General features: G+C 66.9%; 44 protein-coding genes (1 of these 44 only partly in view). 34 read left to right on the top strand and 10 right to left on the bottom strand.

Features of this window, described 5'->3' with window-relative positions:
• The 11 genes from E3T55_RS17995 to E3T55_RS17945 all read left to right on the top strand — a co-directional run.
• On the top strand, positions 1 to 785 hold a 785-nt coding region (locus E3T55_RS17995; RefSeq protein ID WP_134520914.1), incomplete at its 5' end, for an ABC transporter permease.
• A 49-nt stretch (positions 786 to 834) separates the two neighbouring features.
• Complete coding sequence (locus E3T55_RS17990) at positions 835 to 2451, top strand: polyamine ABC transporter ATP-binding protein (protein ID WP_166791830.1); 1617 nt, start codon at positions 835 to 837, stop codon at positions 2449 to 2451.
• 427 nt (positions 2452 to 2878) lie between these two features.
• The gene (locus E3T55_RS17985) at positions 2879 to 3703 is read left to right on the top strand and encodes an IclR family transcriptional regulator (RefSeq protein WP_241993136.1); all 825 of its coding nucleotides are present in this window, start codon (positions 2879 to 2881) and stop codon (positions 3701 to 3703) included.
• Positions 3704 to 3850: 147 nt separating this feature from the next.
• The gene (locus tag E3T55_RS17980; protein ID WP_241993135.1) at positions 3851 to 5140 is read left to right on the top strand and encodes a cytochrome P450; all 1290 of its coding nucleotides are present in this window, start codon (positions 3851 to 3853) and stop codon (positions 5138 to 5140) included.
• On the top strand, positions 5137 to 6225 hold the full coding sequence (locus tag E3T55_RS17975; RefSeq protein ID WP_134520912.1) for a PEP/pyruvate-binding domain-containing protein: 1089 nt from the start codon (positions 5137 to 5139) through the stop codon (positions 6223 to 6225). Before E3T55_RS17980 ends, E3T55_RS17975 begins: the two co-directional genes overlap by 4 nt.
• 106 nt (positions 6226 to 6331) lie before the next feature.
• Complete coding sequence (locus E3T55_RS17970; protein ID WP_134520911.1) at positions 6332 to 8287, top strand: PEP-utilizing enzyme; 1956 nt, start codon at positions 6332 to 6334, stop codon at positions 8285 to 8287.
• A complete protein-coding gene (locus E3T55_RS17965) occupies positions 8280 to 9068 on the top strand; it encodes an SDR family NAD(P)-dependent oxidoreductase (RefSeq protein ID WP_134520910.1) in 789 nt (262 codons plus the stop codon). Before E3T55_RS17970 ends, E3T55_RS17965 begins: the two co-directional genes overlap by 8 nt.
• 37 nt (positions 9069 to 9105) lie before the next feature.
• Positions 9106 to 9417: a 2Fe-2S iron-sulfur cluster-binding protein gene (locus E3T55_RS17960; RefSeq protein WP_134520909.1), complete on the top strand. Its 312-nt coding sequence runs from the start codon at positions 9106 to 9108 to the stop codon at positions 9415 to 9417.
• A gap of 2 nt (positions 9418 to 9419) precedes the next feature.
• Entirely contained in the window at positions 9420 to 10712 is a 1293-nt protein-coding gene (locus E3T55_RS17955; RefSeq protein ID WP_134520908.1) for an NAD(P)/FAD-dependent oxidoreductase, read from the top strand.
• 3 nt (positions 10713 to 10715) lie between these two features.
• The gene (locus E3T55_RS17950) at positions 10716 to 11360 is read left to right on the top strand and encodes an HD domain-containing protein (RefSeq protein ID WP_134520907.1); all 645 of its coding nucleotides are present in this window, start codon (positions 10716 to 10718) and stop codon (positions 11358 to 11360) included.
• Positions 11360 to 12844 (top strand): aldehyde dehydrogenase family protein, encoded by a 1485-nt coding sequence (locus E3T55_RS17945; protein ID WP_134520906.1) that lies wholly within the window; start codon positions 11360 to 11362, stop codon positions 12842 to 12844. Before E3T55_RS17950 ends, E3T55_RS17945 begins: the two co-directional genes overlap by 1 nt.
• A gap of 27 nt (positions 12845 to 12871) precedes the next feature.
• Here E3T55_RS17945 and E3T55_RS17940 read toward each other — a convergent pair whose 3' ends face one another.
• Positions 12872 to 14191 (bottom strand): MATE family efflux transporter, encoded by a 1320-nt coding sequence (locus tag E3T55_RS17940; protein WP_134520905.1) that lies wholly within the window; start codon positions 14189 to 14191, stop codon positions 12872 to 12874.
• Between the two features lie 348 nt (positions 14192 to 14539).
• Here E3T55_RS17940 and E3T55_RS20515 point away from each other — a divergent pair, with 348 nt between their 5' ends.
• From E3T55_RS20515 to E3T55_RS17910, 6 genes are all read left to right on the top strand, one after another.
• Positions 14540 to 17389 (top strand): PT domain-containing protein, encoded by a 2850-nt coding sequence (locus tag E3T55_RS20515; protein WP_194092220.1) that lies wholly within the window; start codon positions 14540 to 14542, stop codon positions 17387 to 17389.
• A gap of 116 nt (positions 17390 to 17505) precedes the next feature.
• Entirely contained in the window at positions 17506 to 18456 is a 951-nt protein-coding gene (locus tag E3T55_RS17930) for an ABC transporter ATP-binding protein (protein WP_134520904.1), read from the top strand.
• On the top strand, positions 18453 to 20078 hold the full coding sequence (locus tag E3T55_RS17925) for an ABC transporter permease (RefSeq protein ID WP_134520903.1): 1626 nt from the start codon (positions 18453 to 18455) through the stop codon (positions 20076 to 20078). Before E3T55_RS17930 ends, E3T55_RS17925 begins: the two co-directional genes overlap by 4 nt.
• A 249-nt stretch (positions 20079 to 20327) precedes the next feature.
• On the top strand, positions 20328 to 21254 hold the full coding sequence (locus E3T55_RS17920; protein WP_134520922.1) for a 5'-3' exonuclease: 927 nt from the start codon (positions 20328 to 20330) through the stop codon (positions 21252 to 21254).
• Between the two features lie 309 nt (positions 21255 to 21563).
• Positions 21564 to 22325, top strand: coding sequence for a 3-hydroxyacyl-CoA dehydrogenase (locus E3T55_RS17915; RefSeq protein ID WP_134520902.1), 762 nt, complete (start codon positions 21564 to 21566; stop codon positions 22323 to 22325).
• A complete protein-coding gene (locus tag E3T55_RS17910; RefSeq protein ID WP_134520901.1) occupies positions 22325 to 23107 on the top strand; it encodes an enoyl-CoA hydratase/isomerase family protein in 783 nt (260 codons plus the stop codon). Before E3T55_RS17915 ends, E3T55_RS17910 begins: the two co-directional genes overlap by 1 nt.
• Before the next feature lie 33 nt (positions 23108 to 23140).
• Here the strand turns inward: E3T55_RS17910 and E3T55_RS17905 are convergent, their stop codons facing one another.
• A complete protein-coding gene (locus E3T55_RS17905) occupies positions 23141 to 23800 on the bottom strand; it encodes a TetR/AcrR family transcriptional regulator (RefSeq protein WP_134520900.1) in 660 nt (219 codons plus the stop codon).
• 235 nt (positions 23801 to 24035) lie between these two features.
• Between E3T55_RS17905 and E3T55_RS17900 the strand changes: the two genes are divergently transcribed.
• The 3 genes from E3T55_RS17900 (at position 24036) to E3T55_RS17890 (ending at position 27475) form a co-directional block, all read left to right on the top strand.
• On the top strand, positions 24036 to 26021 hold the full coding sequence (locus tag E3T55_RS17900; RefSeq protein ID WP_134520899.1) for a flavin-containing monooxygenase: 1986 nt from the start codon (positions 24036 to 24038) through the stop codon (positions 26019 to 26021).
• 168 nt (positions 26022 to 26189) lie between these two features.
• Positions 26190 to 26699: a nuclear transport factor 2 family protein gene (locus E3T55_RS17895; protein ID WP_134520898.1), complete on the top strand. Its 510-nt coding sequence runs from the start codon at positions 26190 to 26192 to the stop codon at positions 26697 to 26699.
• The gene (locus E3T55_RS17890) at positions 26699 to 27475 is read left to right on the top strand and encodes an enoyl-CoA hydratase-related protein (protein WP_134520897.1); all 777 of its coding nucleotides are present in this window, start codon (positions 26699 to 26701) and stop codon (positions 27473 to 27475) included. The genes E3T55_RS17895 and E3T55_RS17890 overlap by 1 nt, the downstream gene beginning before the upstream one ends.
• Before the next feature lie 89 nt (positions 27476 to 27564).
• On the opposite strand, the gene E3T55_RS17885 is transcribed toward E3T55_RS17890, so the two are convergent.
• Positions 27565 to 28344, bottom strand: coding sequence for an SDR family NAD(P)-dependent oxidoreductase (locus E3T55_RS17885; RefSeq protein ID WP_134520896.1), 780 nt, complete (start codon positions 28342 to 28344; stop codon positions 27565 to 27567).
• Positions 28345 to 28430: 86 nt separating this feature from the next.
• On the bottom strand, positions 28431 to 29600 hold the full coding sequence (locus E3T55_RS17880) for an LLM class flavin-dependent oxidoreductase (protein ID WP_134520895.1): 1170 nt from the start codon (positions 29598 to 29600) through the stop codon (positions 28431 to 28433).
• Between the two features lie 297 nt (positions 29601 to 29897).
• On the opposite strand from E3T55_RS17880, the gene E3T55_RS17875 reads away from it, so the two are divergent.
• A complete protein-coding gene (locus E3T55_RS17875) occupies positions 29898 to 30422 on the top strand; it encodes a nuclear transport factor 2 family protein (RefSeq protein ID WP_134520894.1) in 525 nt (174 codons plus the stop codon).
• A 96-nt stretch (positions 30423 to 30518) separates the two neighbouring features.
• Here E3T55_RS17875 and E3T55_RS17870 read toward each other — a convergent pair whose 3' ends face one another.
• From E3T55_RS17870 to E3T55_RS17860, 3 genes are read right to left on the bottom strand one after another with little or no spacing between them, the layout of a single operon-like run.
• A complete protein-coding gene (locus tag E3T55_RS17870) occupies positions 30519 to 33740 on the bottom strand; it encodes an acetyl-CoA carboxylase family protein (protein ID WP_134520893.1) in 3222 nt (1073 codons plus the stop codon).
• Positions 33737 to 35296: a class I adenylate-forming enzyme family protein gene (locus E3T55_RS17865; RefSeq protein ID WP_134520892.1), complete on the bottom strand. Its 1560-nt coding sequence runs from the start codon at positions 35294 to 35296 to the stop codon at positions 33737 to 33739. The genes E3T55_RS17870 and E3T55_RS17865 overlap by 4 nt, the downstream gene beginning before the upstream one ends.
• A 7-nt stretch (positions 35297 to 35303) precedes the next feature.
• Positions 35304 to 36152 carry an enoyl-CoA hydratase/isomerase family protein gene (locus E3T55_RS17860; RefSeq protein WP_134520891.1) on the bottom strand — a complete coding sequence of 283 codons (849 nt, stop codon included), beginning with the start codon at positions 36150 to 36152 and terminating at the stop codon, positions 35304 to 35306.
• Positions 36153 to 36318: 166 nt separating this feature from the next.
• Here E3T55_RS17860 and E3T55_RS17855 point away from each other — a divergent pair, with 166 nt between their 5' ends.
• The 4 genes from E3T55_RS17855 to E3T55_RS17840 all read left to right on the top strand — a co-directional run bounded on the left by E3T55_RS17855 (position 36319) and on the right by E3T55_RS17840 (position 40635).
• Entirely contained in the window at positions 36319 to 36972 is a 654-nt protein-coding gene (locus tag E3T55_RS17855) for a carboxymuconolactone decarboxylase family protein (RefSeq protein WP_134520890.1), read from the top strand.
• A gap of 63 nt (positions 36973 to 37035) precedes the next feature.
• Positions 37036 to 38808 (top strand): class I adenylate-forming enzyme family protein, encoded by a 1773-nt coding sequence (locus E3T55_RS17850; RefSeq protein ID WP_198418605.1) that lies wholly within the window; start codon positions 37036 to 37038, stop codon positions 38806 to 38808.
• Between the two features lie 188 nt (positions 38809 to 38996).
• Positions 38997 to 39428 (top strand): nuclear transport factor 2 family protein, encoded by a 432-nt coding sequence (locus E3T55_RS17845; RefSeq protein ID WP_134520889.1) that lies wholly within the window; start codon positions 38997 to 38999, stop codon positions 39426 to 39428.
• Positions 39429 to 39513: 85 nt separating this feature from the next.
• A complete protein-coding gene (locus E3T55_RS17840) occupies positions 39514 to 40635 on the top strand; it encodes an LLM class flavin-dependent oxidoreductase (protein WP_198418604.1) in 1122 nt (373 codons plus the stop codon).
• A 62-nt stretch (positions 40636 to 40697) separates the two neighbouring features.
• Here the strand turns inward: E3T55_RS17840 and E3T55_RS17835 are convergent, their stop codons facing one another.
• Positions 40698 to 41888: an acetyl-CoA C-acyltransferase gene (locus E3T55_RS17835; RefSeq protein ID WP_134520887.1), complete on the bottom strand. Its 1191-nt coding sequence runs from the start codon at positions 41886 to 41888 to the stop codon at positions 40698 to 40700.
• Between the two features lie 143 nt (positions 41889 to 42031).
• Here E3T55_RS17835 and E3T55_RS17830 point away from each other — a divergent pair, with 143 nt between their 5' ends.
• The 8 genes from E3T55_RS17830 to E3T55_RS17795 all read left to right on the top strand — a co-directional run bounded on the left by E3T55_RS17830 (position 42032) and on the right by E3T55_RS17795 (position 50360).
• Positions 42032 to 42814 (top strand): electron transfer flavoprotein subunit beta/FixA family protein, encoded by a 783-nt coding sequence (locus tag E3T55_RS17830; RefSeq protein WP_134520886.1) that lies wholly within the window; start codon positions 42032 to 42034, stop codon positions 42812 to 42814.
• A 15-nt stretch (positions 42815 to 42829) separates the two neighbouring features.
• Positions 42830 to 43804, top strand: coding sequence for an electron transfer flavoprotein subunit alpha/FixB family protein (locus tag E3T55_RS17825; RefSeq protein WP_134520885.1), 975 nt, complete (start codon positions 42830 to 42832; stop codon positions 43802 to 43804).
• 9 nt (positions 43805 to 43813) lie between these two features.
• A complete protein-coding gene (locus E3T55_RS17820; protein ID WP_134520884.1) occupies positions 43814 to 44719 on the top strand; it encodes a cytochrome b/b6 domain-containing protein in 906 nt (301 codons plus the stop codon).
• A gap of 141 nt (positions 44720 to 44860) precedes the next feature.
• Positions 44861 to 46360: a CoA-acylating methylmalonate-semialdehyde dehydrogenase gene (locus E3T55_RS17815; protein ID WP_134520920.1), complete on the top strand. Its 1500-nt coding sequence runs from the start codon at positions 44861 to 44863 to the stop codon at positions 46358 to 46360.
• Position 46361: 1 nt separating this feature from the next.
• Positions 46362 to 47504 (top strand): acyl-CoA dehydrogenase family protein, encoded by a 1143-nt coding sequence (locus tag E3T55_RS17810; RefSeq protein WP_134520883.1) that lies wholly within the window; start codon positions 46362 to 46364, stop codon positions 47502 to 47504.
• Positions 47501 to 48607 (top strand): enoyl-CoA hydratase/isomerase family protein, encoded by a 1107-nt coding sequence (locus E3T55_RS17805; protein ID WP_134520882.1) that lies wholly within the window; start codon positions 47501 to 47503, stop codon positions 48605 to 48607. The genes E3T55_RS17810 and E3T55_RS17805 overlap by 4 nt, the downstream gene beginning before the upstream one ends.
• A 17-nt stretch (positions 48608 to 48624) precedes the next feature.
• On the top strand, positions 48625 to 49587 hold the full coding sequence (gene mmsB, locus E3T55_RS17800; RefSeq protein ID WP_198418603.1) for a 3-hydroxyisobutyrate dehydrogenase: 963 nt from the start codon (positions 48625 to 48627) through the stop codon (positions 49585 to 49587).
• Entirely contained in the window at positions 49584 to 50360 is a 777-nt protein-coding gene (locus tag E3T55_RS17795; protein WP_134520880.1) for an enoyl-CoA hydratase, read from the top strand. Before mmsB ends, E3T55_RS17795 begins: the two co-directional genes overlap by 4 nt.
• A 65-nt stretch (positions 50361 to 50425) precedes the next feature.
• On the opposite strand, the gene E3T55_RS17790 is transcribed toward E3T55_RS17795, so the two are convergent.
• Together E3T55_RS17790 and E3T55_RS17785 are read right to left on the bottom strand one after the other, a co-directional pair.
• A complete protein-coding gene (locus tag E3T55_RS17790; protein WP_241993134.1) occupies positions 50426 to 50962 on the bottom strand; it encodes a MarR family winged helix-turn-helix transcriptional regulator in 537 nt (178 codons plus the stop codon).
• A 73-nt stretch (positions 50963 to 51035) separates the two neighbouring features.
• Complete coding sequence (locus E3T55_RS17785) at positions 51036 to 51749, bottom strand: riboflavin kinase (RefSeq protein WP_134520879.1); 714 nt, start codon at positions 51747 to 51749, stop codon at positions 51036 to 51038.
• A gap of 281 nt (positions 51750 to 52030) precedes the next feature.
• On the opposite strand from E3T55_RS17785, the gene E3T55_RS17780 reads away from it, so the two are divergent.
• Positions 52031 to 52778 carry the 5' portion of an MFS transporter gene (locus E3T55_RS17780; RefSeq protein WP_134520878.1) on the top strand. It continues 584 nt past the right edge of the window, so only the first 748 of its 1332 coding nucleotides appear in the window; it begins with the start codon at positions 52031 to 52033; its stop codon lies off the right edge, out of view.

The following is a 52778-nucleotide window of genomic DNA, read 5'->3' as shown; positions in this document are numbered from 1 at the left end:
CCGGCGGCCGCAGCACCACCCCGGCGCGGCGTGCGGGGCGCTGGCTCGGGCCGGCGCTCGCCGTGCTGCTGCTGGCCCCGGCCACCGGAATCCTCGTTCCCGTGCTCGGGCTCGGCAACCGACTCGTCGAGGCGGCCACCCTGCGCGCGATCGACGTGCCGCGCCTGTTCGAGGCGATCGGTGCAACGCTCGCCCTCGCGCTCGGGGCTGCGCTGATCACCGCCCTCGTCGCGCTGCCGATTGCCGCCCTCGCCGCCCGCTACCGGGGCCGGCTGGTCGCCGCTATCGAGGCGGTCGGCTTTCTCGGCCACGCCCTGCCCGGCATCGTCGTGGGCCTCTCGCTCGTTTTCTTCGCCCTCGCCGCGGTTCCTGCGCTCTACCAAACCTCGGCCGTGCTCGTCTTCGCCTACGTCGTGTTGTTCATGCCGCGCGCGATCGGCAGCATGCGCAGCGGCATCGCCGCGGTGCCCGGCAGCCTCACCGACGTCTCGCGCATGCTCGGCTATTCGCCGCTCCAAACCTGGTGGAAGGTCACCGCCCGCCTCGCGCTGCCCGGAATCGCCATCGGCACCCTGCTCGTAGCCATCTCGGTCATGAAAGAATTGCCCGCGACACTGTTGCTGCGCCCGACCGGGGTGTCCACGCTGGCCACCGAGCTGTGGAGCCGCACCGCGGTCTTCGAGTTCGGCGCCGCGGCGCCCTATGCGGCGGCCCTCGTGCTGCTCGCGGCGGTACCCACGGTACTGCTGTCGGGCATCCGCGGCGTGGCGAAGGAACAGCAGTGACCGTTTCCCTCCAGAATCCCTCCAGAATCCTCGACAGAACAGGCGCCTTGTGAACACGCGAACCAGTGAGGGGCCGGCCGAGCGGCAGGCGGCATCCGTCGCCCGAAACGCCGCGGCCCGCGCCGCCGCCGCGCCGCCCGCCGCCGACTGGGTCACGATCGACGGTCTGCAGGTCTCGTACGGTGACACGAGCGTGCTCGAGGGCGTCAGCTTTGGAATTCCGCGCGGTAGCCTGGTGGCCGTTCTCGGCCCGAGCGGATGCGGCAAAACGACCCTGCTGCGCGCGGTCGCCGGCCTGCTTCCCGCGTCGAGTGGAACCATTCGGGTGGGGACCCGCGTCGTCAGCAGTCCGACCGTGCAGCTCGCCCCGGAGAAGCGTGGCATGGGCTGGGTGCCGCAAGACGCCTCACTCTTTCCCCACCTGACGGTGGGCGAGAACATCGGCTTCGGCCTGCCGCGCGGCAGCCGCACCGGAGGCAAGGCCGCCCGGGCCGCCCGCATCGTCGACCTCGCCGTGCTGGTGGGGCTGACCGGCCTCGTCGACCGTTCGCCGGCTCAGCTCTCCGGCGGCCAGGCGCAGCGGGTGTCGCTGGCCAGGGCGCTCGCCGCCCGCCCCGACCTGATGCTGCTCGACGAGCCGTTCGCGGCCCTCGACCCGCTGCTGCGCGCGGCGCTGCGCATCGAGGTCGCGGCCCTGCTGCGCGACCAGAACAGTACGAGCCTGCTCGTCACCCACGATCAGGAGGAGGCGCTGTCGCTCGCCGACTACGTCGCGGTGATGCGCGGTGGACGCCTGCTGCAGTGGGGCACCCCGGCCGAGGTCTACGAGCACCCGGTCAGTCGCTGGGTCGCGGGCTTCGTCGGCGACACCGTCGAGCTCGACGGTCGCTGGGTGGGCACCGGCACCGAGATTGCCGCCGCCGCGACGGGCCGGGTCGACTGCGCGCTCGGCGTGGTGCCGGCTCGGGCCTACGTCGGTTCGGCGGCCGACGACGCGGTGGCAGCGGTCGATGGCACGCTGCCGGGCGATCGTGTGCCGGCCGATGGCACCCCGGTGCGCCTCATGCTGCGCCCGGAATGGCTGCACCTGTCGCCCGCCATCACCCGCGTGATCGCGCCGGGCTCGGTGCCAGGGCGCCAGTCGTCAGCGACCGAGCAGTCCGCCGCGCAGGCTGCCGCGGCCGTCCTCGACCCGGACCTCGTTGTCCCGGATCTGGTTGTCCCGGACCTGGTTGTCCCGGACCTCCTCGATGCGGCCGTCCTCGATCCGGCCGCACCATCCGCCGCGCCAGTTTCCGCGGCGGAGCTCGCCTCGGGGCCGCTGTCAACCGCGCCATCGAGTGCATCCGCGCCATCGAGTGCAGCGGCGACCTCGAGTGCGGCCGCGACCTCGGTCTCGCTGATCCACTCACGCCCGCGCGCGCGGCAGCTGGCCGGCCTCGGTCAGGCCCCCGCCGGTGCCGAGCCCGTCGTCGCCACCGTGACCGCGATTGCCTACGCCGGCCACGACGCCCTCGTGAGTGTCGAGCTCGCCGACGGCACGACCATTCGGGCGCGGGTGGCGGCACCTGACCTGCCGCAGCGGGGTGACCGGGTGCGCGTGAGCATCCGTCGCCCGGCCCTGGCGTACCCGTACTCGGACGAGGTGGCGGAGTCGTTCGTCTGAGGTGACGCTGTTCCGTCCTGGTGACGAGATTGCCTGCCGCCCAGGCCCCGGTTCACCGCGCGTCGCTGCCCGCCCCGACGGCGACCTCATCTTCGCTCGAAACAGGAGCAGTGACGGGCAAGGGGCACTTTCTGGCTTCTCGTGAACGAGACGCCAGAGATGGCCCCGTGAACCGCATCCGTTCTGCACGAGAAGCCAAAAATGGCCCCTTGGGGTGGGCGCGAGGGAACCATTCGGGAGAGGGGGTGCTTCACTGGGCGTTCCGGGGCTCCTCGTGAGCGAGAGGCACACTGCGATCGCGCGGGAGGCGGCGGGCGGGCGAGTGGGGGCACTCTGCGGGACCTAAGACCCTCCCGCAGCACCTGTCCCGACTCTAGAGTGGGGGTCTCCCGAGGCTTCGGGAGACGATCCGTGAGTCGAGGCAGCCGTGGCAGGTCATACGTCGGCTCCGGGCCAGTCGGTGACGAGCCGGGTGCTCAGCATTCTGGCGGCTTTCGAAGACAGCCCGGCATCCCGGACCCTCGCACAGATCACGCAGGCCAGCGGACTGCCACAGAGCACCGCGCACCGGCTGCTGGGTGAACTCGAAACGTGGGGTGCCGTGCAACGGGATGCCCAGGGCCGCTACCAGATCGGCCTGCGCCTCTGGGAGCTCGGCCAACACGCCGGCCGCAAGCTGCGTGACGTCGTGCGCCCCTACCTGCAGGACCTCTTCGGGCTCACGCAGGAGACCGTGCACTTCGCCATTCGGGACGGCGCCGAGGTGCTCTACATCGATCGGGTCTACGGCAGCCGCCGGGTGCCTCAGGCCAGCCGGGTCGGCGGGCGGCTGCCGCTGCACGCGACCGCGGTCGGCCGGGCCATCCTCGCCTTCGAACAGGACTGGGTGCAGGGCGCCATTCTCGACGGACCTCTCGACCCGCGTACCCCGCAGACCATGACCGACCCCGCCGAACTGCGCCGCGAACTAGGCAAGGTTCGCGCTCGCGGCTTCGCACTCGCCTCGGAAGAGGTGCGCCTCGGCTCCTGCTCGCTCGCCGTGCCCGTCTTCCAGCCCGACGGTCGCATCTTCGGCGGGCTCGGCATCGTGCTGCAGATCGGGCGGATGCACCAGCTCGAGCGCTACCTGCCGACCCTGCTCGGCACCGCCCAGCGCCTGCAGGGCGGGATCGCACACCTGCCGGCCACAGCGAGCTCCGAACCCAAGCCACTTCCATCCAGTGGGACAGCCGCCACCACAGGGCAACGCTGAACCCTTAGATAGACCTCGCGAGACCTCAGCGACGAGGACGCAGAACAAGGAGCAATCGTGAACGCTCAACCCGTTATCGTTCGGCCCGCATCAGCGCGGCCCGCGCCGCCGGCCGCCGTGGCCGCCCCGGAACGAAGCGGATGCCCCGTGGCCCACGCCCCCGCATCCGCTGCCCCCGATGCCGTCCTTCCAGAAGCCGCCACACACCACGGCTACGCCCCGTTCGCCATGACGAACCCGTTCCCCTCGTACGCCGCCCTGCGCGAGAACGAACCGGTCATGTTCAACGCGGAGATCGGCTACTTCGTCGTCTCCCGTTACGACGACGTCAAGGCCGTTTTCGACAACTGGCAGGTCTTCAGCAGTGAGAATGCCCAGGCACCGGTGCGGGCCCGCGGCGCCGCCGCCACGAAGATCATGAACGACGGCGGCTTCACCGCCTACTCCGGCCTCAGCGCGCGCATCCCCCCTGAGCACACCCGCATGCGCGCCATCGTGCAAAAGGAATTCACGCCTCGCCGCTACAAGAAGCTCGAACCCACCATCCGCGAGAACACCGCGCGACTGCTCAGGCAGATGCTGGCGCATCCGGATGCCCGCGGTGATTTTCTGACCGACGTCGCCGTGGACATCCCCACGATCACGATCCTCGGACTGCTCGGCGTCGGCCCGGAGATGGTCTCGACCTACAAGAAGTGGTCGGACTCCCGTGCCGCGATGACATGGGGCGACCTCAGTGACGAGGAACAGATCCCGCACGCCCACAACCTCGTGGACTACTGGACCGAGTGCCTGCGCCTGGTGTCGAACGCGCACGAGCAGCTCGCCGCCGGTACCAACGGCGACAACCTCGTCTTCGATCTCGTGCAGGCGCAGTCCACGGGCTCGGAGATCTCCGACCACGAGATCGCCTCGGTCTGTTATAGCCTGCTCTTCGCCGGCCACGAGACCACCACGACGCTCATCTCCAACACCATCCGCGAGCTGCTCGCCCACCCCGCCCAGTGGCAGCAGCTGATCGACGACCCGAGCGGCATCCCGGCCGCGATCGACGAGACGCTGCGGTTCTCGCCGAGCATCGTCGGCTGGCGCCGCAAGGCTCTCGTCGACACCCAGATCGGCGGCGTCGCCATTGCGGCCGGCTCGAACATCCTGCTGCTGATGGGCTCCGCCAACCGTGACCCTGGCACCTTCGAGCAGCCCGAAACCTTCGACATCAACCGGGTCAACGCCCGCAACCACCTGTCGTTCGGCTTCGGCATCCACTACTGCCTCGGCAACATGCTCGCCAAAATGCAGGACAAGATCGTCGTCGAAGAGACCCTCAAGGCCGCCCCCGGGCTGCGCCTGATCGACGCCGCCGCCATCGTGTTCGCAGACAACCTGTCGTTCAGGGCGCCCACCTCGGTGCCCGTTACCTGGGGAGACCAGAAGTGACCACCACGCCCTATATCCAGTTCTTCGATGGCGCCGAGGCCCCGAATCACGAGCTTCTGGGCGGCAAGTGCGCCTCACTCGTCGCCCTCACCCAGGCCGGCATGCCGGTGCCGCCCGGCTTCGCCATCACCACGGCCTCCTACGATGCCTTCATCGCCGCCGCCGGCATCGAACACGACATTCACACCCTGCTCGCCGACCTCGACGCCGACGATGTCGTCGAGGTCGACCGGGTCTCGGCCCAGCTGCGCTTCGAGATCGAGAGCCGCCCGGTTCCCGCCGACGTGCGCGCCGACTTCGTTGCCGCCTATCACGCGCTGCAGGCTCGCTTCGGCGAGCCGGTGCCGGTGGCCGTGCGCTCCTCGGCGACCGCCGAAGACCTGCCGGACGCGAGCTTCGCCGGCCAGCAGGACACCTACCTCTGGCTGAACGGCATCGAGGACGTCACCGAGCACATCCGTCGCTGCTGGGCCTCACTGTTCACCTCCCGGGCGATCACCTACCGGCTGAAGAACAACATCCCCAACGAGGGGCTCTCGATGGCCGTCGCCGTGCAGAAGATGGTCAACGCCCGCGCCGCCGGGGTCGCCATCACCATGGATCCCACCACCGGCGACCGCTCAAAGATCGTCATCGAGGCCTCCTACGGCCTCGGTGAACTCGTCGTCTCCGGACTCGTCACCCCCGACAACGTCACCGTCGACAAGATCATGCTCATGGTTGTCAAGCGCGTGATCGGCAGCAAACACGCCGAACTCGTGCCCGACCCGGCCAACGCGGGCCTGGTCGAACTCGAGGTTTCGGCCGCGCGCCGCGCTGTGCTCTCGATCAGCGAGAGCGAGATCACCGCGATCGCGACCATCGCCAAGAAGGCCGAGAAGCACTTCAGGTGCCCGCAGGACATCGAGTGGGCCCTGGACCGCGACCTGCCGGACGGCGCCAACCTGCTGTTGCTGCAGTCCCGCCCCGAAACGGTGCACTCGTCCGGTTCGACAGCGGATGCCGCCCCGGCCGCCGCCGTCACGGGGCAGTTCGGCATCGAGAGCATCACCCGCTCCCTGCTGATTCAGGCCGGTAAGGCCTGACCCGCGCCTGCTTCAGCCCCACCGCTGCACCCCCTGCTGCACCCCCTGCTGCACCCCCGCTGCACCCCGACATGACCCCGCGCCCCACTTCGAGAATGGTTTACCAATGACAGAGAAGTCATTTCCCAGCCCCTACGACCAGGCCCCGGCCGCCGGTGCCGAAGGCTGGAAAGACCTGTACGCCTACAACCTGGTCTTTCAGCAGAACCGCCGCGAGGTCGAGGAGGGCAAGTTCTGGTTCTGCGACAGCCAGCACTGGCCGACCGTGACCAAGCCGTTCGAGACGATCGGCTTCGAGTTCGCCGTGAGCTGCCTCGGGCAGTACAACACCCGGCACCTGCTCATTCCGCCGGCCAACGGCATCGAGTTCCGCATCCACAACGGCTACGTCTTCATGTCGCCGGTCGGCGTGCCCGAGGCCGAGATCGCGGCCCGGGTGCCCGAATTCATGGCCCGAGCCGGCCACTACTTTCAGAATTGGGAGACCCTGCTCGAGCAGTGGCAGGGCAAGATCCACGGCACGATCGACGAGCTGAACGCGCTCAGCTTCGCCGCGCTGCCCGACAAGGTCGATATCAACGACGTGACGAGCGGTAAGGGTACCGGCCCGAACAACGACCTGCTCGCCCGCTACGACGAACTCATCGCGCTGACCTACCGCGCCTGGCAGTACCACTTCGAGTTTCTGAACCTCGGCTACGTCGCCTACCTCGACTTCTTCAGCTTCTGCACAGAGGTCTTCCCCGGCATTCCCGACCAGGCCGTGGCGAAAATGGTGCAGGGCGTCGACATGGAACTGTTCCGGCCCGACGACGAGCTCAAAAAGCTCGCCAAACTCGCCGTCGAGCTGGGCCTGACCGGCCTGTTCGGTGACACCGAGAACCCGGAAGCCACCCTCGCCGGCCTCGCCGCGGCATCCGGTGGCACCGAATGGATCGCCGCCTTCACCGAGGCGAAGGACCCGTGGTTCAACTTCACCGTCGGCAACGGCTTCTACGCTCACGACAAGTACTGGATCGACCACCTCGAGCTGCCGCTCGGCTATATTCGCGACTACATCGGCCGCCTGCAGAACGGTCAGATCATCGACCGCCCGGTCGCCGAACTGGTCGCCGAACGCGACCGCATCACCGAGGAGTACTGCGAACTGCTCAGCCCCGAACAACTCGCCGCCTTCGAGGGCAAGCTCGGCCTCGCCCGCCAGGTCTATCCCTACGTCGAAAACCACAACTTCTACATCGAGCACTGGACCATGGGCGTCTTTTGGCGCAAGGCCCGTGAACTCTCCGCGATGTTGCAGCAGCAGGGCTTCTGGGCGGATGCCGACGGCATGTTCTTTCTGCGCCGCGACGAGGTGCGCGAGGCCCTCTTCGACTACGTCACCGGCTGGGCGGTCGGCGCGCCCGCGATCGGTCCGTCGTACTGGCCCGAGGAGGTCGAACGCCGCCGCGGCATCGTCGACGCCCTGCAGCAGCAGCGCCCGCAGCCGGCCCTCAACACCCCGCCGGCCGTGATCACCGAACCCTTCACCCTCATGCTCTGGGGCATCACGAGCGACCAGATCAAGAACTGGCTCGGCGACTCCGACGCGCCAGAGGGTGAGTTTCGGGGCATGGCGGCCTCGAGCGGCGTGGCCGAAGGCCCGGCCCGCGTCATCAGCAGCTCAGACCAGCTCTCCGAGGTGCGCGAGGGCGACATCCTCGTCGCCCCCGTCACGGCCCCGTCGTGGGGTCCGATCTTCGGCAAGATTCGCGCCACGGTCACCGACATCGGCGGCATGATGAGTCACGCGGCCATCGTCTGCCGGGAATACGGCATGCCGGCCGTCACCGGCACCGGCACCGCCTCATCCCAGATCGTGACCGGCCAGTGGCTGCGCGTCGACGGCAACAACGGCACCGTCACCATCGTCGAGGAGCACGCCACTGAGGAGCGCGCCGCTGAGGACCACGTGCACGACCTCACCCTGGCCGGCGACGCGGCGATGCAGCTCGAGCAGACCCTCGAACCGGCCGGCTTCGAGGCCATCGACGGAACCGTTTTCGAAGGTAGCCATGCCTGATCCGCGCACGGACCAGCCCGCTCAGGGGCGTGAAACCGCCAGAACGGTGCTGATCACCGGCGCCGCCGGCGGGCTGGGCCGTGCCTTTGCCCTGGGCTTCGCGGCCCAGGGCGACCGGGTGGTCGTCGCCGACACCAACCTCGAGGGCGCGCGACAGACCGCCCTGCTCGTGGAGGCGGCCGGCGGAACCGCCCTCGCCCTCGAAGCCAACGTCACCTCGCTCGATTCGGTGACCCGGCTCGCAGCGGATGCCGCCGCCTTCTCGGGTGACGATGGCCGGATCGACGTCATCATCAACAACGCCGCGATCTACGCGACCATCACCCGTTCCCCGTTCGAAGACATCGACCTGGACGAGTGGGACCGCGTGATGGCCGTCAACCTCAAGGGACCCTGGCTCGTGACCCGCGCCTGCTCCGCGTACCTCGCTGACGGCGCCGCGGTCATCAACCTCTCGAGCGCGACGGTACTGAGCGGCTCCGCCCAGTGGGCGCACTACGTCGCTTCGAAGGGCGGCGTGATCGCCCTCACGCGGGTGCTCGCCAAAGAGCTCGGCGTGCGCAACGTGACTGTCAACGCGATCGCACCGGGCTTCACCCTCACCGAGGCCAGCTACGGCCTCATCGAGGGGGCGGCCGAGTACGGCGTGGATCGCGGCTCCATCAAACGGGCCAGTGAGCCCGATGACATCGTCGGGGCGGCCCTGTTTTTGGCCGGCTCCGGCTCCCGCTACATCACCGGCCAGACCCTCGTGGTCGACGGCGGCCGGCAGTTCCTGTGACCTCCACCATCAGCACAGACTCGAAGGAGACCCTCCTATGCCTTCCGTAACCTATATCTCCGCCAGCGGCAGCGAGACCGCCGTCGCGGGCTTCGCCGGAGACTCCGTCATGGAGACCGCCGTGCGCAACGGGGTGCCCGGCATCGTCGCCGAGTGCGGCGGCAGCCTCAGCTGCGCCACCTGCCACGTCTTCGTCTGCGCCGACAGCGATTTTGCCGCCATGCTCGAGCTCGAAGACGACATGCTCGACGGCACCGCCATCGACCGCGAGGCCAACTCCCGGCTGTCCTGCCAGCTCAAGCTGGGCGACGCCGACATTCGCGTCACGACCCCCGAAACGCAGGTGTAGTGATGACCGGCACCGCGGCATCCGCGCGCCCCACCGGGCTCGGAACCCTCATCATCGGCAACTGCCAGGCCGGCGTGCAGCTCGCGTCGAGCCTGCGGGAGCTCGGCGATACCGACCCGATCGTGCTCGTGGGCGAAGAGCCGCACGCGCCGTACCAGCGCCCGCCGCTCTCGAAGGCGTTTCTGAAGGGCGAGGTCACGGCCGATTCGTTGACCTTTCGCAGCCACGACTTCTACCGCCAGCACGACATCGAGCTCGTCACCCGTGAACGCATCGTGAGCGTCAGCCGCACCGCGGCGGGAGGTGTCGCCGTCGCCGAATCCCGCCGTCGCTTCGCCTTCGCCCGGCTCGCCCTCACGACCGGGGCCGTGCCCCGCCAGATTCCGTTCGACGGCAGCGAGCTCGAGGGCGTCAGCTACCTGCGCACGGCGACGGATGCCGCGCAGCTCGCTCAGGGCCTCGCCGGCGCCCGCAACCTGGTCGTCGTCGGGGGCGGTTTCATCGGGCTCGAGGTCGCCGCCGGAGCCCGCGCCGGCGGCACCACGGTCACCGTGCTCGAGGCAGCTCCGCGCCTCGTGGGTCGTGCGGTGAGCGAACAGACGAGCGAGTTCTACCTGCAGGCGCACCGGCGCCGCGGCATCCGTGTGGTGCTGAACGCTCAGGTCGTTCGCTTTCTCGGCGAACACGACCGGGTCACCGGGGTCGAACTCGGCGACGGCACCGTCGTGCCGGCCGACGTTGTGCTGATCGGGGTCGGCGTGATTCCCCGCACCGAACTGGCCGAACAGCTCGGCCTCACCCTCGACAACGGCATCGTCGTCGACGGCAGCGCCCGTTGCTCCGACGGCCTCACCGTCGCCGCGGGGGACTGTGCCAACCTGCCCAACCCCTCCATCACGCCGGGCGGAGTGGCCCGGCTGCGGCTGGAAAGCGTGCAGAACGCGGTCGAACAGGCCAAGATCGCCGCCGCGACGCTGCTCGGTGTGGCCGCCGAGTACTCCACCGTGCCGTGGTTCTGGAGCGACCAGGCCGACCTGAAGCTGCAGATCGCCGGCCTCAGCGGCGGGCACGACGAGATCGTGCTGCGCGGCGACCCCGACAGCGAGAAGTTCTCGGTGCTGTACTACCGGGCCGGGCAGCTGATCGCCGCCGACTGCATCAACAAGCCGCTCGACTTCATCGCCGTGCGCGGCGCCCTGCACCACGGCCAGAACGTGCCGGCCGACCTGGCCGGCGACGTCTCCCTCCCGCTCAAGAAGCTCGTGTCCGCGGTTGCCGCGCTGGCCGGAAAGTAACCCATGACGCTGCAGACAGTCCACGACGTCGACACCTCCCCGATCAGGCAGGCCGACGCGCTGCTCACCGATCTCGACCCGCTCTGGCGGGCCGTGACCACCGAGATGCGCACCCGCGGCAACGACATCCACGTTCCGATCTCCTTCGCCTTCGCCGAGCGGCTCTGCCTCGTCTACCCGGAGGCCGACGCGCTCGTCGTGCGGGTGGCGATTCTGCTGCACGACACCGGCTGGGCCCGCGTCGACGAGACCAAGATCGTCTCGGAGGGCTTCGGCGCCAACTGGCGGCAGGCCGACATCCGCTTCGAACACGAACAGCGGGGCTGCGAGATCGCCCGCGAGGTGCTGCCGGGCCTCGGTTACAGCGCCGAGTTCGTGACCCGGGTGACCGACATCATCGATGGGCACGACACCCGGCCGGTGTCGCACTCCATCGAGGATTCCCTGGTGCGCGACGCCGACCGGCTCTGGCGCTTCACGACCGCCGGCATCGCGCTCGCCTCCGGCTGGTTTGGGCGTTCGCCCTCGTCGTACTGCGCCCGTCTGCGCACCGAGATTCTGCCCGAACTGATCACCGCCGCCGGCCTCGAGATGGCCGTGAGTGAACTCGAACGCTCCGAATCCCTGCTGCGCATCGGGGTGCTCTGATGAGCCTGCTGCAGGCGACCCTGCCGTACACCCACACCGACGACCTCTTCATTGACGGCGCCTGGCAGCGTTCGACCGGGGCGGGGCGCACCGAGGTGACCAACCCGGCGACCGGGGAGGTCTGGGGATCGGTGCCGCAGGCATCCGTCGCCGACCTCGACGCGGCCGTCGCGGCGGCGCGGCGCGCGTTCACGGGCAGCGCCGTCGTCGGCAGCGGATGGCGCGACCTGGCCCCCGCGGTGCGGGCCCGGTTTCTGCGCCGGCTGGCCTCGGAGATCGAGGAGCGGGCTGAAGCCATCTCGCACACCAACACGTGGGAGAACGGCTCGCCGGTGGCGGAGACGTCGAAGGCAGCAGCGAACGCGGCCTCGATCTTTCGCTATTTCGCCTCACTCGCGCCCCTGCTCGAGACGCCCGACATCCGCCCGTTTCCCGACGGTTCGGCCGAAACCGTCGTGCGGCTCGACCCGGTCGGCGTCTGCGCGCTGATCGCGCCGTGGAACTTTCCGATCAACCTCGTCGTGGCCAAGCTCGCCCCGGCGCTGATGGCCGGCTGCACCGTCGTCATCAAGCCGGCCTCACCGACACCGCTCTCGGTGCGGCTGATCGTGGATGCCGCGGTCGCCGCCGGCATCCCGGCCGGGGTCATCAACCTCGTGACCGGGCCGGGCAGCCTCGGCGACGCGCTCGTGAAGCATCCGGGCATCGCGAAGGTCGCCTTCACCGGGTCGACGCCGGTCGGCCGCTCGATCGCGGCGGCCTGCGGAACCCTGCTGCGCCCGGTGACGCTCGAGCTCGGCGGCAAGTCCTCCGCGCTCGTGCTGCCCGACGTCGACCTCGACGCCATGTCACAGGTGCTGATCCGCAGCTGCATGCGCAACACCGGACAGACCTGCTACATCTCGACCCGCGTCCTCGCTCCGGCCGAGCGCTACGACGAACTCGTGGACATGGTCACGGCCACGATTCAGGCGGCGCCGCAGGGCGACCCGATGGATGCGGCGACGGTGTTCGGTCCCTCGGCCACCCATTCGCAGCAGCAGATCGTGCGCGGTTACATTCGCAGCGGCCTCGCCGAGGGGGCCAGAGCCACGACCGGCGGCGACGTTACTTCGGGCTTTGACCGGGGATTCTTCGTGAAGCCGACCGTGTTCGCCGATGTCACGCCCGACATGCGCATCGCCCGGGAGGAGATCTTCGGCCCGGTGCTCTCCATCCTGCGGTACTCCTCGCTCGAGGAGGCGGTGCGCATCGCCAACGACACGCCGTTCGGCCTCGGCGGCACGATCTTCTCCGCCGACCCCGATGCCGCGTTCGCGCTCGCTCCGCGCCTCGACACCGGCTCGGTCGGCCTCGGGTTTTTCGCCTCGAACCATGCGGCACCGTTCGCGGGCCGCCACGACTCGGGCCTCGGCGCCGAATTCGGGCCGGAGGGTCTGCGCGCGTACCTGAGCGTGCAGTCGGTGCACCGCCGCATCCGCTGACCGCGGTTGCGGTTGTGCCGCCGGGGCCTACGCGCCGACGACCATCCACTTGCTCGAGCGGGCACGCAGCGACAGCGTGACCGCCCGGGCGCCGAGGTAGCCGAGCGCGAAGGCCGCCATCAGCCAGGCGAGTCCGGCCGGGCCCGCCGGCGCGAACCAGTAGACGAGCAGCGCGAGCGGCACGAAGGCCGCGAGGTTCAGGAGCCCGGTCAGCGCCAGATAGCGCGCGTCTCCGGCACCAATCAGCACGCCGTCGAGCACGAAGACGAGCGCGCCGAGCGGAACGGATGCTCCGAGCACGATGAGCGTCGGCGGCAGCAGGCGCAACACGGCCTCGGAACTCGTGAAGACCAGGGGAAGCACCCCGCTCGTGACGATGACCAGCAGTCCGAGCGGCACTCCGCCGAGAAATCCCCATTCGAGGCAGCGCCGCAGCACCTGCCGCACCTGGCTCACGTCACCCGCGCCGAGGCCGCGCCCGACGAGTGCCTGTGCGGCGATCGCGAGCGCGTCGAGGGCGAAGGCGAGGGTCGCGAACAGGGTCATTGCGATCTGAAAGGCGGCGAGTTCGGGGGAACCGAGCCGGGTCGCCACGAATACCGCGAGCAGCATCGCGGCGCGCAGGCTCAGCGTGCGCAGAAACAGCCAGCCGCCGCTCCGCGCCCCGAGCAGCACGCCGGCCCGATGCGGGCGCAGCGGCGCCCGGTGCCGCCGGGCGTGCTTCACGACCACCACGAGGTACACGGCGACCATGCCCCACTGCGCCACGACCGTGCCGAGCGCCGAGCCGGCGATGCCGAGTCCGAGCACGTAGATGAACACGAAGTTCAGCACGATATTGAGCGCGAACCCCACGCCCGCCACATAGAGGGGAGTCCGGGTGTCCTGCAGGCCGCGCAGCAGTCCGGTCGCCGCGAACACGAGCAGCATGGCCGGAAGCCCGAACATCGAGAGGCCGAGGTAGGTGACGGCCTGCACCGCGACATCCTCTTCGGCGCCGAACGCGGCGACGAGCGTCGGTGTCGCCAGAAAGCCCAGCACCGCGAGCCCCGCCCCGAGGCCCAGCGCGAGCCACAGCCCGTCGATGCCCACGCTGACCGCGCGGCGGATGTCGCCGGCCCCGAGCCACCGCGCCACCGCGGGGGTCGTGCTGTAGGCCAGAAACACCATGAGGCCGATGATCGTCTGCAACACCGCGCTCGCCAAACCCAGACCGGCGAGCGGAATCGTGCCGAGGTGCCCGATCATGGCCGCGTCGGCGAGCAGAAACAGCGGCTCAGCTACGAGCGCGCCGAGCGCGGGCAGCGCGAGCCGCCGAATGTCCCGGTCAATGGGCTGCGCCCGCAGAATGTTGATGCTTCGACTCTACGGCCGCCCGGCGTCCCGACAGCTCTGGCGACCCCTGGCCGTTCCGGCACTGTCAACCCAACGGAGCGTGAACAGCCCCACTCGGGGCTCTGTCGGGCCGCTGTTGCGTCCGGTAGTCTCTGAACGCACCCGGGGGGGAAAATATTGGTCAGGTCACCACAGCCTGTGCGCGCGCCGTGGCGGCCGTTGACGCTACGCGCGGCGTTCGCCCTGACTCTCGCGGTGCTTCCGGTCGTAGCGGCGTTTGGCTCTGCCAGCTCGCACGCCGAAACCAGCGCCGCCGCCGCTCTTGCCCTTTCCGCGGTGGGGCAGCAATCATCCAGCAGCGTGGACGTCTATGTCGGCGCCGGCGAGACGAGCCTGCCCACGAGTGTGTCACTCACTAACGAGAGTGCCGAGGCGACCTGGGTGCGTAGCTACCAGGCCGATGTGGGGGCAGCTCTCAACGGTGGCCCGAGCGTCGGCGCCGAGGGGGAGCACGTCTTTCCCGAAACGTCCTGGATCAACTTTGAAGCCCAGACCGACTCCCTGGGCGGCAACGAACAGCTGCTGCGCGACTTCACCGTGACTGTTCCGGCCGAGACCACCGAGGGAAAATACATTGCCGCCCTGGTTCTCGAACAGGCCGAGCCGCCCCTTCAACGAATGGTGCAGCCGGCCACTGAGCAGCGGCAGACCGTGATGGTGAACATTCACGTGGGCGAAGGCGTCGAACCCGCCTTCGCCTGGTCAGCTCCGATCTACGCAGCGGATGTCGACGGCCCCTTCTTGCAGGTGCAGGTCACCAATACCGGCACCGCGCACCTGGCCCCGACCGGGACACTGACCATCCGTAACGCCGCCAGCGAGCCCGTTGGCGAGGTCATGATCGAACTGGGCACGGTCTACGCCCAGCGCATCGCACTTTCCCAGGTGAGCCTCGACCAGAGCCTCGAACCCGGCAGCTACACACTGACCGGCCAGCTGTCCGATGCGAACAGCGGAGCCGTCGCCGCCGACACCGTGCCCTTCAGCGTCGCGGGCGCCGTGCCGACGGATGTCCCGACGGACGAACCTACCGCCGTGCCGACGGCGGTTCCGACGGTTGTCCCGACCGACGTTCCGACCGAGGTTCCGACGGCGGTTCCGACGGCGGTTCCGACGGCGGTTCCGACCGACGTTCCGACCGATCTCCCGACGGCGGTTCGGACCGACGTTCCCACCGACGACCCGGCCAAGATTCCCGTCGTGGAAGTCCCAGCCGAACAGCCGACCGTTGCCGCTGAACCGGCCGTGGCGCCCGCATCCGTCACTGTGCCGACCACAGCGCCGACGCCACCCACGCCGACCGAGTCCCCGACGCCGACGCCGACGCCAACGCCAACGCCGACGCCGACGGCAACGGCGACGGCGACCGCGACCGCGACCGCGTTCCCCGCCCCGATGTTGGCTCCCGCCCCGTCTGCATTCACGTTCGACCTCGAGGTGCTGCTCGGGGCCACCTCGGCGAACGCCCGGGTGAGCGTCGCCGGCTGGGGCCTCGAGCCCGGCTCGGGCGTGCAGGTGTTCGCGTTCTCGACCCCGCAATTGGTCGCCGAGGGCTACGCGAGCCCCGACGGAACCTTCACGGCCGACCACAGCCTGCCCCTCGACCTGCCCGACGGCGACCACACCCTGCTCGTGCTCGGCTCCGGCGCGCGCGGTTCCGATGGTTCACCCGGAGCCGAGATCGAGGCGCGCACCGGGTTCACCGTCGCCGCCGGTGGACTGATCGCAGCGGCGGCAGCGGATGCGCAGGCATCCGTTCCCGACACCATGCGCCGCATCGTTGCGCTGCCGTTTGCCACCGTGACCCCGCTCGACGAGCCCGAAACGCTCATCGCGTTGACCGTTTCGGCGATGACCCTTCTCTCGATGCTCGCTCTCGCCGGCGGTTCTGTGTTCAATCGTTTGGGCCAGCGGCTGCACTCGCAAGACGCCTGGGAGTCCGAATCGACCCGGCGCATCGACGTGAAGTCGGGAAACCTGTTGGCGTCGGAAGCCGGCTGGGGCGATCGGCTGCCGCTCTGGAACCGCCGGGCCTTCACCCGGTTCGACGGCGGAATCCGCCGCGCCATCGGTGCCGCAGCCGCACGGTCCTCACTCGCCGCCTCGGTGCTCGGCGACGCCACAGCCCTGCGGGCCATGACCGGAAACCTCGCCCTTGTGCTGCCGCTCGGCGGAATCCTGCTGGGGCTCGCCGCCGTCTTCGACGTGTCGGGCCGTGCCATGCCCCCGGGGTTGCTGCTGTTCGCCCTCATCGTGGCGCTCGGCGCGATCGATGCGTTTGCCGGGGTGCTCGCGCTGATCGTGTTCTGGGCGGGCGTGCTGCTCTCGGGCGGCATCGTGAGCCCGGGCAGCATGTTGACCCTGATCGGCATGACCCTCATCACGCTCGTGCCGTCGCTGGTGGCGCAGTCGTTCCGCTCGATTCGTCGCCGATCGCCGAAAACCCGGGCCGAGTGGTGGGAACGCGGCATCGACTTGGTGGTGGTGCCGCTGGTCGGTGCCTGGGCCACCCAGAAATTCGTCGGCGCGCTCAGCGGGCTCTCGGGGTACGACCTGCCGATCGGTGCCTACGCCGACATGATCGCGGTCACGGTCGGAAGCGCGCTCGTTCTGAAGACCGTGCTCGAAGAGGTTGCTACCAGGTTCTTCCCCCAGCGGCTGGTGGCGGTGGCGCCCCTGCATCTGCCGGCCGCGTCGCGGGTTCAGGTGGTGGCATCCGCTGGGCTGCAGTCGGTGCTGTTCGTGCTGGTGTCGAGTGCCTTCGTCGGGTTCGTCTGGCAGGTCGTGCTGGGGGCGGCCATGTTCGCGGCGGCGATCATCGCGCCGCTGTTCGAGGGCCGGTTTCGTAATCGACCGGCAATCTGGCAGGCCCTGCCCACCGAGCTTTCGGTCGTGGCGATCAACCTGGTCTTCGGTATCCTCGTGACCTCCTTGCTGATCGACGCGCTCGGGGCCGGCGCCAACGTGGCCCGCATGGCCTTCGTGGTGCTGCCCCTGCCGATGCTGGTGATCGCCGGGCTCAAACTCACCGGTCGCGGGCCGGCGCCCGGTGACCTCAAGTGGTTTCGGCAGCCCCACCTGACGGCGGGCTACCGCGTGGGTGGGCTGATACTGCTCGCGGGCACCGTCGGGTTGGCTGTCTCGACCTAGGCGAGACGATCGTGCGCTGCACGCAGCAATCGTCGATGGTGTTGCTTCCGCGCATTCAGCACGACCGAATGTGGGCAATCTCGTAGCACACCCCCGAATCGGCGTAGCCTCGCCTCATGAGCACCGTGATCCAGACGCGGGAATTGCAGAAGACGTTCGGGCGGGTGCGCGCACTCGACGGCCTCGACCTCACGGTCGCCGCCGGTGAGGTGCACGGCTTTCTCGGACCCAACGGAGCCGGCAAGTCCACGACCATACGCATCCTGCTCGGTCTGATGCGCGGGAGCGGTGGCAGCGCAACGGTCTTCGGCCGGGATCCGTGGGCGGATGCCTCGGCCCTGCACCGCCGCATGGCCTACGTGCCCGGAGACGTCACGCTGTGGCCGAACCTGTCCGGCGGGGAAGCGATCGACCTGCTCGGCCGTCTGCGGGGCGGCACCGGCACTCCCGCCGAACGCGCTCGCCGCGCGCACCTGCTCGATGCCTTCAACCTGGACCCCGGCAAGAAGGGCCGCACCTACTCCAAGGGCAACCGACAGAAGGTCGCTCTCATCGCCGCGCTCGCAACGCCCGCCGACCTCTACGTGCTTGACGAACCCACTTCGGGCCTCGACCCGCTGATGGAAGAGGTCTTTCGCCGCGAGATCCAGGCGGCCGCGGCCGCGGGCGCCGCCGTGTTGCTCTCGAGCCACATCCTCTCCGAGGTCGAGCATCTTTGCGATCGGGTGACCATCATTCGCGCCGGGCGTACCGTGCAGACCGGCACCCTCGCGGACCTCCGGCACCTCACCCGCACGGCGGTGGCCTTTTCGGCCGCGGGGTTGACGCAACCCGACCTCGGGCAGCTGGCCGCGGGCATCCGCACCATTCACGACCTTGTGATCGAGGGCGGCCGGGTGAGGTTCACCGCCGACAGCGACACCCTGCCCGACCTGCTGCCGCTGCTCGCACGGCTGCGGGTACAGGCGCTGAGTATCGCGCCGCCCTCGCTCGAGGAACTCTTTCTGCGCCACTATCGCGACGATGCCGATGGCCAGGCGCGCACCGAGGCCGAAGCCCGGCCATGAACCGCGGCCCGCTTGCCCAATTGCTGTGGCTGCGCGCCCGCCGCGACCGTTTTCAGGTACCGGTCTGGGTGCTCACGATCGCCGCCCTCAGCGGCCTGAGTTCCGTCGCCGTCGAGGCGAGCTTCGGAACCCTCGCCGAGCGCGAGGCCCTCGTGCGCATCGCGGTTGCGACCCCGAGCCTGCTGATGTTGCGCGGCGTACCGCAGGGTACGGATGTCGCCGCCCTTGTTTTCTTTCAGCTGTTCGCCTTTCTCGCCGCGACGGTCGCCCTGATGAACACCTTCCTGGCCGTGCGTCACTCCCGCGCCGAGGAGCAGTCGGGTCGTGCCGACCTCGTCGGGGCGACCGCGGCCGGGCGCCTGCTGCCGCTCGTCGCCACGGTGCTGCACGGCGCCGCGACGAACGTGCTGCTCGGTGCCGGCGTCTGCCTCGCCTTTCTCGCGGTGGGGTTCGACCCGACCGGCGCCCTGCTGAGCGGCGCCGCGATCGCCGCGACCGGCCTCGCCTTCCTCGCCGTGGGACTCGTCTGTGCCCAACTCCTGCGCACCGCGCGCGGCGCGAACGGACTCGCCGCCGCGCTCGTCGGCGTCGCCTACGTGCTGCGCGCGGCCGGTGATGCGGGTGGCACCGCCTCGGCCGACGGCCTGAGCGTCGCGAGCGGATGGCCCAGCTGGCTCTCGCCCATCGGCTGGGGCCAGCAGACCAGCCCCTTTCACAGCCCCGAACCCGCTCCGCTGCTGCTGAGCCTCGGCTTCGCTCTGCTGCTGATCGCCGCGGTGCTCGGGCTGCAATCGACCCGAGACCTCGACGCGAGCGTGTTGCCCGAGCGCGGCGGCCGCAACCACGCGTCGGCCCGACTGCGGGGGTCGTTCGGTCTGGCCTGGCGGTTGCAGTGGCCATCCATCCTCGGCTGGTCGATTGCGGGGCTGTTGCTCGGCGCCATCGCCGGCGGCCTCGGCGAGACGATCGTCGACCTGGCCGAAAGCAACCCGCTCATTGGGGGAGCACTCGCGAGCATCGCCCCGGGCGGCCGCGGCTCGATCATCGACCTGTTCACGGCCGCGCTGTTCAGCCTCATTGGTGTGCTCGCCGCAGCCGCGGCCATGCAGTCGGTCATCCGGCTGCGACAAGAGGAGAGCGGGGGAGCGGGGGAGCTGCTGCTCGCGTTGCCGGTGCGGCGCATCCGCTGGATGAACGACTATCTCGCGCTCGGGGCGATCACGATCGGGTCTGTTCTGGCGGCGGCCGTGACGGGAGCGGGTCTGGGTCTCATCCGCTCGGCCGACACCGCCGACCGGATCGCGAGCGTGGCCGGGTCGGGCTTCGCCCAGTTGCCGGCCGCGCTGCTCATGCTGGCGATCGCGGCCCTGCTCTACGCCTTCGTGCCGCGCGTGAGCATCGCCCTGAGCTGGGCCGCCCTGCTCGCGGCCCTGTTCGTCGGCCAGTTCGGCGGCGTCTTCGGCCTTCCAGAGTGGATGCGCGCCGTCTCGCCCTTCACCCACACCCCGGTCAGCGCTGTGCGCGGCGCCGACTGGGCCGGGGCCGCGGTGATGTTCGGGCTGGCCGTCGTGGCCGCGGCGCTCGCCGTGTGGGGCGCCCGCCGCCGCGACCTCACCCTCTGACCCGACCCGCGCCATCCGCTCGCCGAATCGACCGAGCTCCCCACCGTGGCTAATTCAGGAGATCCGAGCCGAGATCGCCTGCGGCCGGCCGCACCAGTGCACTGGTCGCACCGTCAGCGGGCAGATCTCCTGAATTCGCCCCCGCGGCCACGCCGGCGGCCCGCGCGCTGTGGCAAACTGCTCGGCGTGACCCCTCAGCCCCTGAACCCTCAGCCCCTGAACTCTCAGCCCCTGACTTCCGAGCGCCGCATGCTCATCGACACCGCAGGCCTGTACTTTCGCGCGTTTTACGGTGTGCCTGACGCCGTGCGCGCTCCGAACGGCGAGCCGATCAACGCCGTGCGCGGGCTGCTCGACATGATCGCTCGCCTCGCCACGGAGTTCGAGCCGACCGAGATCGTCGCCTGCTGGGACGATGACTGGCGCCCGCAGTGGCGGGTTGACCTCATTCCCACCTATAAGACCCACCGCGTCGCACTCGAGGTTCTGACGGATGACGACCCCGACATCGAGGTCGTCCCCGACCTCCTGAGCCCCCAGATCCCGATCATCCGCGAGGTCCTCGATGCCCTCGGCATCCCGATCATCGGCGCCGCCCGGCACGAGGCCGACGACGTCATCGGCACCCTCGCCACGCACGCTCCGATGCCGGTCGACATCGTCACCGGTGATCGCGATCTGTTTCAGCTCGTCGATGATTCCCGCGGCGTGCGGGTGATATATACCGGCCGCGGCATGAGTCGCCTTGAAGTTCTGACGGATGCCGCCCTCACCACCAAGACCGGCGTCACGCCCGCACAGTACGCGGACTTCGCAGCCATGCGAGGCGACCCCTCCGACGGCCTGCCGGGAGTCGCCGGCGTCGGCGAGAAGACCGCCGCAACCCTGCTGGCCAGCTACGGCGACCTCGACGGTATCGTCGCGGCTGCCGTCGATCCGGCCAGCCCGATGGGCGCGGCCGTGCGCGCGAAGATCACCGCGGCATCCGCTTACCTGCGGGTCGCCCCTATCGTGGTCAACGTCGTGCGCGACCTCGACCTGCCGCGGTTCGATGCCCGCATTCGCCCCGGCACGCCCGAGCAGATCGCCGCGCTCGAGCGCCTGTCGGCTGAGTGGGGCCTCGCCTCGTCGATGACCCGCGCCCGCGCCGCCCTGGCCGCCCGCGCCCGCCCGTAAGCGCTCGCAAGCAGAGGCGCTCGCCGCCCGCCCGACCCCGGCAACGCGGGAGCCGCACAATCGAGGTGTCAGCCAATCCCCTCGCGGCACTCGTTCGCTCTGCGGGCACTCGCAGGAGCGAGTGCCCGCAGCCGCAACGAGTGCCGCGACGCCGAGCGACGTCTGAAGGCGTCTGAGGGCACCTGGTTTGGGCAAACCGCAGCCAGAATTTGTTTGGCCCCGAGCCTTCCGCAATCCGCAGGCAAATTGCTAGGATCACCTAGTACTTACTTTGTTATCCAAGTAATTTCTCTTCGAGATGGAGTTCAGATGGACATCACCGGCAAAGTCGCCTTGATTACGGGAGGCGCATCCGGGCTGGGTCTTGCCACGACCCGACTCCTGCTCGCGCGGGGAGCGTCGGTGGTCATCGCAGACCTCGCGACGTCGCCCGGTGCCGAGATTGCCGCCGGGCTCGGCGACCAGGTTCTCTTTGTTCCGACCGATGTGACCAGCGAGTCTGACGTGCACTCCGCTCTCGCCGGCGCGGAGCGCTTCAACGGCCTCGACATCATCGTCAACTGTGCTGGAATCTCCAGTGCGGCCCGGGTTGTCGGCAAGAAGGGGCCGTTTCCCCTCGACGTATTTCGACGCGTGGTCGAGATCAACCTGATTGGCACGTTCAACGTACTCAGGCTCGCCGCTGAGCACATGATGGACAACCCCACCGAGGCCGAGGAGCGTGGCGTGATCGTCAATACTGCATCCGTCGCGGCGTTCGACGGGCAAATTGGACAGGCGGCGTATTCCGCGTCAAAGGCGGCCATCGCCGGCATGACCCTCCCCCTGGCCCGGGATCTCGCTCAGTCGAAGATTCGTGTCATGACCATTGCGCCCGGCCTGTTTCACACCCCCATGTTCGACTCGCTGCCGGCAGAATCGATCGTGTCGCTCGGGGCACAGACGCCGCATCCGTCCAGACTTGGCCGGCCGGACGAGTATGCCGCGCTCGTCGCTCACATCGTGGAGAACCCGATGCTGAACGGCGAAACGATCCGCCTTGACGGAGCCGTTCGGCTCGGACCGCGCTGATGAGCGAGCGGGTTCTCGAGGTCGCGATCGTCGGGGGCGTCACGAGCCTCACGTTCAATCGCCCGGATGAGGCGAATGCGCTCAGCCTCGAGCTGGCGAACGCCTTCCGCGATGCCGTCACGTCGGCCGTTGTCGACCCCGACTGTCACGTGGTCGTGCTCGCCGGTAACGGCCGGTTCTTCTGCTCTGGCGGCGACGTCATCGGCATGGCGCAAGCGGATGACCCGGCGCGCTTCACCCGTCTGCTCGCTGACACGATGCACGAGGCACTGCTCGAACTGGCCACCTCGAGCCTGATCGTGGTCGCAGCGGTTCAGGGCCCCGCAGCCGGGGCGGGGCTGGGGATCGTGCTCAACGCCGACCTTGTCGTCGCGACCGACCGTGCAGCGTTCATCGGCGCTTACGGCGTGGTCGGACTTAGCCCCGACTGCGGGGTGTCCTACCTGCTGCCGAGGGCGATCGGCCCACTGCGCGCGTCGTCGATGCTTCTCGCCGGTCAGACGGTCGGCCCCTCCGATGCCCTTGCCTGGGGCCTGATCAACGAAATTGTCGAGCAGGAGTCACTCGCGGCGCACGTGGCAGGGCTCGCGGCCCGGATCGCCGGAGGCGCGACCCAGTCGCTCGGCGCGACCAAGCGCCTGCTCGCGGCCGGGTCCGCTGTGGGCTATGCGGCACACCTGAAGTCGGAGTCCGAGTCGATCGCCGCGCTTGCCGGTCATGCGGACACGCGGTCGCGTGTCAGCGCATTCGCGTCGCGTTCGAAATCGACCTCCCGCTCGTAAGCCCGGGCACGGGACCAGGCCCGGAATCGAGGGCTACGGCGTAGCCAATCCGTCGAAAAAGAGGGCGGTAAAGGTCGCGGTGAGCTCCTGCTCGCTGTACTTGGTGCCGGGAACATACCAGCGGTGTGTCCAGAGCAGCATGCCAAACAGTCCGTTGGCAACGAGCGTTGCCGACAGTCCGTCGCGGAAGGAACCATCCGCGACGCCTTCGAGAATGGCATCCCTGAAGAACTTCTCCAGGCGGTGGGTTTGCTCCACCATGCGGGTGGCCCACTCGGCGTCTTGGGAGACGACCTGCCGCATGTCTTCCTGAATGTAGACATACATGTAGGGATAGTGCTCGACCTGCGAGGCGATCATCAGGCTGATCAGCTGGGTCAACTTCTCGCGGGGCGAAACGGGCAACTCCGCGATGCCGGCGGCTGCGGCAACGTTGGTGTCCAGGATGTTCTGGATGCACTCCTGGAAGAGTTCTTCCTTGCTTGCGACGTAGTAGTACAAAGACGCACGGTCCGTGCCGAAGACGGCGGCGATGTCGTTGAGCGTCGCCGTGGCGTAGCCCTTCTCTCGGAACACGATCGCCGCGATGCGGATGAGTTCGGCGCGCTTGGCGCTGTAGTCGGCCCCGCCGTCGGAGAGTGCTGCCTGTCGACGTTGGGAAATGCGGCTGGCCGCTGCCAGTGGTTGCGTCATGAGTGTTTCCCCTCTTGCGCCGATATCGACGCCGATGATCTTTGCAAAAGTATAGGCGGGGTCAGCAATTTAGTCCGTTTCCCTGTGCGTGACACGTTCTCCGCGGCCCGTCAACTCGAGCGTTGACAAATGTCGTGAGCGATGCGACGATGAGGATAATCTTCAGCAAGTCAGGATGCAGGACGACGTCGTCGCTCCAGCCTGAAGCGCTGACTCCGACGAGTGAGGCCAATAAATGCAGCTCAATGACAGCGACACCAACGGCACGAGCACGGGGCGCCACGATCCCATCCTGAGCGAGACCGACATTCGAGCGGCGATTGGTGACGCCGCCGTGCCTGCGCTGTTGATGACCGTTTATCAATTCACGGGCGATGAGAAGTGGCTCGGGCCCAGGTACGCTCCCACCCGTGCCCGTGGTCTCGGAGACCACGAGAGCGGAGGGCTGTCGGATGTCGTTCAAGCCGAGATCCGCGAGGCTGCCATTCCCATAGTGATGGCGTTGCAGGCGGGGCGGATGCCGGCAATCGCCGTTCCCAGCCCCTCGGCCATGACCAAGCTCATGGCCCATTACCTCAATGAGCCGGTCGATGAGCGCTACGGTCCGATGCTCGCTGAAGAGTTGGGCCGGCGATCGGCGCTGGGCGACCGACGAATCGAGGCCCCGCCGCTCGCCGCTCCCACGGGATACAAGGTCATTGTCATCGGCGTCGGCGTCGCGGGCATTGTCGCCTCGCACTACCTCGAGCAGATGGGGGTCGAGTACACGATCTTCGAGCGGCAGCCCGAAGCCGGCGGTAACTGGTGGCAGAACACCTACCCCGGTGCGGGCGTGGACACCCCGAGCCACCTGTACTCATTCTCATTCGCGGACCGCAACTGGAACAATCACTTCGAGCTGCGCGACAACCTGTCTCAGTACTTCACCGACACTCTCGATGAGGTTGGCGGTCGCGCCCAGGTGCAGTTCGACACCGAGGTGCTCTCCGCGACGTTTGACGAACCCCTGAACATCTGGCATCTCGAGGTGAGAGGTCCCGATGGGGTTGTCGTTTCCCACACCGCCAATGTCGTGATCAGTGCGGTCGGTGTGCTCAATAAGCCGAAGCTTCCCAACGTTCCCGGACGGGATTCCTTCGCCGGCGAATCCTTCCATTCCTCCTATTGGCCCGAGGGGCTCGACATCGCCGGCAAACGGGTCGCGATCGTCGGCACCGGTGCGAGCTCGATGCAGATCTCGCCCGCGATCGCTGAGCAGGTCGAACATCTCACCATTTTCCAGCGCTCGCCGCAGTGGGTCGCGCCCTTTGAACAGTTCCGGCAGGCGATCCCCGAGGGCAACCGCACTCTGCTGCAGGGGTGCCGCCTTTATCACGCTTGGTACTGGCTGCGGCTGTTCTGGCAGTTCGGTGACAAGGTCATCGAAGCGCTCAGGGTTGATCCGGACTGGGAGTTTCCGGCCCGCGCGGTCAACAGCCGAAACGACGGCCATCGCATCCTCTTCACGCAGTACATCAAGGATCGTCTCGGCGATCGGCAGGACCTTCTCGAGAAGGTTCTGCCCGACTACCCGCCGTTCGGTAAGCGCATCCTGCTCGACAACGGCTGGTATTCGACCCTGCTGCGCGACGACGTCACCCTCGTGAATGAGGGCGTGGCCTCGGTGAATGCAGCGGGCCCGGTCAGCGACTCCGGAACTCAGTACGACGTTGATGTGCTGATCTGGGCCACCGGTTTTGATGCCGCTCGATTCATCTCGTCAATGGATGTCCGTGGCGTGGGCGGTCTCACCCTGCGCGAGGCCTGGGACGATGACAACCCGAAGGCCTATTTTGGGGTCTCCGTTCCCGACTTCCCCAACTACTTCATGTTGGGCGGCCCCAATTCGTTCCCGGGCAGCGGAAGCTTCATGTACTTCATGGAGGTTCAGATGCGATATATCCGGGACCTCCTCACCGAGATGCTCGACGGTGGAGTCGCGTCGATCGACGCGACCGAGGAGGCGAATCGGGTCTACAACGATCTCGTCGACTCCACGCACGAACACACCGTCTGGACGCATCCAGGCATGTCCACGTACTACCGCAACTCGCGCGGCCGGGTCGTCTTCGTGATGCCGTTCACCAATCTCGAGTATTGGGAGATGACCAGACGCGCCGACATCGAAAACTACACGTTCCGCTACGACGACGCGCGCACGAGTGTGGACGTACCGGCATAGACCGAAGCCAGGCGTCCTGAGCCCCTGCCCCCTGTCACAACGGGTGGCAGGGGCTCTTTTTATCCGGGCGACGTGCTGCCGGCCGATCGCTCTTGACGTCCCAGTCAACACATGCGTAGACTGCGAAAGAGCCAATGAGGGCTCGCCTCCCCAACGATTGAGAGACCCATGACTGTCACCGCCGACAATCTCATCGCCAGCGTGCAGCGCCTGGTCGATCAGGACAACATCACACGAGTCCTGTACGAGTATGCGTTCCATCTGGACGCGGCCGATCCTGAGAAGATGCTCCCGCTCTTCACCGAAGACCTTCATGTGGCCTATGGGCCGTCGCACGGCGCGGATGGCGCCGCGGCGTACCTCGAGACGCTCACGAGCGAGAAATTCGGTGTCTCGGCCTTCTTCGCCGGCACCAGCCACCACGTCTCCAACGTCGTAATCGACTTCGTCGACGCGGACACCGTCACCGTGCGTTCCGTGCTGTACGCCTTTCACCACTACATGCGCGACCGTCCCGACGGCGTCGTGTACGGCCAGTACCACGACATCCTCGTGCGCACCCCGGACGGCTGGAAGATCAAGCGCCGAGAGCTCAAGCACACGGGCACCGAGACCTATCACGCCAAGGGTGACGCGCTGAATCCGATTCCCCGCAACAGCCTGCCGGGATCGCGCTGATGTCGGGTGAGCTGCTCTATGAGGTACGCGACCATGTCGCCTACGTCACACTGAACCGCCCCAAGGCCCTCAACTCGATCTCGCACGACCTCGACGTTGAGCTGGAGCAGAAGTGGATCGAGATCGACGCCAACCCGGACATTTGGGTGGCGGTGCTCTCGGCGGCCGGAGATCGCGCTTTCTGCGCCGGCGCCGACATTAGCGGGGGCACGGGCGCTCACTCCTCTCGGCTGGCCCTGGGCGGTGGTCTCACCGGTATCGGCGGCCCGTTGCGCGTGCTCAAAAAACCGCTCATCGCCGTGGTGCACGGATACGCCCTCGGCGGCGGCTTCGAGCTGGCGATGTGCGCCGACCTGATCATCGCCGCCGACAACGCCCAGTTCGGTCTTCCCGAGGTGAAGGCGGGCATCATCGGGGAATCGGGTGTCATGCACCGCGCGATTCGGCAGCTGCCCCATCACGTCGCGATGGCACTCATTCTGACCGGTGAGCGGATGTCCGCTGCCGACGCCGAGCGATACGGTCTCGTCAACGAGGTGGTGCCGTTCGCCGAACTGCAGCAGACGGCCGAGAAGTGGGCGGCCAAGCTGACCGTGGCATCGCCGCTGGCGCAGCAGGCCGCGAAAGAGGCCGTGCTGTCCCGTCTGGGTGGCTCGCTGGAGACCGCCCTGGCCACCAAGTACGAGCCGATCGAGGCGTACTTCCACACGGAAGACGTCAAGGAGGGTCGACTGGCTTTCCAGGAGAAACGACTTCCGACGTGGAGCGGTCGGTAGCTCGCTGGCATCCGCCGGGCACAAAAGCCTGCCGGGATCGGAGCGCAAGCTTCGATCCCGGCAGGCTTTTTGCGCATGCGCTGTTTCGGTCAGCGTACGGAGATCAGGCCGCCGTCGACGGGAAGCAGCTGGCCGGTGATGAATCGTGAGTCGTCGCTGGCAAGAAACACGAGCACGGGAGCGAGATCACGATCCGGGTCTCCGAACCGCCCGCCGAGGGGGATTTGGGCTGCCGTCGACGCATCGTGGGCGGCGAGCTCCGCGGGGGTCAGGGCGGCTCGAAACTCCGTGTACATCGGGGTGACGACGTAGGGAAGTACCGCGTTGACGCGAATTCCTGAGGGTCCCCAGTCCCGCGCGACGCTGCGGGTCCAGTTGTGCACGGCAGCCTTGGTCATGCCGTAGGTCGCGTTGTTCGGCTCGGCAGTGAGTCCGGATTCGGAGCCGAAGTTGATGATCGCGCCCCCGCCGCCGGCGGCCATGTGGCGGAATGCCGCCGAATTCGTGTAGACCGTGCCGTAGACATTGATCCGAAAGATCCTGTCCATCAGGTCATCAGGGATCTCATGCACGGCAGCGTGCTTCTGAATGCCCGCGACGTTCACGAGCACGTCGAGACCGCCCAGGTGATCCACGGCCGCGTCGATGATCGCATCGATTCCGGCGCGATCCGACACATCCCCGTGCAGAAATCTGACTGTGCCCGGCCCCGCTTCTGTCGCTTCGGCGGCGACGGCTTCTCCGGGCTCCTGATTGAGATCGATCGACACCACCGCCGCGCCGCTGCGGGCGAAAGCGCGTACCGCTGCTTCGCCGATGCCTCTGGCACCTCCGGTGACGATGATTCTTTTACCGCTTATGTCCGTCATGACCCCATTGCTTTCCTGTTAAGCACGACCGGGGTGGGCGATTCAACGAATCGCCCGCCCCGGTCGTGGCAGTGCGTTGTTTGTGACTAGGCGAACTCGTGAACCGGGGACTTGGATCCCGCGACCTCGATGTTCGCGACGACCTCGGTGGCGAAGAGGCGCAAGGACTCGACCCAGGGGGCGGGGTCATCGAGTGCATCGTGTGTGTTGACCGCGATCTGTCCGTAGCGAAAGCCGGTCTGTTCGAAGGTGCGCTCGATCTTGGCCATGACGGTCTCGGGGGAGCCGCAGAGCCAGACGTGATCGGCGAGGTAGTCGAGGTCGACATCGTTGATGTCCACCTTCACATCGGCGTCGTCGATGAAGCCCTGGAGGATGCGGTACTTCTTGTAAACCGGCATCAGGTACTTGCTCCAGGCGTGGCCCAGTGCGCCGTTCTTGGCTTGTTCCTTCGCTTCTTCATCGGTCTTGGCAACGAAAACGTCGCGAGCGACCTTGAATCGCGATCCGTCGGGCACGTCACCGCGAGCTTCGACGGCCGCGGAGTAGACGTCCCACTGTGACCGCAGCAGCGTAGAGCCACCGTAGAACGACACCGGAGTCCACCCACGCTGACCGGCCAATACGTGAGACGGGGAACCCGCGCTCAGGCCGGTGATGGCGATTTCGAGCCCATCGGCTCCGCCATAGGGCGAGTGGTCGGCCAGGGCGTGGTATTCCTCACCATCCTTGAGGTCGAAGGCGTCGTGGTGATCCACCGATCCCGCCTCGATCCCCGCTTCGAGCCATGCAGCCTTGTAGAACTGGCCCTCGTGTGTGAATGGCTGGCGTCGCCACACCTTGTCCATGACCTCAAGGCCCTCGAGCAGACGCGGGTGCGCTTCGGAGAGGTCGCCCGGTTGGCCTCGCAGAACGGCTTCGTTCTCCCAGGAGCCCGCCCCGACACCGAGAAAGTACCGGTCCTGCAGCAGCTGTGATGTGTAACCGACCTGCACCGCGAGCGAGGAGGGGTTGTGCAGCGGCACGATGTGCGCCATTGGCGCGAATCTCATGCGCTCGGTCACCTGCGCGGCCGCGACGATGAGCAGCTCAGGATTCGGGATGTTCTCCCACGCCTGCATGCCGTGCTCGCCGACCATGAAGTCGCGATAGCCAAAGCTGTCGGCTGCCTTGGCCAACATCATCGAGTACTCGAAAGTCTCTTTGTCTGTGCGCCCCGGGCGCATGTACGGCGTGTGGAAGATTCCGCATTCCATCTGTATCTCTCCTTTGAGTTGTGTCGCGTCCGTTGGAAACAGTCCCAGCTGTGCGCAAACTGCCGAACGCAGGTGTCGATGTCTTCGAAGACTAAGCCCCTCCTCGGTGCGCTGTCAACGATAGTGTTGAAGTATCAACGTAGATGTTGAGAATCTCGCAATCTTCCTTGACCCTGCTCGAATGTTCCTAGTAGCGTTCAGGTGTCGACAGGGATGTTGAGACCGTCCCAGGAACTGTCGGCCCTCTGCGAGCCGACCTGCCGAACTTGCGAGGAACCGACCGAAAGGAATCTCGCCATGACCACCCTGCAATCGACAACCTTGGAATCCCGCATTCGGCGGCTGGAAGATCGGGGCGAGATTCACGATCTGGTGGTCCGGTACTTTCTCGCGTCCGATTTCGACGATTACGACGCCATCGCCGCGAGCTTCGCCGAAACCTCATCGTTCGCCGCGGGCGGTTTTGAGGGCGCCGCCGGCGGGGCCGGAATCGCGAACATGATCAAGGGTGCCAGAACCGCCTTCGGCACGACGATTCATACCCCGAACTACGTTCTGATTGACTTCCAGGACGAGGACCATGCGACCGGCCTGGTGGGTGCGCACCTCGAAATCGCCATGGGCGGTACCAGCGTGTTCGGCGCCGTCAGATATGAAGACGAGTACGTGCGCGAGAACGATCGCTGGGTCTTCGCCACACGCAACATGCGAACCGTGCACGTCGGTGACTGGGCAGACATTGAGACCTCCCTGACGAGCGAGACGCCCGTGCGCTGGCCCGGTGGGGTCCCCGCTGCGTCCGACTACCCGCCCACGCACTAGACGGTGGCTGCCTGACGAGGCCGGGCCGGGGCAGGAGCCGTCGCGAGGCGGTTCCTGCCCCCGTGTGTCTCCGGTGTCCGCGCGAAGGCCCGGTTTCTACCAGGCATCCAGATGCCGCCTCGGCCGCTTCGCGCGCTTGGGCTGGTTGACCGTCGCGAGGATGACCCGACGAGTGTCCGCCGGGTCGATCACGTCGTCGAGTTCGAAGACGGATGCGGCGTTGTAGGCTCGGCCGTCCCGCTCGTACTCAGCGACGAGCCGGTCGAATTCCGTCTGACGGGCGATGGGGTCGACGATTGCGTCGAGTTCACGTGTGAAACCCAGGCGTACCGCGCCCTCCGGCCCCATCGCCCCGAAGGCTCCCGTTGGCCAGGCGACAATTGCTTCCGGAACCCGAAAGCTGCCGCCCGCCATGGCCTGCCCGCCCAGGCCGTAGGCCTTGCGGATAACGACCGTGCACAGCGGCACGGACAGGTTCGGGCCGGTCACGAAAATGCGCCCGAAGTGCCGCAGAGCGCCCGTTTCCTCCGAGGCCGGGCCGACCATGAACCCCGGCGTGTCGCAGAGCGAGACGACGGCAATGCCATAGGTGTCGCACAGGTGCAGAAAGCGTGCCAGTTTGTCGGCGCCGTCGCTGTCGATCGCGCCGCCCAGCTGCTGGCCGTTGTTTGCGACGAGGCCGACGGGCAGTCCTTCGATTCTTGCGAGGCTCGTGATCATGCCGCGGCCGAAGCGTTCTCTCAGCTCGAGCACGGACCCGGTGTCGGCGAGTACCTCGATCACCCGCCGAATGTCGAAGGTGCGCGTTCGCTTCTGCGGCACGAGGTGGCGGAGTTCCTGTTGGTCGGTGGCCGACCACTCCGGCGCGGTGCCGGCGAAGAAGGCCAGGTACTTCTTCGCGACCGAGACCGCGGCGGCTTCATTCGCCACGAGCACGTCGATGGCGCCCGTGTCGGCGAGCATCGGGGCGGGGCCGATGTCGTCCGCATCGAACGTACCGAGACCGCCGCCCGCGATCATTGCGGGGCCGCCCATGCCGATGTTGGCGTCTTCCGTGGCGATCGCGAGGTCGCAGGAGCCGACGATTGCCGCATTTCCTGCGAAGCAGCGCCCCGAAGCGATCGCGACCGTCGGGACCCGTGCGTTGAGACGGCCGAGCGCGACATACGTGCCGAGATCCATGCCGGTGGCCTTGGCGGAATTGTCGGTGTCTCCCGGCCGGCCGCCGCCGCCCTCGGCGAAGACGACGACGGGAGTCGATCGCCGTCGCGCGAGTTCGAAGATTCGCTCGGCCTTCTTGTGATTTTGCAGGCCCTGAGTGCCGGCCAGAACGGTGTAGTCGTAGGCGAGCACCGCGATCTGAGCCGCGGCGGCCCCGCGCCCGTGCGCGTCGAGCGTGCCGAACCCGGCGACCAGCCCATCGGCCGGGGTGTTGCGTTCCAGGTCGTCGACGGATCGTCGTCGCCGCTGGGCGGCGATCACGAGTGCTCCGTATTCGACGAAGCTTCCGTTGTCGCACAGGTCGGCCACGTTCTCCCGTGCCGTGCGCTTGCCCCGAGCGTGTCGCTTGGCGATGGCGTCGGGGCGGGCCTCGTCGAGTACGAGGTCATGTCGGCGCAGGTTTTGCTCCGTGTCCTCGCGCACGGATGCGACCGGGCCGGTTTCGCGGGCGTGCTCGACGCCGCTCGGTGGCCGGGGGCCCGGACCGAGACAAACGGGATTGCGGTTGGCCGCATGGAGGGTGGCCAGCGCCTGACCGACCGCGACTTGATCACCGACTGAGATCTCCACTGCGCCGATCGTGCCAGAGACGGCAGCGATCACCTCATGCTCCATCTTCATCGCCTCGACCACCACGAGCACTTGGCCGCGGCTGACCACGTCGCCGGAGCGCACGGTGACCGAGATGACCGACCCCGCGATCGGGCTGCAGATGTGACCGCCGTCGGCGGGCGTTGCCGTTGTTGCGGTTCTCGCCAGATCGTCCGCCAGCGTGGTCGTCAGTGCGCCGCGCCGCACATCTGGTTGCGCGAGCAGGTCGAGCAGGGCAGCCAGATTGGTGGTCGGCCCTGCGATATCGAAACGCATCAGCGCGCCCACCAGAGCATCGACAGCATCGGTCAGGTCGGTGCCTGGTCGATGCACGAGGACCTTGGCCAGGAGCGGGTCGAAGTCGGTGCTGGCGGTGAGCCCGACGAATGCCCCGGTATCGGTGCGGATTCCCTCGCCCGTCGGGGGCACGAAACGACTAATCGTGACGGGTTCAGCCGTGTCGAGCGTGAGCCGGGCCTCGATGCAGATGCCGGTGGCAGCCCCGATCGAGGCCTGGCTGATTCCGAGCGAGGCGAGCGTCGCTCCACGGCAGAGATCGAGCTGCAGGCGAACGATATCGACGCCGGTCACCTGCTCGGTGACTCCGTGTTCGACCTGAAGCCGTGGATTGCCCTCGATGAAGTAGAACTCGGTCGGATTGTCGACGTCGAGCAGAAACTCGATGGTGCCCACCCCGCGATAGCGCACACTCCCGGCGATGCGCAGCGCGGCGTCCAGCATCCGCTGCTCCGTGGTGGGGTCCAGAGCCGGGGCCGGGGCAATCTCGACCACTTTTTGGTGGTGACGCTGCAGGCTGCAATCACGAGTCCAGAGGTGCACGACCGCCCCTGTGCCGTCACCCACGATCTGCACCTCGATGTGCCGGGAGCGCGGCAGATAGTTCTCAACGTAGACATCGGCGCGCCCGAAACTGCGCAGGGCCTCCGACGCGGCGCGCTCGAGCGCCGTGGCCAGCAGGTCGACGTGCTCAACCATGCGAACCCCCTTCCCACCGCCGCCGCTGACGGCCTTCACGATCACGGCTCCGCGTGACGCCGTCATGAAACGCGTCGCAGAATCGAGATCAGTCGGCCCGGTTGTGGCCTCGAGCACGGGCACACCGCAGGCAATGGCGAGCTCCCGGGCTACCGATTTGTCCCCGAACGTGTCGAGGGTCTGCGGGGTCGGCCCGACGAAGACCAGACCGGCACGCTCGCAGGATCGGGCGAACGCGGCGCTCTCGCTGAGAAAGCCCCATCCCGGATGAACGAATCCGGCTTCGGACAGGGTCGCCGCCCGGGTGATCTGCTCGATATCCAAATAGGCGGCTGCTCCAGTGCCGGCCAGGCAGACCGAGGCATCGGCTTCGCGCACGTGCAGGGCATCCGCTTCATCGGCGGTGTACAGTGCCACGACGCGGAAGCCGCCGGCATGAGCCGCCCGTGCGATTCGCACGGCGACCTCGCCGCGGTTCGCAATCAAGACCGTTCCGGCGCTGTCGCTCACTCGAGGTCCCTGGCGATCACTCGACCGCTTCCCGTGCGCGGAAACGACGTGCGCAGGCGAATTTCATCGGGCACGGCACGCTTGCCGAGAGTGGTGCGGCACCACTCGATGAAGCCGGGCTCGGTGTAGCCGGTATCGGGGATCACGTGGGCGACGACGAGCGCGTCGAGACGCTCGTCCTCCTTGGCCGTGATCGCGACGTCGGTCACGAGCGGGCACGCCTGCAGATCCAGCTCGAGCGCATAGGTGGAGAGATTCTCGCCGCCGCGGCGGATGATGTGCATCCGTCGCCCTCGAAACTGGAAGCGGCCGTCGGACTGCCGCACCATGATGTCGCCGGTGCGCAGCCATTCGCCGTCGACGAGCGTTTCGGCGGTCGCCTCCGGGGCGTCGAGATAGCCGAGCATCAGGGTCGAGCCGGGCTTTCCCTGCACCCACAGCTCGCCGGGCTCGCCGTCGGCCACGTCGTCGCCGTCGTCGCCGACCAGTCGAACGCCCGGCACCCCGAGAAAGGGCCGTCCGATTGTCACCCGATCGTCGGTATCCCACGCAGAGCCGCCGAGCACGCCGGTGACGGATTCGGTCTGGCCGTAGATCTGGCGCATCTCGATGCTGGCGAAGCGGTCATCCCACTCGTCCCAATCGGCCGCCGAGAGGGTCATTCCGTACTGGATGAGGCGCAGGCCGCCCGAATCGGACTCGCCCGATGCGATGGCCTTGTGCAGAGCCATGCGCAGTGGGGGAGCGACCATCGAGCTCACGGTCGCGCCCGTGGTGCGCGCGGCGGAGAAATAGCCGCTCGCGCTGAAGCGCGGCACGATGGCGATCGAACCGCCCGTGACGAAGGGGGGCGCGCACAGATAGAGTTGCGCATTCGTGTGGAAGAACGGCGAGCAGAGATAGTGGCGGTCGGTCGCGAGGTATCCGCTGCTGCGCGCGAGGCGCTCCGCCGCCATCACGATGTTTGCCTGGGTCAGCTGCACCCATTTGGGCAGCCCCGACGTTCCGGATGTGGGCAGCACGGCGGCCACGGATGTCGACGGTCCGGTGGCGGGTTCGGCTCCGAGTCGGGCGAGCCCGTCGATGGAGCCGTAGTGCCCGACGAGTCCCAGATCGGTCGGCACGATCAGGCGCGCCGTGGAACCCGTGCGTGCGATGGCCGCTCTGGCCTGCGCGGCATTCGCGGTGCAGGCGAAAACAACCGACGGGTTGGTCGCCGCGATCGCGCGCTCGAAGACCAGCACGCCGGATTCGACGTCGATGGCCTGCACGATTGCGTCGTTTGCGAGAATCGCGAGCCACAGGGCGACGTTGAGCGGGGAGTTCGGAAGTGACAACAGGGCGGTGCGCTGGTCGGTCACTCCGATCGCCGCGAGTCGACGACGAAGTTCCGCGGTGTCGGTGACCAGACGTTCCCAGGTTGTCTCGCGAAGGCCGTCTGCCTCGGCGGGGTTCGGCAGATCGACGATGACGTGCTCGCCCGACCGGTGATCGGCCCAGTGCCGGGCAAGAGCCCAGATTGTCTGCTGGGAAGCGGTATCGAAGGTGGGGGCCACGACGAGCCTACGGCTGCGACAGGTCGGTCGTCGGTGGCACCCGAAACGACGCCATGACGGGCTTCAGCCCCTCATCCACGATGCGCTGGCGGATGGCGAGAACGTCGGGTGAGAGGTGGAGCAGGGCGTCGGCATCCGCTACCGCCGCCGCCGCCGTGCGCACTCCCATGGCCTCCATCGCCCGGTTGATCGAGAGTTTTTTCATCGTGAGCACGTCGGGCGGTGTGAGCGCCATACGTGCGGCGAGGCTCCGAACGGCGTCGAGAAGGCCGTCGTCGGCCACGGCGTGATTGGCCCAGCCCCATTCGACGGCCGTGCGACCGTCAATGCTGTTGCCGGGCACGAAGGCGAGTTCCTTCGCGCGCTTGGGGCCGACCAGGGGAGCCCACAGAGGGGCGATGTACCCACCGCCAATCGGGATGGTCGGTTCGCCGATCTTGGCATTCTCGGTGACGATCGTAATGTCGGCGAAGACGCACAGCTGGGTGCCGCCGGCGATGCAGTAGCCGTGCACGGCGGCGATGACTGGCTTCGGATGGTCCCAGATCGCCAGAAAGCGGTCGAGGTTACGCTGCAGCCGGGTACGGTCGGCAACCGGGTCGGCCCGGCGTGGAACGCCGACCTGGCCGATGTCGTAGCCGGAACAGAAGCCCTTGCCCTCGCCGCGGATCGCGAGGATCGGCCCGCCGTGAGTCTTTAGGTAGTCGAGCGCGCGGCTGAACTCCTCCAACATGTCGCCCGACAGTGCGTTGGCACGGTCGGGTCGGTTCAGTACGATCCACGTCACCGGTCCGTCATCTTCGATGCGGATATGGTCGAATTCGACCGCGGTGGTGCCTTCGGAAATGGTCGTCATGGATGTTCCGCCTTTGGAATTCCGCATCGAGAGAGAAGCCTGTATTCCGCGAGCCTAGGAGTTTCCCCCGTCACAGTCAACTTAATCGTTGACGCGCGGCGCGCTTCGGTGCAGAGTGGAGCATGCGGCCGATGTGGCCCGCCAGAAGAACCGCCAGAGGAGAACCATGGCTCAGTCGAGCGTCGGTCAGGCCGAAATCGATCGGCAGGCGGCTGCCCTCATGGTCGGCCTCCCGGCCGGCCCTCCGCTCGATGCGATGACCGAGACGCTGATCGGGCTGGCAATCCGCGCTTCGGCGATGTCGCTCGACGTCGACGGTTCGCGCCGCTATATTGAGCGCGCTCTCGCCGGTGGTTCGACGTTCGCCCAGGTGCAGGAGGTCATCACGTTGGTGTCCGGCACCGGGGTGCACAGCTTTTTCGAAGCGACCCGCATCCTGGACTCCCTGGTGACCGAGCCCGGTGCGCCGCCCTGGGATGACGAGCGCCAGAGGCTCTGGGACACGTACGTCGGGGAGGGTGGCCGCTGGGCCACTATGCAGGAAGAAATCCCCGGCTTTCTCGCGGCGCTGAACCGCATGTCGCCCGAGGCGTTCGAAGCCTTCTTCCTGTTTTGCGCGGTGCCGTGGCGATCGCGCCATCTCTCGAACCTCACGAAGGAACTCATTTCGGTGGCGGTCGATGCCAACCCGAGCCATCGCTACCTTCCCGGAATGCGCCTGCACCTGCGCAACGCGATCAGGCTCGGCGCGGGCCGAGCGGCGCTCGAGCACACCCTGCGCATCGCCGCCGTCGGGCCGGCGCCCCACGGCGTACTCTGACGGTGAGTGAACGTGAAAGTCATTCAACGGTGATGTTGACAAATGATAGGACGTCCACGTACTTTGGATGACGTCGACGGTTCACCAGTAGAGTCGCGACAACTCCACGACGCGGCAACTCCACGACGCGGCAACTCCAGACGGAAGAGGGAACGCAATGATGCGTACTGCACTCGAAGCAAGGTCGAAGCGATGACCGTTTTCAGCGAGGCTGTCCCGCTCGGCGATCTTCTGGTTCGCGGCGCGGCGCGGCATCCCGATCGGGTGGCGCTGGCTTTTCCGGATCACGAACTCACCTACGCGCAATTGCTCTCGGGAGCGGTCCTGACGGCCCGCGGGCTGCACGCGCTGGGCGTGCGGCGGGGGGACCATGTCGGACTGCTGATGCCGAATTCGCCCGAGTTTCTCGAAGGCTATTTTGCGATCACCCTGCTGGGCTGTGTCGTGGTGCCGCTCAATGCGCGCTACCGCAGCTCCGAGCTCGCCTACGTGATCGACCATGCCCGCCTGCGAGTGGTGCTCGTTACCGACCGCAATTCCGAGCGCTGTGACTTCCGGGCCATCCTGTCCGAGAGCCTGCCCTCACTGGCGGATGCTGTCGTCGGTGCGCCGCTCGATCTGTCGGAGGCGCAGAATCTCACCCACATCGTGATGCTGCGCGGCGCAGAGAGCCCGGGATTCGTCGGTCAGGATCGCTTTTTCGCGGCAGCGGCCGGCACCCCGGCCGAACTCATCGAGGCCATTCGCTCGACCGTTCGCCTCAGGGACGTGGCGATGCTCCTCTACACATCGGGCACGACCGCGCACCCGAAGGGATGCCTGATCTCACATGAGGGGATCAGTCGCGGCAGCCTGGGGCGGATGCGCCAAAACGTGCCGCTGGTCGACCACAACGTCTACTGGTGCCCGGGGCCGCTCTTTCACATTGCCGCGATGCAGGTCATGCTCGGGTCGATCGGGCTCGGCGGCACCTTCGTGTCGGACACCTATTTCGACGGCCCGCGCGCTCTCGAGCAGATTCGTCAATACCGCGTGACCTCGCTCTGGCCGTGGTTTCAGGCGATCATGAACGGCTTGACGACCGCTCCGGGATTCAGTCCGGACGATCTCGCGACCGTCACCTCGATCAGCCTGATCGGGCCTCCGAGTTTTCTTCGCGACGTCCAGGCGATGGTGCCGCAGGCGACCCACATCAATGGCTCCGGCATGTCGGAGCTCTCGGGGTACTACGCGATGTCCCCTCTCGACGACTCCGCGGAGATGCGCGCGACGACCGGGGGCAAACCGGTCAGTGGCGTCGAGGTGCGCATCATCGACCCCGAGACCGGGATCGACGCCCCTCGCGGAACCATCGGAGAGATCCTGGTGCGCGGGTACCTGCTGATGGAGGGGTACTACCGCGATCCGGACAAGACCGCCGAGGCGATCGACGCGGACGGGTGGCTGCATACGGGCGACCTCTACGTGCAGGACGAGGATGGCCACATCACCTATGAGGGCCGGCTGAAAGACATGCTCAAGGTCGGTGGTGAGAACGTGCCGGCAATCGAGGTCGAAGCGTTCCTGTGCACGCACCCCTCGGTCATGCTGGCGGAGGTCATCGGTCGACCGGACGAGCGACTGGACGAGGTTCCGGTTGCCTTCGTGGAGATTGCCGCCGGGTCGGCGGTCACCGAGAACGACCTGATCGATTTCTGTCGCGGGAGGATCGCCAGCTTCAAGGTGCCGCGTGCGATCTTCTTCAAGACCGCTTCCGAGTGGCCCATGTCGGCGACGAAGATCAACAAGGTGGCCCTGCGGCGGGAATTGGGCGAAATGGCGCTGCACGACGCGTAATCGGTGTCGCCGGTTCAGCACCGAGACTCAACTTTTCAACGTTGACGTTGACAGAGTCAACGTGCGTGTGACAGGGTCTAAACACCGAGGCGCGGCGGCGGTAACACTCCCCGCCGGTGCCTCAGGAGCAGGAGCGGGGGTCCCCGGAACGATGACGTTCTCCCCCGAGGCACGCAAAGGAGCGCGACATGACCATAACCACGACAACGCCGGAAACCACGACAACGCCGGAGCAGAACGTGGCGTTGGCCAATCAATTCGCCGCGGTTTTCTCTACGGGTAACGTGGCGGACATTCTGGAACTGCTGCATCCCGACGCCACGTACTGGGTGTCGGGCGGCATCGAGGGAATGTCCGGAACCTACACGAAAGCGGCCTTCGGCGAACTCCTCGCCGGCGTCACCTCGGTGTATACCCTCGGGGCGCTGGCGATGACTCCGACCTCCGCGATCGCCCAGGGAGACAAGGTTGCCGTTGAAGCGGAGTCTTTCGCCGAACTGAACAACGGCCGCGTCTACCAGAACAGCTACCACTTTCTGTTCGAGATGTCCGAAGGCAAGATTCTTCGGGTCAAGGAATACATGGACACCAAGCACGCCTACGACATCTTCTTCGCGTAGCAAGCCCGCTGCGCGCAGGTACAGGATTTTCACCGAACACCGATTTTCACCGAACTACTTCAACGAAGAGGGCAGAAAAATGGCAATGGAAACTGGTTTGATCTTTCACCCGTACATGCGGCCGGAGCACACGGCTCGAGAGACGTTCGAGTGGGGAGTGCAGAGCGCGATCGCCGCTGACAAGGCAGGCCTGACGTCGATGATGATCTCCGAGCACGCCTCGCAGCAGTGGGAGAACATCCCCAACCCGGAACTCATCATCGCTGCGGCGGCGCTGCAGACCGAACACATCAAATTCGCTCCGATGGCACACATCCTCCCGCATCAGCACCCGGCCAAGCTGGCCATTCAAATTGGCTGGCTGTCGCAGATCCTGCAGGGCCGCTACTTCCTGGGAATCGGCGCGGGAGCCTATCCTCAGTCCTCCCTCATTCACGGAATCAAGAATGGGGCGGACACCGAATTCACCAACACGATGGTTCGTGAGTCGCTCGAGATCATGGAGAAAATCTGGAAGCGGGATCCGTTCTTCTTCGAGGGCAAATTCTGGAATGCCGGCTACCCGGAACAGACGGTCTCAGACGATCCAAACGATGAGCAGCACCTGCTCGCGGACTTCAGCCCCTGGGGCGGAGTCGCCCCGGAGATCGCCGTCACCGGATTCAGCCCGAAGTCTCCGTCGATGAAATTCGCCGGAGAGCGGGGATTCCGCCCGATCTCCATCTTCTCCGGGCTGGACGCGCTCAAGACACACTGGGAGACCTACTCGACCGCGGCGCTCGCCAACGGGCACGTGCCCGACCGGGCGCGCTACCACGTGTCGCAGACCGTCTTCGTGGGCGACACCGACAGGGAAGCCAAGCGCGAGGTCATGGAAGGCCCCATTGGATATTGCTTTGAGCACTACCTGATCCCGATCTGGTTCCGCTTCGGCATGATGGACGGTTTCATCAAGGACGCCGGCGCCGAGCGAGGCGACGTCAACCTCGAGTGGATCGTTGACAACGTCTTCGTGGTCGGCTCGCCCGACACGGTTGTGGACAAGATCAGCACTCTCTTCGAGAAGAGTGGCGGCTGGGGAACGCTGCAGGTCGAATCCCACGACTACTACGACGACCCCGCTCCGTGGTTCCACTCGCTGGAGCTTCTGTCCAAGGAAGTGGCACCGCGCATCAAGCTTCCCGAGAAGGTCGGCGCTGCCGCCTAGACTCGCCCGTTCGCCAAAAAAAGTACACCGCCCGCGAGGGCGGTGTACTTTTCTGGTTTACGTCAGTCGTTGCGGGGAACGCGAATGATGAGCGCGTCTCCCTGGCCGCCGCCCCCGCAGAGGGCGGCGGCTCCGATGCCGCCACCGCGACGCTTCAGTTCGAGAGCCAGGGTCAGCACCAGGCGGGCGCCACTCATCCCGACGGGATGGCCCAGGGCGATCGATCCTCCGTTGGGATTGACCCGGTCGACGTCGAGCCCCAGCTGCCGAGTCGATGCGAGCGCGACGCCGGCAAAGGCCTCGTTGATTTCCACGACATCCAGGTCGGTGATCGCGAGCGAACCCGAGCGACGCAGTGCATCCCGAATCGCACCGGCGGGCTGCAGCAGCAGCGACGCATCGGGGCCGGCGACCGTGCCGTAGCTGACGATCTCGGCCAGCCAGTCGAGCCCGCGACGGATTGCTTCGTCCTTATCCATCACGACGAGGGCGGCGCCGCCGTCGGAGAGCTGGGCCGACGATCCGGCCGTGATCGTACCGTCAGCGGCGAACGCCGGGCGCAGGCCGCTGAGCTTCTCGGCCGTGGCACCCGCCCGCACTCCTTCATCGGTGTCGATAATGGTGTCGCCCGCGCGCGTCGTCACGGTCACGGGTGTGATCTCACCAGCGAAACGACCCGCCGCGATCGCTGCGGCAGCCTTCTGGTGGGACGACGCGGAGAATTGATCCTGTTCGGCGCGGCTGATGTTCAGGGGGGCCTGGTGCTGTTCAGTGGATGCCCCCATGCTCTGCTGTTCTATGCCACAGGTCAGCGCGTCCCGGTCGAGAGCGTCTTCAAGCGCGGTGGGGCCGTGCTTGAAACCCTTGCGCGCACCGCGAAGCAGGTAGGGAGCGTTGGTCATCGACTCGAATCCGCCGGCGACCACGATGGTGCTGTAGCCGGCACGAATGGCCTGGTCGGCCTGTGCGAGAGCGGTGAGCCCAGAGAGGCAGAGTTTATTCACGGTCGTCGCGGGCACCGACAGCGGGATGCCGCCAGCGATCGCGGCCAGACGGGCCGGGTTGGCGCCGACCCCGGCCTGCACGACGTTGCCCATGATAACCGCGTCGATCTCGGTGCCCTCGATTCCCGCTCGCTCGAGCGCTGATCGCACGGCCACGCCGCCGAGTTCCGCGGCGGTGAGCGAGGCGAGCGAGCCGAGCAGTTTTCCAATCGGCGTGCGGGCGCCGGCGACGATGACAGAAGTCTTCATTCTTGCTCCAAAGGGGATGGGTGTCGTGAGTGGATTCTCTCAAAAATATATAACTAAGTCCTAGTAAATGCTAGACCTTCCTAGTATATTACTGAGGTAGCCGTACTCGTTGCCTGGCTCGCCTATATATAAGGAGTGAAAAAGTGAAGATCGTTGTTCTCGTGAAGCAGGTGCCGGATACCTATGGCGAGCGAACCCTGGACCCAGCGACCGGCTGGATCGATCGTGCGGGCAGCGACGCCGTCATTGATGAGATCGACGAGCGTGCGCTCGAAGTGGCGCTGAGCTACAAAGACTCCCACAAGGGCACCGAAGTGGTCGTGCTGTCGATGGGGTCGAAAGCGGTCACGGTGGGTCTGCGCAAGGGGTTGGCCATGGGTGCCGACTCGGCCGTTCACGTTCTGGATGCCGCGCTCGAGGGTGCCGATGTCGGCTGGACCGCGGCCGCGATCGCGGCCGCGCTCACGAGCACCGGATTCGACCTGGTCATTGCGGGCAACGAGTCGACGGATGGCGGTGGCGGGGTCGTGCCCGCCATGGTGGCCGAACGCCTGGGCCTTGCGCACATGACATTTCTGGAGTCCGTCGACATCTCCGCTGACCAGGTGGCCGGGGAGCGCACGACCGGGCAGGGGACTCTGCGCGTACATGCGTCGCTGCCGGCGGTCATCTCGATCACCGAGAACCTGCCGGAGGCCCGCTTCCCCAACTTCCGGGGCATCATGTCGGCCAAGAAGAAGCCCTTCCGGGTCGCATCGCTCGGCGACCTCGGCATCGACCCGGCCGTCGCCTTCGCCGGAGTGGGGCGTTCTGTCGTGCTGCAGGCGACCAAGCGTCCGGCCCGCACTGCGGGCACAAAAATCGTTGATGAGGGAAATGCCGGCGTCAAGCTCGCGGATTTTCTCGTCGCTGGCCACCTGATCTAGGAAAAGGACTCGTCCATGTCGAACATTCTTGCGCTCATCGAAGTTTCCAGTAACGGCGACCTGAGGGACTCGACCTCATCGCTGCTCGCTGCCGCAGCCCGGATCGGCTCTCCGGTTGCCGTGGTCGTCACTCGGCCGGGGGCAGGGAGCGCACTCGTCGAACGACTCGGTAACCTCGGAGCCGCCCAGGTGGTGTTGGCCGAGAGTGACCAGGCGGGCACGCTGCTGGTCACGCCGCAGGTCGACGCCCTGGCCGCGGCGGTGTCGACCCTGGCGCCCGGAGCGATTCTGACGGTGAATTCGGTCGAAGGTCGTGACGTTGCCGCCCGTCTGGGGGTGCGAATTGGTGCCGGACTCGTGATCGACGCGGTCAACCTGCGCTCAGAGGGCCTGACCATCGTCGCCACTCACTCGGTTTTCGGCGGCGCGTACACGGTCGAATCCACCGTGCAGGGCAGGCCGCTGATCGTGACCGTTCGCGAGGGTGCGATCGAAGGTCCGGCGGATGCCGCGGTGCCCGTCGTCACGACCGTGTCGCTGACGAGCGACGCGCGTAACTCGGCCGTGATCGACGAGGTCATTGACCTCGTCGTCACGTCGACCCGGCCGGGGCTGCGCGGCGCGACCCGGGTCGTGTCCGGGGGCCGAGGGCTCGGCTCGCCGGAGAAGTTCGCACTCGTCGACCAGCTGGCGGATGCGCTCGGCGCCGCCGTCGGGGCCTCGCGGGCGGCTGTCGACGCCGGTTTCGTCGGGCAGACGTGCCAGGTCGGTCAGACCGGTGTTACCGTCTCGCCGCAGCTCTATGTGGCACTGGGTATCTCGGGCGCCATCCAGCACCGCGCCGGAATGCAAACCGCCAAGACGATCGTGGCCATCAACAAAGACGCGGACGCCCCCATTTTCGACATCGCCGACTTCGGCATCGTCGGGGATGTCTTCACCGTGGTGCCGCAGCTCATCGCGGCCATCGAGTCCCGCGGCAAGAAGTAGGCCACGCCCATGCGCACGAGCAAGTGGTTCAGGCTGGTCTGGATCGTTCCGGCGGCCCTGGTCGGGCTGGCGGCCGTCGTTCTGGTTGCGCAGGGGCTGCGTACCCTGCCCGGGGTCCAGTCGTTTCTGGCCGAGTACCCCGGTGAGTCAGCGGTGCCGGCCGGGGCTCCCGTCGGGTTTCCGGCCTGGCTCGCCTGGCAGCACTTTCTGAGCTCGTTCTTTCTGCTGCTGATCATTCGCAGCGGCTGGCAGGTGCGCACGACCACCCGGCCAACGGCGAACTGGACGCGCAACAACACGGGCCTGATCCGAACCCGGAACCCTCCGGCCAAGATCAGCCTGACCCTCTGGTTTCACCTCAGCCTCGACGCGCTCTGGGTGCTCAACGGGCTCGTCTTCTACGTGCTGATCTTCGCGACCGGCCAGTGGCTGCGCCTCGTGCCGCAGAGTTGGGACGTGTTTCCCAATGCGCTGTCCGCCGGCCTGCAGTATGCCTCGCTGAACTGGCCCACCGAAAACGGCTGGATCAACTACAACAGCCTGCAGCTTCTGGCCTACTTCGTCACGGTGTTCCTTGCGGCGCCCCTGGCCGTCATTACCGGGCTGCGGATGTCCGGGGCCTGGCCCAAAAATGCGGCCGCGTTCAACCGGGCCTATCCGCTGCAGCTGGCCAGGGCCATCCACTTTCCCGTGATGCTCTACTTCGTCTTCTTCATCATCGTGCACGTGACGCTGGTGTTCAGCACCGGCCTGTTGCGCAACCTGAACCACATGTATGGGGGAAGCGACAGCGAGAGCTGGGTCGGATTCTGGATCTTCGGCGCCTCGGTCGTCGTCATGGCGGCTGCCTGGTTCGCGGCCCGGCCGCTCTTTCTGCGCTCGATCGCGGCCCTGTCGGGATCCGTCACGCGGTGAATCCGGCGTCGCCGACTCCTTGGCAGATGTGTTTTACTTGCCCTACCTAGTAAATACGTGCACTTCCTAGTACATTGTTCGTGAGCGAGTCACCATGGCGGTGACCGGAAAGCAGGAGATTCGATGGTTCAGGAATTGACGCTGGTTCGAGAATTGACCCACTTCGTCGGCGGAAAGCACATCGAGGGCACCTCCGGTCGCTTCAGCGATGTCTTCGACCCGAGCACGGGAGCCGTGCAGGCACGAGTGCCGCTGGCCTCCCGGGCCGAAGTCGAAGCCGTCATCGCCAACGCGGAAATCGCACAGGTCGAGTGGGCGGCCTGGAACCCTCAGCGCCGCGCCCGTGTGCTGCTGCGCTTTCTCGCACTCGTTGAGCGCGACATGGACTCACTTGCCCGGCTGCTCTCCTCCGAACACGGCAAGACCTTCGAGGACGCCAAGGGTGATATTCAGCGCGGAGTCGAGGTCGTCGAATTTGCCGTGGGCGCTCCGCACCTGCTGAAGGGCGACTACACCACCGGCGCGGGAACCGGAATCGACGTCTACTCGATGCGCCAGCCCCTCGGCGTCGTCGCCGGCATCACGCCCTTCAACTTTCCCGCGATGATTCCGCTGTGGAAGGCCGGACCGGCCCTGGCGGCCGGGAACGCGTTCATCCTCAAGCCGTCGGAGCGTGACCCATCCGTTCCGCTGGCCCTCGGTGAACTGTTCATCGAGGCCGGACTGCCCGCGGGGGTGTTCAATGTCGTCAACGGCGACAAGGAAGCCGTCGACACGCTGCTGCATGACGATCGGGTCAAGGCGATCGGGTTCGTGGGCTCAACGCCGATTGCGCAGTACATCTACGAGACGGCCGCGGCCCAGGGCAAGCGCGCCCAGTGCTTCGGCGGTGCCAAGAACCACATGATCATCATGCCGGACGCCGATCTGGATCAGGTCGCCGATGCCCTCATCGGTGCCGGCTATGGTTCGGCGGGGGAGCGCTGCATGGCGATTTCCGTCGCGGTGCCCGTGGGTGCGGCCACGGCCGACGCGCTCGTGGCCAAACTCGTCGAGCGGGTCAGCAGCCTCACCGTCGGCCCGGCCCTTGACCCGAACTCCGACTACGGCCCCCTCGTGTCGGAGGCCGCCGTCGCGAAGGTCTCCGAGTACATTCAGATCGGCATCGATGAAGGCGCCGAGCTGCTCGCTGACGGGCGCGGCTTCGTCGTCGACGGCTTTGAGAACGGCTTCTATCTGGGCCCGACACTCTTCGACCACGTCACCCCGTCGATGAGGATTTATCTTGAAGAGATCTTCGGCCCGGTGCTGATCGTCACCCGTGCCGATGACTATGAGGCCGCCCTGCGCCTGCCGTCGGAACACATGTACGGCAACGGAGTGTCCATCTTCACGCGCGATGGCGACACCGCCCGCGACTTCACGGCCCGCGTCAACACCGGCATGGTCGGAGTGAACGTTCCGATTCCGGTGCCCATCGCCTACCACAGCTTCGGGGGGTGGAAGAAGTCCGGCTTTGGCGACCTGAACCAGTTCGGTACCGATTCCTTCAAGTTCTACACGAAAACCAAGACGGTCACGTCGCGCTGGCCCTCCGGAACCAAAGAGGGCGCGAGCTTCGTCATGCCCCAGATGCACTGACATGTACGACCTTACTGAGGACCAAGAGGCACTCGTCGGCGCCGTACGGGATTTCGCCAGCTCCGCGCTGGCCCCCCACGCGATCGAATGGGACCAGACCAAGCACTTTCCGGTAGACGTCTTGCGCGAGGCCGGCGAACTCGGTCTCGGCGGCATTTACGCGCAGGAAGATGTCGGCGGTGCCGGCCTGACCCGCAGCGACGCCGTGCTCATCTTCGAAGAGATCGCCAAGGGTGACACGACGATTGCGGCGTACATCTCGATCCACAACATGGTGGTCTGGATGATCGACACCTATGGCAACGAGGAGCAGCGCCAGCAGTGGGTTCCCGCCCTCGCCTCGATGGAGCAGCTCGGCAGTTACTGCCTCACCGAGCCGGAGGCCGGATCGGACGCGTCCGCGCTGACGACATCCGCTGTGCGCGACGGCGACGAGTATGTCATCAACGGGGTGAAGCAGTTCATTTCGGGTGCCGGCTCCTCGAGCGTTTACATCGTGATGACACGCACCGGTGGGCCAGGCCCGAAGGGCATCAGCGCCATCGTCGTGCCCGACGGCACTCCGGGGCTCTCGTTTGGCCCGAATGAGAAGAAGATGGGCTGGAACGCACAGCCCACGCGCCAGGTGGTCTTCGACAATGTGCGCGTTCCGGTCGCCAACCTGCTCGGTGAGGAGGGAACCGGCTTTCACATCGCGATGAAGGGCCTCAACGGTGGCCGCGTCAATATGGGAGCGTGTTCCCTCGGCGGCGCCCAGTGGGCCCTCGATCAGGCCGTGCGGTATCTCAAAGAGCGCAAGGCCTTCGGCAAACTGCTCGTGGAGCAGCAGTCGCTGTTGTTCACGCTCGCCGATATGGAGACCGAGCTGCAGGCCGCGCGGGGGCTGCTGAGGCGCGCCGCCTGGGCCCTCGACACGAACGCCCCCGACGTGGTCTCGCTGTGTGCAATGGCCAAACGCTTTGCCACGGATGTCAGTTTCACCGCGGCCAACGCCGCGCTGCAGCTGCACGGCGGCTACGGGTATCTGGCTGACTACGGCATTGAAAAGGTCGTGCGCGATCTGCGGGTGCATCAGATTCTCGAGGGGTCAAACGAGATCATGCGTCTCATCGTTGGCCGTGCCCTCGTGGACGACGCGGCATGACCGCGCTGGCGCCGGCGGAGCCCGAGGTGTACCTCGGGCCGGAGGTGCTCTTCGCCCGCACCGGGCAGGTCGGCCACATCACCCTCAACCGGCCCAGAGCGATCAACGCGCTCACCCACGGCATGGTGACCGCGATCCAGTCGATGCTCGACGACTGGGCCGACGACCCCCAGATACGTACCGTGCTGCTGACCGGAAGCGGCGACCGGGGTCTCTGCGCGGGCGGGGACATCCTCTCGCTCTACCGTGACGCCACCACCGGTGACGGCTCGGCCGCTGCCGCCTTCTTTCAGGACGAGTACCGCCTCAACGCCAACATCTCACGTTATGCGAAGCCCTTTGTGGCGATCATGGACGGACTCGTGCTCGGCGGCGGCATCGGGCTGTCGGCGCACGGTTCGCATCGGGTCGTGACCGAGCGTTCGTCGCTCGGAATGCCCGAGACCGGAATCGGTTTCGTGCCGGACGTCGGTGGAACCTGGCTGCTCTCCCATGCGCCGGGCGAGCTGGGCACGTTTCTCGCGCTCACGGCGGGTTTTGTGCGGGCGGCAGATGCGATCACGCTCGGTCTGGCCGATTCATTCATCACGTCCGATCGGATTGAGCAGCTGGTTGCCCTCCTGGCGACGACGGATGCGGCCCCCGCGATCGCAGCGCTCGCCCAGGCCGCACCCGCCTCGCGGCTCACGGCTCAGCGGCCATGGATCGATCACGCTTTCGAGGCCGACAGCGTTGCGGCCATCATTGACCGATTGAACACCCTCGCTACCGACGAGGCGCGGGCCGCAGCGGAGGCGATGGGCGCAAAGTCGCCAACGGCGTTGGCGGTCACGCTCGCCGCGCTGCGCAGTGCCGCGCACCTGCCGAGCCTGGAAGCCGCGCTCGAGCAGGAGTTTCGAGTCTCGGTGCGGGCCCATCGTTCGCACGATTTCTCTGAGGGAGTGCGCGCGCAGGTGGTCGACAAGGACCGCCAACCGCGGTGGTCACCACCGACGCTTGACGGTGTGATGCCTGCCACGATCGCTGGCTATTTTGCGCCGCTGCAACAGGGCGAGCCGCGCCTCACGTTTTCTGCTCACATACCGGGCCCGTCAGCCTTCTGACGGCGCCGAAGAAAAGGATGACGATGAACACCTCCATTGCATTTCTCGGCCTCGGGCACATGGGCTCGCCGATGGCACTCAACCTCGTCACGGCGGGTTACACCGTGACGGGATTTGACCTCAGCTCGGCCGCCGTCGACGCAGCACGGGCGAGCGGGCTGACCGTGGCCGGGACCGCGGCAGAGGCCGTGACCGGCGCCGACATTGTCATTACCATGTTCCCGGCCGGGCGCCATGTGATCGACGCCTACCGGGGCAGCGCAGAGAACCCCGGCTTTCTGGCGATCGCCAAGCCGGGCACCCTGTTCATCGACTCGTCGACGATCGCGGTCGACGACGCCAAGGTCGCCCACGATCTGGCTGTCGAAGCCGGTCATCGAAACATCGATGCTCCGGTCTCGGGCGGTGTCGTCGGTGCGACCGCCGGTACCCTCGCGTTCATGGTGGGCGCGCTGGAGGCGGACTTCGCCCTCGCCGAGCCCGTTCTCGCCGCAATGGGTGCCCGCATCGTGCACTGTGGGGCGCCGAGTGCCGGCCAGGCCGCCAAGATCTGCAACAACATGATCCTGGGTGTCTCGATGATCGCCGTCAGTGAGGCCTTCGTACTCGGGGAGAAGCTGGGCCTGACCCACCAGGCCCTCTTCGACGTCGCGTCGACGGCATCCGGTCAGTGCTGGGCGCTGACCACCAACTGCCCCGTTCCCGGCCCGGTGCCGGCCAGCCCGGCCAACCGTGACTACCAGCCCGGGTTTGCCGGGGCGCTGATGGCCAAAGACCTCGGGCTGGCCCTGGACGCGCTCGAATCGACCGGTGTCGCGGCCGAACTCGGCCCGAGCGCGGCCCGGATCTACCGCCGTTTCGCCGATGAGAACGGTGCCGGACAGGACTTTTCGGCGATCATCAACGACATTCGCCTGCACAGCGAGACCATACCGAGCAGCGAGACCACACCGAGCAGCGACACAGAGGACGCATCATGACCGAGTACGACAACATCCTGGTTGAGCGACGCGGACGCGTCGGCATCATCACGCTCAACCGCCCGAAGGCGCTCAACGCGCTCAACGAGGCGCTCATGCGTGAGGTGGTGCAGGCGGCCAGGGCATTCGATATCGACACTGACATCGGGGCCATCGTGCTCACGGGTTCTGAACGCGCGTTCGCTGCGGGTGCCGACATCACCGAAATGTCGAGCAAGAGCTATCAAGACGCCTACGTCGGCAACATGTTTGCCGGCTGGGACGGTTTCACGTCGGTGCGCACGCCCACGATCGCGGCGGTATCGGGGTATGCCCTCGGCGGCGGATGCGAACTCGCCATGATGTGCGATTTCATTCTGGCGAGCGACACGGCGAAATTCGGTCAGCCCGAGATCAACCTGGGGGTCATTCCCGGCATGGGCGGAACGCAGCGCCTCACCCGAGCCATCGGTAAGGCCAAGGCCATGGAGTTGATTCTGACCGGGCGCATCATGAGCGCCGAGGAGGCCGAGCACGCCGGACTGGTCGCCCGCATTGTGCCCGCGGCCGAGCTGCTCGACGACGCCATCACCACCGCGAGCCTGATCGCCGGCAAGTCGCTACCCGTGTTGTACGCCGCAAAGGAATCTGTCAACGTTGCCTTCGAGTCGACGCTGGCCGAGGGGCTGCGCTTCGAGCGGCGGGCCATCCAGGCCACCTTCGGCCTGCACGATCAGGCCGAGGGCATGGCTGCGTTCATGCAGAAGCGGGAGCCTGTTTTCAGTCACAGCTGAGCACCGAGCGGTGTCGCCCGGCCCCTCAGGGTGCCCGGGCGGCGTCGCGCCGTCGCGCGGGGGGCTTACAGCGGTTCGGGTTGCACCGGCGGGTCCATGAAATCGCCGGCGCTGCGACGAAAGCGGGCGAGGATGCGGATGAGCTGTGTGATGTCGTCCTGCTCGAGACCCAGCTCGGTGAAGACCTCACCGTTCAGACGGGTGGTCGTTTCGGCCACCAGGTCGCGCCCGGCGTCTTGCAGCACGATCAGGGTGGCCCGGCCATCCGTCGGATGCGCCGTGCGCTTCACGAGGCCGTCGCGTTCCAGCCGGTCGACCGTGTTGGTGACACTCGTGGGATGGACCTGAAGGCGCGCACTCGCGCTGGCCATCGGCAGCGCTCCGTCTCGGGTGAAGCTCAGCAGCGCCAACATTTCGTACCGCGCGAACGAGAGCCGGTAGGCCTTCAGCGTAGCCTCGACGCGCGCGAGCATGAGCTGCTGAACGCGCATGATCGAGGTCAGCGCCGCCATGCCGTCAGCGGCTTCTGCCCACCCGTGCTCCGCCCACTGCCGCCGGGCCTCCGCAATCGGATCGATCGTGAGCGGGGTCGAACTTGGCACAGGAGGCGTCCTTTGATTGAGTTCTTCAAAGATACACGCTCGCTATTGGCCCCACGGCTGGGCATCGGTCAGATCAGCTCGGCGCCCCCGCGTCGCAACCGACCGCGAGCAGGGCCAGCGAGTCAGAGTAGGCCCACCGCAGGTAATTCAGGGGGATGCCGGACAGCTCAGCGATCCGGTCGTGCGTCACCTCGTTCGGCGCCAGAACGGCGACCGCATCGCGAACCCGGTTCTCTCGGTTCACCCGTCGACGTTCCTGCATGTGCGCGTAGTCGGCGGGACTGGGCTTCTTGCGGTTCACCGGCCCGAAACGTCCGCGGCGCACGTCGCCGGGGTGGCGATGGTTCTGCGCTGCCCAGGCGCGGGTAGCAGCGACATCGCCCTGCAGCTGCTGCACCAGTTCGTCCGAATTCGCGAACCGCCGTTGCGGGCGGATGCGCTGCTGCAGCGAAACGACCAGTTGCTTGTCATACAGGTCCCCGGTGAAGTCCAGCAGGAAGGCCTCAAGCAGGCGGATGCCCGTGCCGCCGTAATAGGTTGGTCTGCGACCAACCGAAATGGCGGCGGCGCGGCTGTGCGGCACGCCATCTGCCGTGGTCCAGCTCGCGACTCCGGCCCAGACGCCGTCTGCGATGCCCAGCCGATCAAGCGCCAGGTTGGCAGTGGGAAAGCCCAGGGTGCGCCCACGCTCATCGCCGTGAACGACCCGGCCTTCGACGGTCAGCGGCTGGGCGGGCCCACCAGAGCCCGTGTCGGGGAGTTGAATTATCGAGGAAGAAATCGTCATTGAGTGCGCCCTCCGAAGACTGTGTGTGCTCGTGCCTGTTGCCCACGAGTCATGGTGCAGTGAAGTCTAGGTTCGATGACTCGAGTCGTCAACTATAACGTTGACATCGGTCGCACACTGCTCGGACCCGGGGTTTTGCAATTTCTACACAAGCGTTGACGGCATCTGCTCTTCGTGCGACCCTAGAGCCAAGGTGAGGCATTCGGCCCGCTGACAGCCACCCGACAGAGACGTCGCCTCCATGGCCACGCTTCCGTCTCCCGATCGAGAGAGAGTGCTCCATGGCACAAGAATCTGCAGTGCTGTCGCCGACAGTACGGGTCATTGACCTCAAGGCCTCCCGCAGGGCGCTGATTGCCGGATCTCTCGGCAACGTCATTGAATGGTACGAGTACGCGATCTACGGCTTCATGGCTCCCATCATCGCGCCACTCTTCTTTCCCAGCGCCGATCCCACGGCAAGCATCCTCTTCACCTTCATGGTCTTCGCGCTGGCATTCTTCCTGCGCCCGATCGGGGCCGTCATCTTCGGACGGCTGACCGACTCGCGCGGCCGCCGGCCGGTTCTGGTTGCCATCATCCTCATCATGTCCATTGCCACCACGGCCATCGGCCTGCTTCCGACAGTGTCGGAAATCGGCATGTGGGCGACGGTCATTCTCGTGCTCTGTCGAATCGCCCAGGGCCTGTCGGGCGGCGGTGAAATGGGTGGCGCCGTCTCGCTCATGATCGAGAATGCGCCAGAGGGCAAGCGTGGGCTGTACGGGTCCTGGAGCTTCTTTGGTACGTCGCTCGGATACGTTCTCGGTGGCGGTGTGGCGACTCTGCTGGCCGTCACGCTGTCCGCGGAGGATCTGGCCGACTGGGGCTGGCGCATCGGCTTTCTACTGGCCGCGCCGATGGGAATTTCTGCCTTGATCATCCGGCTCAAGGTCGACGAGACCCCGCACTTCAAAGAGGTTCTGGCCCGGCGTGCGGCCGGCGACACGACGGCGCTGGCACCGTCTCGCATCCGCTACACCCCGTCGT

Source organism: Cryobacterium frigoriphilum, assembly GCF_004403305.1.
GTDB lineage: Bacteria > Actinomycetota > Actinomycetes > Actinomycetales > Microbacteriaceae > Cryobacterium > Cryobacterium frigoriphilum.
This window is presented reverse-complemented; position numbering and strand designations above follow the sequence as displayed.

Bases quoted from the DNA above. Each gene is read 5' to 3' on its own strand.
- E3T55_RS17970 (WP_134520911.1), top strand. From the start codon at position 6,332: ATGACAGAGAAGTCATTTCCCAGCCCCTACGACCAGGCCCCGGCCGCC.
- E3T55_RS17965 (WP_134520910.1), top strand. From the start codon at position 8,280: ATGCCTGATCCGCGCACGGACCAGCCCGCTCAGGGGCGTGAAACCGCC.
- E3T55_RS17960 (WP_134520909.1), top strand. From the start codon at position 9,106: ATGCCTTCCGTAACCTATATCTCCGCCAGCGGCAGCGAGACCGCCGTC.
- E3T55_RS17955 (WP_134520908.1), top strand. From the start codon at position 9,420: ATGACCGGCACCGCGGCATCCGCGCGCCCCACCGGGCTCGGAACCCTC.
- E3T55_RS17950 (WP_134520907.1), top strand. From the start codon at position 10,716: ATGACGCTGCAGACAGTCCACGACGTCGACACCTCCCCGATCAGGCAG.
- E3T55_RS17945 (WP_134520906.1), top strand. From the start codon at position 11,360: ATGAGCCTGCTGCAGGCGACCCTGCCGTACACCCACACCGACGACCTC.
- E3T55_RS17930 (WP_134520904.1), top strand. From the start codon at position 17,506: ATGAGCACCGTGATCCAGACGCGGGAATTGCAGAAGACGTTCGGGCGG.
- E3T55_RS17925 (WP_134520903.1), top strand. From the start codon at position 18,453: ATGAACCGCGGCCCGCTTGCCCAATTGCTGTGGCTGCGCGCCCGCCGC.
- E3T55_RS17920 (WP_134520922.1), top strand. From the start codon at position 20,328: ATGCTCATCGACACCGCAGGCCTGTACTTTCGCGCGTTTTACGGTGTG.
- E3T55_RS17915 (WP_134520902.1), top strand. From the start codon at position 21,564: ATGGACATCACCGGCAAAGTCGCCTTGATTACGGGAGGCGCATCCGGG.
- E3T55_RS17910 (WP_134520901.1), top strand. From the start codon at position 22,325: ATGAGCGAGCGGGTTCTCGAGGTCGCGATCGTCGGGGGCGTCACGAGC.
- E3T55_RS17905 (WP_134520900.1), bottom strand. From the start codon at position 23,800: ATGACGCAACCACTGGCAGCGGCCAGCCGCATTTCCCAACGTCGACAG.
- E3T55_RS17900 (WP_134520899.1), top strand. From the start codon at position 24,036: ATGCAGCTCAATGACAGCGACACCAACGGCACGAGCACGGGGCGCCAC.
- E3T55_RS17895 (WP_134520898.1), top strand. From the start codon at position 26,190: ATGACTGTCACCGCCGACAATCTCATCGCCAGCGTGCAGCGCCTGGTC.
- E3T55_RS17890 (WP_134520897.1), top strand. From the start codon at position 26,699: ATGTCGGGTGAGCTGCTCTATGAGGTACGCGACCATGTCGCCTACGTC.
- E3T55_RS17885 (WP_134520896.1), bottom strand. From the start codon at position 28,344: ATGACGGACATAAGCGGTAAAAGAATCATCGTCACCGGAGGTGCCAGA.
- E3T55_RS17880 (WP_134520895.1), bottom strand. From the start codon at position 29,600: ATGGAATGCGGAATCTTCCACACGCCGTACATGCGCCCGGGGCGCACA.
- E3T55_RS17875 (WP_134520894.1), top strand. From the start codon at position 29,898: ATGACCACCCTGCAATCGACAACCTTGGAATCCCGCATTCGGCGGCTG.
- E3T55_RS17860 (WP_134520891.1), bottom strand. From the start codon at position 36,152: ATGACGACCATTTCCGAAGGCACCACCGCGGTCGAATTCGACCATATC.
- E3T55_RS17855 (WP_134520890.1), top strand. From the start codon at position 36,319: ATGGCTCAGTCGAGCGTCGGTCAGGCCGAAATCGATCGGCAGGCGGCT.
- E3T55_RS17845 (WP_134520889.1), top strand. From the start codon at position 38,997: ATGACCATAACCACGACAACGCCGGAAACCACGACAACGCCGGAGCAG.
- E3T55_RS17840 (WP_198418604.1), top strand. From the start codon at position 39,514: ATGGAAACTGGTTTGATCTTTCACCCGTACATGCGGCCGGAGCACACG.
- E3T55_RS17835 (WP_134520887.1), bottom strand. From the start codon at position 41,888: ATGAAGACTTCTGTCATCGTCGCCGGCGCCCGCACGCCGATTGGAAAA.
- E3T55_RS17825 (WP_134520885.1), top strand. From the start codon at position 42,830: ATGTCGAACATTCTTGCGCTCATCGAAGTTTCCAGTAACGGCGACCTG.
- E3T55_RS17820 (WP_134520884.1), top strand. From the start codon at position 43,814: ATGCGCACGAGCAAGTGGTTCAGGCTGGTCTGGATCGTTCCGGCGGCC.
- E3T55_RS17810 (WP_134520883.1), top strand. From the start codon at position 46,362: ATGTACGACCTTACTGAGGACCAAGAGGCACTCGTCGGCGCCGTACGG.
- E3T55_RS17805 (WP_134520882.1), top strand. From the start codon at position 47,501: ATGACCGCGCTGGCGCCGGCGGAGCCCGAGGTGTACCTCGGGCCGGAG.
- mmsB (WP_198418603.1), top strand. From the start codon at position 48,625: ATGACGATGAACACCTCCATTGCATTTCTCGGCCTCGGGCACATGGGC.
- E3T55_RS17795 (WP_134520880.1), top strand. From the start codon at position 49,584: ATGACCGAGTACGACAACATCCTGGTTGAGCGACGCGGACGCGTCGGC.
- E3T55_RS17785 (WP_134520879.1), bottom strand. From the start codon at position 51,749: ATGACGATTTCTTCCTCGATAATTCAACTCCCCGACACGGGCTCTGGT.